Annotated in this window: 58 protein-coding genes (2 of these 58 running past the window's edge); 24 read left to right on the top strand and 34 right to left on the bottom strand. The window is 62.6% G+C overall.

Annotated features, from left to right (window positions below):
• The 7 genes from RA19_RS00870 to RA19_RS00840 form a co-directional block, all read right to left on the bottom strand.
• Positions 1-1,420, bottom strand: the 5' portion of a protein-coding gene (locus RA19_RS00870; RefSeq protein WP_241479001.1) for a Ppx/GppA family phosphatase. Its footprint begins 155 nt before the window's first position; only the first 1,420 of its 1,575 coding nucleotides appear in the window; its start codon is at positions 1,418-1,420; its stop codon lies off the left edge, out of view.
• A gap of 52 nt (positions 1,421-1,472) precedes the next feature.
• Complete coding sequence (locus RA19_RS00865; RefSeq protein WP_039158652.1) at positions 1,473-2,180, bottom strand: HdaA/DnaA family protein; 708 nt, start codon at positions 2,178-2,180, stop codon at positions 1,473-1,475.
• Positions 2,181-2,200: 20 nt separating this feature from the next.
• Positions 2,201-3,268, bottom strand: coding sequence for an AI-2E family transporter (locus tag RA19_RS00860; protein WP_039158650.1), 1,068 nt, complete (start codon positions 3,266-3,268; stop codon positions 2,201-2,203).
• A 218-nt stretch (positions 3,269-3,486) separates the two neighbouring features.
• Complete coding sequence (locus RA19_RS00855; RefSeq protein ID WP_039158647.1) at positions 3,487-4,461, bottom strand: isopenicillin N synthase family dioxygenase; 975 nt, start codon at positions 4,459-4,461, stop codon at positions 3,487-3,489.
• A complete protein-coding gene (locus RA19_RS00850) occupies positions 4,461-5,825 on the bottom strand; it encodes an FAD-dependent oxidoreductase (RefSeq protein ID WP_039158645.1) in 1,365 nt (454 codons plus the stop codon). The genes RA19_RS00855 and RA19_RS00850 overlap by 1 nt, the downstream gene beginning before the upstream one ends.
• A 238-nt stretch (positions 5,826-6,063) precedes the next feature.
• Positions 6,064-6,381, bottom strand: coding sequence for a bactofilin family protein (locus RA19_RS00845; protein ID WP_039158643.1), 318 nt, complete (start codon positions 6,379-6,381; stop codon positions 6,064-6,066).
• 171 nt (positions 6,382-6,552) lie between these two features.
• Positions 6,553-7,041: an SRPBCC family protein gene (locus RA19_RS00840; protein WP_039158641.1), complete on the bottom strand. Its 489-nt coding sequence runs from the start codon at positions 7,039-7,041 to the stop codon at positions 6,553-6,555.
• Between the two features lie 136 nt (positions 7,042-7,177).
• Between RA19_RS00840 and RA19_RS25610 the strand changes: the two genes are divergently transcribed.
• Positions 7,178-7,798: a TetR/AcrR family transcriptional regulator gene (locus RA19_RS25610; RefSeq protein WP_052261590.1), complete on the top strand. Its 621-nt coding sequence runs from the start codon at positions 7,178-7,180 to the stop codon at positions 7,796-7,798.
• Positions 7,799-7,923: 125 nt separating this feature from the next.
• On the opposite strand, the gene RA19_RS00830 is transcribed toward RA19_RS25610, so the two are convergent.
• Both RA19_RS00830 and RA19_RS00825 read right to left on the bottom strand, forming a co-directional pair.
• Positions 7,924-8,607 carry an ABC transporter ATP-binding protein gene (locus RA19_RS00830; protein ID WP_039158639.1) on the bottom strand — a complete coding sequence of 228 codons (684 nt, stop codon included), beginning with the start codon at positions 8,605-8,607 and terminating at the stop codon, positions 7,924-7,926.
• The gene (locus RA19_RS00825; protein WP_039158637.1) at positions 8,600-9,886 is read right to left on the bottom strand and encodes a lipoprotein-releasing ABC transporter permease subunit; all 1,287 of its coding nucleotides are present in this window, start codon (positions 9,884-9,886) and stop codon (positions 8,600-8,602) included. Before RA19_RS00825 ends, RA19_RS00830 begins: the two co-directional genes overlap by 8 nt.
• Before the next feature lie 338 nt (positions 9,887-10,224).
• Between RA19_RS00825 and RA19_RS25605 the strand changes: the two genes are divergently transcribed.
• Positions 10,225-11,436, top strand: a complete 1,212-nt coding sequence (locus tag RA19_RS25605; protein WP_052261589.1) for a spondin domain-containing protein — start codon at positions 10,225-10,227, stop codon at positions 11,434-11,436.
• 93 nt (positions 11,437-11,529) lie between these two features.
• Here RA19_RS25605 and RA19_RS00810 read toward each other — a convergent pair whose 3' ends face one another.
• The 3 genes from RA19_RS00810 to RA19_RS00800 all read right to left on the bottom strand — a co-directional run bounded on the left by RA19_RS00810 (position 11,530) and on the right by RA19_RS00800 (position 14,220).
• A complete protein-coding gene (locus tag RA19_RS00810; RefSeq protein ID WP_039158636.1) occupies positions 11,530-12,153 on the bottom strand; it encodes a GDSL-type esterase/lipase family protein in 624 nt (207 codons plus the stop codon).
• Positions 12,154-12,265: 112 nt separating this feature from the next.
• Positions 12,266-13,624, bottom strand: a complete 1,359-nt coding sequence (gene proS / locus RA19_RS00805; protein ID WP_039158634.1) for a proline--tRNA ligase — start codon at positions 13,622-13,624, stop codon at positions 12,266-12,268.
• Positions 13,625-13,785: 161 nt separating this feature from the next.
• Positions 13,786-14,220: a DMT family transporter gene (locus RA19_RS00800; protein WP_039158632.1), complete on the bottom strand. Its 435-nt coding sequence runs from the start codon at positions 14,218-14,220 to the stop codon at positions 13,786-13,788.
• A 164-nt stretch (positions 14,221-14,384) separates the two neighbouring features.
• Here RA19_RS00800 and RA19_RS00795 point away from each other — a divergent pair, with 164 nt between their 5' ends.
• Positions 14,385-15,221, top strand: a complete 837-nt coding sequence (locus tag RA19_RS00795) for a formylglycine-generating enzyme family protein (protein WP_082020425.1) — start codon at positions 14,385-14,387, stop codon at positions 15,219-15,221.
• 35 nt (positions 15,222-15,256) lie between these two features.
• On the opposite strand, the gene RA19_RS00790 is transcribed toward RA19_RS00795, so the two are convergent.
• From RA19_RS00790 to RA19_RS25600, 7 genes are all read right to left on the bottom strand, one after another.
• On the bottom strand, positions 15,257-15,937 hold the full coding sequence (locus RA19_RS00790; RefSeq protein ID WP_039158630.1) for a hypothetical protein: 681 nt from the start codon (positions 15,935-15,937) through the stop codon (positions 15,257-15,259).
• A gap of 17 nt (positions 15,938-15,954) precedes the next feature.
• Complete coding sequence (locus tag RA19_RS00785) at positions 15,955-16,611, bottom strand: DNA-3-methyladenine glycosylase I (protein ID WP_039158628.1); 657 nt, start codon at positions 16,609-16,611, stop codon at positions 15,955-15,957.
• Between the two features lie 29 nt (positions 16,612-16,640).
• Positions 16,641-17,402 (bottom strand): hypothetical protein, encoded by a 762-nt coding sequence (locus RA19_RS00780; RefSeq protein WP_039158626.1) that lies wholly within the window; start codon positions 17,400-17,402, stop codon positions 16,641-16,643.
• Positions 17,403-17,889: 487 nt separating this feature from the next.
• Positions 17,890-18,156: a DUF7662 domain-containing protein gene (locus tag RA19_RS00775; RefSeq protein WP_052261587.1), complete on the bottom strand. Its 267-nt coding sequence runs from the start codon at positions 18,154-18,156 to the stop codon at positions 17,890-17,892.
• A gap of 330 nt (positions 18,157-18,486) precedes the next feature.
• Entirely contained in the window at positions 18,487-19,323 is an 837-nt protein-coding gene (locus RA19_RS00770; RefSeq protein ID WP_052261586.1) for a TIR domain-containing protein, read from the bottom strand.
• Between the two features lie 75 nt (positions 19,324-19,398).
• Positions 19,399-21,357 carry a DNA topoisomerase IV subunit B gene (parE, locus tag RA19_RS00765; RefSeq protein ID WP_039158625.1) on the bottom strand — a complete coding sequence of 653 codons (1,959 nt, stop codon included), beginning with the start codon at positions 21,355-21,357 and terminating at the stop codon, positions 19,399-19,401.
• 177 nt (positions 21,358-21,534) lie between these two features.
• Positions 21,535-22,647, bottom strand: a complete 1,113-nt coding sequence (locus RA19_RS25600; RefSeq protein WP_052261585.1) for a DUF4240 domain-containing protein — start codon at positions 22,645-22,647, stop codon at positions 21,535-21,537.
• A 210-nt stretch (positions 22,648-22,857) separates the two neighbouring features.
• On the opposite strand from RA19_RS25600, the gene RA19_RS00755 reads away from it, so the two are divergent.
• From RA19_RS00755 to RA19_RS00730, 6 genes are all read left to right on the top strand, one after another.
• Entirely contained in the window at positions 22,858-24,279 is a 1,422-nt protein-coding gene (locus RA19_RS00755; protein WP_039158624.1) for a pyridoxal phosphate-dependent decarboxylase family protein, read from the top strand.
• Positions 24,280-24,506: 227 nt separating this feature from the next.
• On the top strand, positions 24,507-25,115 hold the full coding sequence (locus RA19_RS00750) for a carboxymuconolactone decarboxylase family protein (protein WP_039158623.1): 609 nt from the start codon (positions 24,507-24,509) through the stop codon (positions 25,113-25,115).
• Between the two features lie 178 nt (positions 25,116-25,293).
• Positions 25,294-26,250 (top strand): polyphosphate kinase 2, encoded by a 957-nt coding sequence (gene ppk2 / locus RA19_RS00745; protein ID WP_039158622.1) that lies wholly within the window; start codon positions 25,294-25,296, stop codon positions 26,248-26,250.
• 62 nt (positions 26,251-26,312) lie between these two features.
• On the top strand, positions 26,313-26,948 hold the full coding sequence (locus RA19_RS00740; protein ID WP_039158619.1) for a DUF1007 family protein: 636 nt from the start codon (positions 26,313-26,315) through the stop codon (positions 26,946-26,948).
• A gap of 1 nt (position 26,949) precedes the next feature.
• Positions 26,950-27,879, top strand: coding sequence for a nickel/cobalt transporter (locus tag RA19_RS00735; protein ID WP_039158617.1), 930 nt, complete (start codon positions 26,950-26,952; stop codon positions 27,877-27,879).
• Positions 27,880-28,675: 796 nt separating this feature from the next.
• Positions 28,676-28,978 carry a hypothetical protein gene (locus RA19_RS00730; RefSeq protein WP_039158615.1) on the top strand — a complete coding sequence of 101 codons (303 nt, stop codon included), beginning with the start codon at positions 28,676-28,678 and terminating at the stop codon, positions 28,976-28,978.
• A gap of 466 nt (positions 28,979-29,444) precedes the next feature.
• On the opposite strand, the gene RA19_RS00725 is transcribed toward RA19_RS00730, so the two are convergent.
• The gene (locus tag RA19_RS00725; RefSeq protein ID WP_039158614.1) at positions 29,445-30,095 is read right to left on the bottom strand and encodes a TIGR02453 family protein; all 651 of its coding nucleotides are present in this window, start codon (positions 30,093-30,095) and stop codon (positions 29,445-29,447) included.
• 113 nt (positions 30,096-30,208) lie between these two features.
• Here RA19_RS00725 and RA19_RS00720 point away from each other — a divergent pair, with 113 nt between their 5' ends.
• The 4 genes from RA19_RS00720 to RA19_RS00705 all read left to right on the top strand — a co-directional run bounded on the left by RA19_RS00720 (position 30,209) and on the right by RA19_RS00705 (position 34,179).
• Complete coding sequence (locus RA19_RS00720) at positions 30,209-31,588, top strand: MATE family efflux transporter (protein WP_039158612.1); 1,380 nt, start codon at positions 30,209-30,211, stop codon at positions 31,586-31,588.
• 85 nt (positions 31,589-31,673) lie between these two features.
• Positions 31,674-32,117: a nucleoside deaminase gene (locus tag RA19_RS00715; protein ID WP_039158691.1), complete on the top strand. Its 444-nt coding sequence runs from the start codon at positions 31,674-31,676 to the stop codon at positions 32,115-32,117.
• 140 nt (positions 32,118-32,257) lie between these two features.
• Complete coding sequence (locus RA19_RS00710; protein WP_039158610.1) at positions 32,258-33,241, top strand: NAD(P)H-binding protein; 984 nt, start codon at positions 32,258-32,260, stop codon at positions 33,239-33,241.
• A gap of 218 nt (positions 33,242-33,459) precedes the next feature.
• Positions 33,460-34,179, top strand: coding sequence for a hypothetical protein (locus RA19_RS00705; RefSeq protein WP_152615650.1), 720 nt, complete (start codon positions 33,460-33,462; stop codon positions 34,177-34,179).
• A gap of 5 nt (positions 34,180-34,184) precedes the next feature.
• On the opposite strand, the gene RA19_RS00700 is transcribed toward RA19_RS00705, so the two are convergent.
• Together RA19_RS00700 and RA19_RS00695 are read right to left on the bottom strand one after the other, a co-directional pair.
• Positions 34,185-34,598 carry a hypothetical protein gene (locus RA19_RS00700; RefSeq protein WP_039158608.1) on the bottom strand — a complete coding sequence of 138 codons (414 nt, stop codon included), beginning with the start codon at positions 34,596-34,598 and terminating at the stop codon, positions 34,185-34,187.
• Between the two features lie 14 nt (positions 34,599-34,612).
• Positions 34,613-35,815, bottom strand: coding sequence for a pyridoxal phosphate-dependent aminotransferase (locus tag RA19_RS00695; RefSeq protein WP_039158607.1), 1,203 nt, complete (start codon positions 35,813-35,815; stop codon positions 34,613-34,615).
• A 96-nt stretch (positions 35,816-35,911) separates the two neighbouring features.
• Here RA19_RS00695 and RA19_RS00690 point away from each other — a divergent pair, with 96 nt between their 5' ends.
• The 3 genes from RA19_RS00690 (at position 35,912) to RA19_RS00680 (ending at position 37,153) form a co-directional block, all read left to right on the top strand.
• Positions 35,912-36,325, top strand: coding sequence for a helix-turn-helix domain-containing protein (locus RA19_RS00690; protein ID WP_039158606.1), 414 nt, complete (start codon positions 35,912-35,914; stop codon positions 36,323-36,325).
• Complete coding sequence (locus RA19_RS00685; RefSeq protein ID WP_039158604.1) at positions 36,322-36,579, top strand: succinate dehydrogenase assembly factor 2; 258 nt, start codon at positions 36,322-36,324, stop codon at positions 36,577-36,579. The genes RA19_RS00690 and RA19_RS00685 overlap by 4 nt, the downstream gene beginning before the upstream one ends.
• A gap of 76 nt (positions 36,580-36,655) precedes the next feature.
• The gene (locus tag RA19_RS00680; protein ID WP_193748205.1) at positions 36,656-37,153 is read left to right on the top strand and encodes a MarR family winged helix-turn-helix transcriptional regulator; all 498 of its coding nucleotides are present in this window, start codon (positions 36,656-36,658) and stop codon (positions 37,151-37,153) included.
• Positions 37,154-37,605: 452 nt separating this feature from the next.
• On the opposite strand, the gene RA19_RS00675 is transcribed toward RA19_RS00680, so the two are convergent.
• The 3 genes from RA19_RS00675 to RA19_RS00665 all read right to left on the bottom strand — a co-directional run bounded on the left by RA19_RS00675 (position 37,606) and on the right by RA19_RS00665 (position 40,464).
• Complete coding sequence (locus RA19_RS00675; RefSeq protein ID WP_039158599.1) at positions 37,606-38,034, bottom strand: lactoylglutathione lyase; 429 nt, start codon at positions 38,032-38,034, stop codon at positions 37,606-37,608.
• Between the two features lie 75 nt (positions 38,035-38,109).
• Positions 38,110-39,540, bottom strand: a complete 1,431-nt coding sequence (locus tag RA19_RS00670) for a surface lipoprotein assembly modifier (RefSeq protein WP_039158597.1) — start codon at positions 39,538-39,540, stop codon at positions 38,110-38,112.
• A 3-nt stretch (positions 39,541-39,543) separates the two neighbouring features.
• Positions 39,544-40,464 (bottom strand): hypothetical protein, encoded by a 921-nt coding sequence (locus RA19_RS00665; RefSeq protein ID WP_039158595.1) that lies wholly within the window; start codon positions 40,462-40,464, stop codon positions 39,544-39,546.
• Positions 40,465-40,712: 248 nt separating this feature from the next.
• On the opposite strand from RA19_RS00665, the gene RA19_RS00660 reads away from it, so the two are divergent.
• Together RA19_RS00660 and RA19_RS00655 are read left to right on the top strand one after the other, a co-directional pair.
• Positions 40,713-41,546: a thymidylate synthase gene (locus RA19_RS00660; RefSeq protein ID WP_039158593.1), complete on the top strand. Its 834-nt coding sequence runs from the start codon at positions 40,713-40,715 to the stop codon at positions 41,544-41,546.
• A 17-nt stretch (positions 41,547-41,563) separates the two neighbouring features.
• A complete protein-coding gene (locus tag RA19_RS00655; protein ID WP_039158591.1) occupies positions 41,564-42,043 on the top strand; it encodes a dihydrofolate reductase in 480 nt (159 codons plus the stop codon).
• A 58-nt stretch (positions 42,044-42,101) separates the two neighbouring features.
• Here the strand turns inward: RA19_RS00655 and RA19_RS00650 are convergent, their stop codons facing one another.
• On the bottom strand, positions 42,102-42,308 hold the full coding sequence (locus RA19_RS00650; RefSeq protein ID WP_039158589.1) for a cold-shock protein: 207 nt from the start codon (positions 42,306-42,308) through the stop codon (positions 42,102-42,104).
• A 190-nt stretch (positions 42,309-42,498) separates the two neighbouring features.
• Between RA19_RS00650 and RA19_RS00645 the strand changes: the two genes are divergently transcribed.
• Both RA19_RS00645 and RA19_RS00640 read left to right on the top strand, forming a co-directional pair.
• The gene (locus RA19_RS00645) at positions 42,499-42,816 is read left to right on the top strand and encodes an ArsC/Spx/MgsR family protein (protein ID WP_039158587.1); all 318 of its coding nucleotides are present in this window, start codon (positions 42,499-42,501) and stop codon (positions 42,814-42,816) included.
• 42 nt (positions 42,817-42,858) lie between these two features.
• Complete coding sequence (locus RA19_RS00640) at positions 42,859-43,227, top strand: hypothetical protein (protein ID WP_039124731.1); 369 nt, start codon at positions 42,859-42,861, stop codon at positions 43,225-43,227.
• A gap of 70 nt (positions 43,228-43,297) precedes the next feature.
• Here the strand turns inward: RA19_RS00640 and RA19_RS00635 are convergent, their stop codons facing one another.
• From RA19_RS00635 to RA19_RS00610, 6 genes are all read right to left on the bottom strand, one after another.
• On the bottom strand, positions 43,298-43,834 hold the full coding sequence (locus RA19_RS00635; RefSeq protein WP_039158585.1) for a DoxX family protein: 537 nt from the start codon (positions 43,832-43,834) through the stop codon (positions 43,298-43,300).
• Positions 43,835-43,838: 4 nt separating this feature from the next.
• A complete protein-coding gene (locus RA19_RS00630; protein ID WP_039158583.1) occupies positions 43,839-44,606 on the bottom strand; it encodes an HvfC/BufC N-terminal domain-containing protein in 768 nt (255 codons plus the stop codon).
• Positions 44,603-45,457 (bottom strand): MNIO family bufferin maturase, encoded by an 855-nt coding sequence (gene bufB, locus RA19_RS00625; protein WP_039158581.1) that lies wholly within the window; start codon positions 45,455-45,457, stop codon positions 44,603-44,605. Before bufB ends, RA19_RS00630 begins: the two co-directional genes overlap by 4 nt.
• A gap of 69 nt (positions 45,458-45,526) precedes the next feature.
• Positions 45,527-45,832, bottom strand: a complete 306-nt coding sequence (locus tag RA19_RS00620) for a BufA1 family periplasmic bufferin-type metallophore (RefSeq protein ID WP_039158690.1) — start codon at positions 45,830-45,832, stop codon at positions 45,527-45,529.
• A gap of 222 nt (positions 45,833-46,054) precedes the next feature.
• On the bottom strand, positions 46,055-48,001 hold the full coding sequence (gene thrS, locus RA19_RS00615) for a threonine--tRNA ligase (RefSeq protein WP_039158579.1): 1,947 nt from the start codon (positions 47,999-48,001) through the stop codon (positions 46,055-46,057).
• Positions 48,002-48,162: 161 nt separating this feature from the next.
• Entirely contained in the window at positions 48,163-49,161 is a 999-nt protein-coding gene (locus tag RA19_RS00610) for an Lnb N-terminal periplasmic domain-containing protein (protein WP_039158577.1), read from the bottom strand.
• 144 nt (positions 49,162-49,305) lie between these two features.
• Here RA19_RS00610 and RA19_RS00605 point away from each other — a divergent pair, with 144 nt between their 5' ends.
• The 3 genes from RA19_RS00605 (at position 49,306) to RA19_RS00595 (ending at position 51,494) form a co-directional block, all read left to right on the top strand.
• The gene (locus tag RA19_RS00605; protein WP_039158575.1) at positions 49,306-50,055 is read left to right on the top strand and encodes an alpha/beta hydrolase; all 750 of its coding nucleotides are present in this window, start codon (positions 49,306-49,308) and stop codon (positions 50,053-50,055) included.
• A 147-nt stretch (positions 50,056-50,202) separates the two neighbouring features.
• Positions 50,203-50,628, top strand: a complete 426-nt coding sequence (locus RA19_RS00600; RefSeq protein WP_039158574.1) for a VOC family protein — start codon at positions 50,203-50,205, stop codon at positions 50,626-50,628.
• A 122-nt stretch (positions 50,629-50,750) separates the two neighbouring features.
• Positions 50,751-51,494 (top strand): alpha/beta fold hydrolase, encoded by a 744-nt coding sequence (locus RA19_RS00595; RefSeq protein ID WP_039158572.1) that lies wholly within the window; start codon positions 50,751-50,753, stop codon positions 51,492-51,494.
• A gap of 2 nt (positions 51,495-51,496) precedes the next feature.
• On the opposite strand, the gene RA19_RS00590 is transcribed toward RA19_RS00595, so the two are convergent.
• Together RA19_RS00590 and phaZ are read right to left on the bottom strand one after the other, a co-directional pair.
• Entirely contained in the window at positions 51,497-52,069 is a 573-nt protein-coding gene (locus tag RA19_RS00590) for a DUF6151 family protein (protein WP_039158569.1), read from the bottom strand.
• Positions 52,070-52,073: 4 nt separating this feature from the next.
• Positions 52,074-53,351, bottom strand: a complete 1,278-nt coding sequence (gene phaZ / locus RA19_RS00585) for a polyhydroxyalkanoate depolymerase (RefSeq protein ID WP_039158567.1) — start codon at positions 53,349-53,351, stop codon at positions 52,074-52,076.
• A 133-nt stretch (positions 53,352-53,484) separates the two neighbouring features.
• On the opposite strand from phaZ, the gene RA19_RS00580 reads away from it, so the two are divergent.
• Positions 53,485-53,794, top strand: partial view of a PHA/PHB synthase family protein gene (locus RA19_RS00580; RefSeq protein ID WP_039158565.1) — the start only. 1,493 nt of this gene lie beyond the right edge of the window; 310 of the gene's 1,803 nt are visible here — the first part of the coding sequence; its start codon is at positions 53,485-53,487; its stop codon lies off the right edge, out of view.

The raw sequence follows: 53,794 nt of genomic DNA, 5'->3' as shown, positions 1-53,794 counted from the left end.
GCCAGCGCAAGGCGCCGATGTCGCCCTTGCCAGTCACCATCAGCATCGCACCAAACCGCATCGCCTTGCCCAGCACCTCGGCCTCGTGCTGGCTCTTTTCGTCCAGCAGGCCGTAGAGGTGCTCAAAAGCACTGCCCTGGCGCTTGTTGCTGTAGCGGTGCAGAAGCGCCAGGCCCAGGAACACCCGTTCCGAATGCTTCAGCCCGCCCAGGTTGGCGCGGGTCGCATTGTCGAAACAGACCTCGGCACGGTAATCGGGATGCGCCCGCCAGCTCACGTCATGCAGCAGGCAGGCCGCCTTGATCAGCCGCCGCTTGCTGTGCCGTGCACCGTTGAACAGCGGGCTCACAAAATCATACAGCGTCTTGCCGAAGCCTGGGATGCGGGCGTCCTTGGATTCCGCAAACCGCGACGCCTCGATCAGCGGATCCCGCTCGCGCAGCCGCTGCGGCATCTGCTCGTACAAAAGCCCTTCGCGGATACCGTAGCTGGAGACCGCGATGTCCTTCGGCTTGAAGGTCTTGACCAGCCGGGTCAGCACGTCGATCGCATAAGGCACCAGGCCTGCACGGCTGGAGGAAATCCCGCAGGCGCTGCGCAATTCGTCCATGTCATTCTCGGCGATGTACTTGGCAGTGGCGCGCACATCGGCCGCCGTCATCCGGTACTCGTGCAGCACTTTCAGCGGATAACCGCGCCGGTGCATGTCGATGCGGGCAATCGCCCGCCAGCTGCCGCCGACCAGGAACAGACGGTCGCGCTGCGGCCCCATCTCGGCCTTCAGCTGTTCGATCACTTCCTTGATGTGTTCCTTGCGCCCGCGGCGCCCGCCCTGGATGTCGCGCAGTTTCAGCGGACCCAGCGACGAGGTCACCCGGTTGCCGACCGTATTGTCCTGAATCTCCGCCAGCTCCATTGATGAGCCGCCGATATCGCAAACCAGCCCATAAGCGCCGGGCCAGCCCAAGAGCACGCCCTGGGCCGACAGCCGCGCCTCTTCTCGGCCGTCGATCACATGGATCCTCAGGCCGGTCTCGCGCAGCACTTCCTCGCAGAACTCCGGCCCGTCCGTCGCGTCGCGCACCGCAGCGGTGGCGACGGCCGACAAGGGCGGCAGCCCCATGCCTGTCGCGAGCTGCTGGAACCGGCGCAGCGCCGACAGCGCCCGCTTGCGGCCCTCCGGGTTCAGCCGGCCGCTTTCCGACAGGCCGGCGCCAAGCGCGCACATGATCTTTTCGTTGTAGAAATAGGCCGGGCTGCGGGCCGCGCCGTCAAACACCACCAGGCGCACCGAGTTGGAGCCGACATCGACCACACCGACGCGGGACAGCGCCCGGGCGCCCGGGTCGTCAAAGATCGGACGGCCGAACGGGCCCCACTCGGCGATGCTTGCGTCCGAGACATCCTGAATCATGTCCATGAGGGCTCCGTCTTGCGATCCGGCAACAGGATGGGCGATGGGCGGGCAGGGGTCAACCGCTTGCGGCTGCGTCATTTTCCGGTCCTGCTTCGCGGATTTCGGTCAGTCCGCGCACCGCCAGCGGCCGCGTTAGGTTGCGTTTTTCGGCCAGCGACAAATGATCCAGCCGCCGCACCACCCGCGCGGCAGTGGCATAGGAGCGGTCCATATGCGCCACCAGATAGGGGATCACATCCGGCTTCGGTGTGATCTGGCGGTCATTGAACAGCTTGGCCAGCACCACCGCCAGCAGCTGGTCATCCGGCGCCTGCAGTTCGGCATGGGTGGCCGCCTGCACCCGGCTTTGCAGATCCGGCAGGCTAAGCCCCCAAAGGTTCGGTGCCTGCTGGCCGGTCATGATCAGTGCGTGGCCATTGGCCAGCACCAGGTTGTGCAGGTGGAACAGCGCCTTTTGCCGCGTGGTGTCGTCAGCGACCACCGGCACGTCCTCAACCGCAATAGGCCCCTGGGCCAGGCCGGGCACGGCGTCCTCGGTCAGCCCGGTGGCATTGACGATCCGCCCGCCCGACTGATCCGCCCAGACATGCACCAGATGGGTCTTGCCCGCTCCCTTGGGCCCGGTCAGCACCAGCTTGCCGCTTGGCCAGGCAAAACCGGATTCCAGCAGCGACACGGCCATCGCATTGGACGCGGTGACAAAGAAATCCTCCCGCCCCAGCGCGGGTTTTGCAGGAAGTTTGAAGCTTAGCTGCTGCGTCATCGTTCTATTCCGTGTCACAGTTATTCGGCATCCGGGTGGCTTTGGCCCTGGTACAGGCGGCTGTCCAGGTATTGCTCGGTCAGGAAGCGCGCCAGCACGCCAAGGGCTGCCGCCACCGGCACCGCCACCAGCATGCCGACAAAGCCGAACAGAGCACCAAACACCGACAGCGCCAAGAGCAGCCAGACCGGGTGCAGGCCGACCGAACCGCCCACCAGCTTGGGCGTCAGGAAATTGCCCTCGGCCACCTGGCCAATGGCAAAGATACCGGCTACCAACCCGATCGACACCCAGTCGCCCCAGAACTGGAACAGTGCCAGGCCAATCGCCAGCGCACCGCCGATCAGGGCGCCGAGGTAGGGAATAAAGGTGATCAGCCCGGCGATGAAGCCCACGGCGAGGCCAAAGTTCAGTCCCACCAGCATCAGCGCCACCGCATAATAGGTGCCGAGGATCAGGCAGACGGTGCCCATGCCGTGGATGAAGGAATGCAGCACCGCGTCGATCTCAGAGGCGATGCGGCGGATCACCGGCTGATGATCGCGCGGCAGAAGATCGTCGATGCGTTCGATCATCCGGTCCCAGTCCAAGAGCAGATAGACCGCTACCACCGGCACGATCACCAGCAGCACCACAACATTCAGCAGCGAAACGGCCGAGCCTGCCACCGATTGCAGCAGCTCCACCGCGCGCGACTGCAGCGTCTGGGCAATCGCGGTGATCGCCTGATGCATCCGGCTGTCCTGTTCAAAGACCGCGGGGAAATGCTCATTGGCAAAGGCGCGGGCATCCCGGAACAGCTGCGGCAGGACATTGACCAGGTCAATCATCTGGTAGATCAGCGTCGGCACCACCACCAGCAGCATCAAGAGGAACACCAGCAGCGCCCCAACCGTAATGGCAGCGGTGGCGCCGGTGCGGCTCATCCCCCAGGCCTCCAGCCGGTCGGCGATCGGGTCGATCATATAGGCAATCGCCGCGCCCAGCACGAAGGGCAGCAGCACATTGCCAAGCGCCCACATCACAACGGCAAAGACCAGGGCGGCGAGGCCCCAGTATTTGAACTGCTTCTTTGCTGGTAGCGCCATGTCTGTCTGCCCGTCCTTGGTCCGTCTGGTTCAGGATCTTGGCCCCAGTCTTTCCCGATGGGGCAGGGGCATGCAAGGGGGGCGTGCAATTCCCCTGTGGGCAAGGCGGGGATAAGCCGCAAAAGCCCGGGGGCAACCGGGGGGCAAGTTAAGGAAATCTTTCACCCTGCCGCAAGGCAGGGCAGCGCCCGCCCTCACAGTGTGGGCGGGGCGCTCCCTCAGCTGTGTATGGTGCCCAGTTCCGGGGTGTCTTCTGCGGCGTCTTCATCCGGCCAGTTTGTGCGCCAGACCTCGGCCGACCAATGGCCGCAATGCACCGCAGGCCGCGCAAAGCCCGCAACCGGCGGCAGCAGCGGTTCCACCACGACGTCATGGCGCGGCACCGCGAAATACGGGAAGGAGTAGCGTTCCTTGCCGGTCTTGTTCACCACCCGGTGCGGGGTCGAGACCAGCCGCCCGCCGGACCACAGCTCCAGCATGTCGCCGATATTGACGACAAAGCCGCCGGGCGGGCAGTCCGGGGTGATCCAGCCGCCGTCCCGCGTCTGCACTTCCAGCCCGCCGACCGGGTCCGGCGCGATGATGGTCAGCGCGTCGGTGTCCTTGTGCGGATGGATGCCATAACCTTCTTCCTCCGGCGCCTGCGGCGGGTAGTGCAGCAGGGTCATATTGGTGAGCGGTGTCTCAAACGGCTGCTGGAACTGCGCCGGGTCCAGTCCCAGCCCCTCGGCCAATGCGCCCAAGAGCAGGTGGAACACCCCGTCAAGCTGGTTCCAGTAGCCCAGGATCACCTCCCGCGCTTCCGGCACCTCCACCGGCCATCGGTTGGGACCGTAGAGCGCACAGTCCCCGCGGACAGGATCATCCGCCGCCACCTCGTGGTGCAGCTTGTAGCCTTCGTATTTATCCGCTTTGCCGGAACCGTCGTTCGGAGTGAAGAACCCCATCGGGATGAAGCCGCGGTAATTGTCGCGGGTAATCGCTTGATCCCATTTTGATTTTTCCTCCACGGCAAAAATCGCCCGGACTGCAGCGCGGACATCTTCCACGGTGTCCTGCGCCACTCCTGTGCCGGTGATTGACAGGAACCCGATATCCTCCGCCGCCGCCAGAATAGCGCGGATCGTGCCGCTGCGCTGCGGATGGGCTGCATCGCGCAAGGGGGAAATGTCGATAGTGGGAATGCTTTGCATCAATGGACCCTCACACCCTGGCGCTTCAGCTCGCTCTGCACGTCGGTGATATTCACCGCGTCAAACCCGCAATCCGCCTTAACCGACAGCGCCGCAGCAATGCCAGCGCCCTGGCCGGCTACGGCGCAGCAGGCCATGTTGCGGGTCGCGGCATGAGCGATCTTGTCGCCGCCTATCGCCCGCCCGGTGACCAGCAGGTTCTCAACCCCTTTGGGCAGCATCGAGCGGTAGGGGATCTGCATATAGCGCCCGGTGGTCGGCAGGATCAGCACCCCGTAGCCGTCGATGAACTCCGGGTAGATGCCAATGGTGTCCTCGAAGCGGCCCTGATTGCGGGTCTCGTCCTCGGTGATGTTGTGATGCGCGTCGATCTTGCGGGTGTCGCGGATGCCGATGGTCATGCCAAAGTTGCGCAGCCGTGCCCCTTCGCAGCCTGGCGTATAGGCGCGCAAAGCATCAATCGCATGCATCGCCTGTTTGCGCCCCTCGATCTCGCCGCGGGTCATGCTGTCGGGGTCAGTGCCGTCGATCCCTGCCAGATGCACCAGATTCATATAGGTCATCTCGCCCGAGTCATGCACGGCGCCCCAGGTGCCGCCAATGGTGTTCAGATGTGCCGGAATCACCCCGTCGCGGATTGCCTGGGAAAACGGCTTGGCCAGGAAGGGCGAGAACATCTCATCCTCTTTGCCTGATGTCTCCACCACCCATTCGCCGGTTGACCAATTGGCATAGGTCTGCGGATCTGCCTTCACGCCCTCCATGAACTTCTGCTTGTCGACGCCGGCAATGTGGAACATGACGCTGGCTGCCTGCATCTCCTCCACCGGGGTTTTGAGGGTCGGCGCCCCCATCATATGGGCGATGTCGGCGTCCCCCGTGGCATCGATCACCCGTTTCGCCAGAACCGCCTCGCGGCCCGCTTTGGACTCAACAATCACCCCGGTGATCCGGCTGCCTTTGTGGATCGGCGCCACAAACACCCGGTGCAGCATCGGATGGATGCCCGCTTCTTCAACCAGCTTGTCGGCCACCAGCTTGAAGCCCTCGCTGTCCAGCTCATAAGACAGCGACTGGCTCTCCGGCACCGCCGCCCCCATGGCCTTGGCGCGTTCCTCGAACTCCCAGCCGATGCCATGGGCCTCAACCGTTTCCTCATGCCGGTACCAGGCAAATCCCTCGACCCCGACGGTGGTGATATTGCCGCCAAAGCAGCCGAAGCGGTCCAGCAGGGTGACTTCCACGCCCGCCCGTGCCGCCGCCAAGGCCGCCGCCAGCCCGCCGGGACCAGACCCCACAACCAGCACCTCGGTTTCGTGAATGACCGGAATCTCGCGTGCCGGTTCTGTAATGGTCTTTGTCACGTCTCTCTCCCAAAGACTTGCTGCCGCCCGCTTGCGTCCCGGGCGTTTCCGCTAACAGATCAGATTCTTGAACAGCTGTTCAAGTTCTTTTGCGACGCGGTGTCGCAAACACGGCATCCGCCGTCCGGGCGTCCAAAGCAGGCGGTTTGCGCGGCCACCGGAGCGGCCGGGCGGGCTGTGCTGATTAGGAGAGGGGTAGGTATTGGCCGCAAGGCCTGCGGCCGCCTGCGCGCCCGGCCTATCCTTTGCCGGAAATCCTGATGTTGCCTTGCAGCTGCGCGCCGCTTTCGGTGGCCATGGTCTTGGCCGAGACATCCGCCTGCACCTGCGAGCTGGCCGCCAGCCTCAGGTCGTCGCATTGGATCTTGCCGCTGTAGGTACCTTCGACAGCAACCGACTGTGCGCTGAGTGCCCCGTCCACGGTGCCGCCGGCGTGCACGGTCACCGACTGCGCCGACAGATCGCCGACAACCCGGCCGCGGACTTCGACGCTGCCCTTGCTGGAGGTGATATTGCCTTCAACGGTCACATCTTTTTCGATAACGGAATTCACCACGTCTCAGCCCTTTCTGCGGATCTTCCGCCAGCCTAGCCCGGCTGGCGCCAATTTGCCACCTGATAGCAAGCGCCTGCGCCGGGCCAAAGCCCGCCCGGAAAACCCGGCAGAGTTCCGCTCAGCCGCCGCAGGCCGGGCCATCAGCGTCCCGGGCAGCGGCGGCTGACGGCCTTACGCTGCCACGGCAGAGACCTGCTGCTCGGCATAGGCCTTCAGTTCCTGCATGATGGTTGCGAAATTCTTTGCCAGGCCGCGCTTCAGCAGCGGATAGATCAGATACCCCAGCGCGGTCAGCGCAACATCGGACTCCCAGGTGACCTGCGACCGCTCCGGACCCAGCGCCTTCACCGTCAGCGTCACCACATTGACCCGCACCGGGAACACCACCGGCGTGTCGACCGGCACCACGTCGAACACCAGCCGTTTGTTTTCAGCCGAATAAGACAGGATCTTCTCGCGCGCCTTCAGCCCGTTCGGCTTGTCGGTGAATTCGCAGACCCGGCCCTCCATGGGCGCGCCCTGGACCGGCTCGCCGCCTTCGGTGCGGTAGGATTTATGCACAAATCCCATCCACTTGTAGGCCTGGTCAAACTCATCCGCTGCAATCTTCCACATCAGATCCGCGCTGCGGTTCACGATGACAGACTTGGTAATTTTCATAGATTTCTCCATTGCGTTCGCACATTGTGAGCAGGACAGAACGAATGCCCCACTTGGTGAATCATTCGATACACACCATGTAACGATTGTTACAATCCGTGCAAGTGGCAGCGGGCGGTTTTTTAAGAGGTCCGGTTTGAGCGAAGAAAAAACGACGGAAACAGACGCAGCTGAGGCAAGCGTGCGCACCCGGCTGCTGCAGGCAGGCACCGAGATGTTTGCCGAAAAGGGATTCAAGGGCGCTTCAGTGCGGCAGATCTGCGCGCAAGCCGGCACCAGCATGAACATGATCCATCACTATTTCGGCAGCAAGGACGGGCTGTTCGATGCCATCGTGCAGCAGTTCTCGGCACAGGTGTTTGAAATCCCCAGCCAGCTGATCGCCCGGCCGCCCAAGTCGCAGGAGGACTTTGCTGTCCGCTTCGAGCTGTTCGTCGAGCAGACCCTGAACGCGCTGCTGGCGCACCGGCTGGTCTATGCGATTATCTCGCAGCAGCCGGAAACCCCGCCGGCGCTGGCCAAATGCACCGATGGGTTCGGCGGCTTCCTGGCCGCGGCGGCGGAACAGGGGTACCTGAACCCCCGGCTGGACTGGGAAATGGTCACTGGCTTCGTGATGGACCGGCTGACGACGCAGGCGATGCTGGCCAACGGCGCCCGCAGCCGCGGGGAGCCTGCGCAGATAGATGATCCGGACTACCGCGCCAGATGGCTGGCCGCCAATACCGAGCTGTTCCTGAACGGGCTGACCAGCTGACCGCCGCCAGGACCGGATTGCGGGGGGCACGCTTTCATCTTTCGAAAAATACTCTCGTCCCGCTGCCCGGCAGGCGGCTTTGCCGCCGGAAGGGGGAGGCTCTGCGCCCTTTGGGCGCAGAACTCCTACACCGGAACCAGCAGCCCGTTCTCCAGCTTGACCTGCCGGTCCATCCGCGCCGCCAGCTCCAGGTTGTGGGTGGCAATCAGCGCCGACATTCCGGTGCCGCGAACCAGCTCCATCAGCGCCGCAAACACCTGGTCCGAGGTGCCGGGGTCCAGGTTGCCGGTCGGCTCATCGGCCAGCAGCACCCGCGGCGCATTGGCCAGCGCCCGGCAAAAGGCGACCCGCTGCTGCTCGCCGCCCGACAGCGCCGCCGGGCGGTGGTCCGCGCGGGCCGCCAGTCCGACAGTGCCCAAGAGATCAGCCGCCCGCGCCGCGGCAGCCTTTTGGGAGGCGCCGTTGGCCAGCTGCGGCAGCACGATGTTCTCCAGCGCGGTGAACTCGGGCAGCAGGTGGTGGAACTGATAGACAAACCCCACTTCCTGGCGCCGCACCCTTGTGCGGCGGCGGTCGCCCTTGCGGGTGATATCTTCGCCCGCAACCCGCACTTCACCACCGTCCGGCGTGTCCAGGAGGCCCGCAATGTGCAGCAATGTCGACTTGCCCGCGCCCGAGGGGGCGACCAGCGCAACAACCTCACCCGCCTGCAAGGTCAGATCGGCGCCGCGCAGCACGTCGACCTGTCCAGGGGTGCCTTGCAGATAGGACTTTGTGATCCCCTTCAGTTCCAGTGTGATCTCACTCATAGCGCAGCGCCTCCACCGGATTGAGCCGCGCCGCGCGGCGGGCCGGGAAAATAGTTACGAAGAAGGACAGGCCCAGCGACAGGGCAATGGCCGACAGCACATCCGCCAGCTTCAGCTCGGCCGGCAGCGCATAGATGCCGCGGATCGACGGGTCCCAGACGCCGCCGCCCATCAGATAGTTCACGAAGGAAAAGATCGGATCGATGTACAGCGCAAACAGGCAGCCCAGCACCACGCCGAAAATGGTGCCGATGACACCGGTGAAGGCGCCGCAGATGAAGAACACCCGCATGACGGATCCTTCGCTGAGGCCGATGGTGCGCAGGATGCCAATGTCGCGCCCCTTGTTCTTGACCAGCATGATCAGCCCCGAGACGATGTTCATCGCGGCAATCAGAACCAGGATCGACAGAATGATGAACATCACATTGTCCTCGACCTCCAAGGCCCGCAGGAAGCCGCCCGAGGCATCGCGCCAGGTCCAGACGCCGGCGGTGCCGCCCACGGTCTGCAGGATCGCCAAAGACACCGGATCGACATTTTCCGGGTCCTCCACCATCACCTCGATCTCATCCGCCACGCCTTCGCGGTTGAAGAAGCTCTGCGCCTCTCCAAACGGCAGATAGACCCGGGTGCGGTCGATGTCCCAGCGGCCCGCTGTGAAGATATAGACCACCTCATAGGCGTTGACCCGCGGGCTGGTGCCAAAGGCTGTTTTGACGCCGTTGGGCGAAATCAGCTTGATCTTGTCCCCGACTGAGACACCCAATTCCCGTGCCACGCCGGATCCGATGGCGACGCCATCCTCGAAGCGGGACAGGTCGCCGATGGCCTCGGCGCTTAGGGCCACCCCGGGAATGCCCTGGATGTCTTCAGCCGAGATCCCGAAAACCTCGACCCCGGCATTGCGCTGGCGGCGGTTGGCCATCACCTGGCCTTTGACCAGCGGCGCCGCACGGGTGACGCCGGGCACCGTTGCCACCTGGTCTGCCAGTGCCTGGTAATCCTTCAGTGTCCGGTCCACTGCGCCCGCGTCGTTCACCTGGCCATAGGAATAGACGGTGACATGGGCGTTGGCGCCGAGGATGGTGCCGACGAACTCCGAGCGGAAACCCGAACGCACCGCCAGAGTGGCGATCAGAGCAAAAACGGCCAATGTGATGCCGATCAGGCTGATCCAGGTCATGACCGAAACGCCGCCTTCGGCTTTGCGGGCGCGCAAGTAGCGCCAGGCGATGATCCATTCAAAACGTGAAAACGGCGGAGGTGTCGTGGCCATTACTGCGGTCCTGCCCGGGAATTTTGCGCACAACCTGTGCTGCCGCGCGCCCGGGGTCAAGGCAAGGCTGCGCCAGGGGCCGAATTTCCGCCAACCGCTTGCGCCGGGGCGCAGATTTTTCCTGCAAGGAAGCCGGGACGGAAATATTAGCAAAAGCGGGGTTCGCCCGAACCGCACCGTCCCGGCCGGTTCAGCCCGTACTCATTAACCCTAATGACCTTCGCGTGACCTCGCGGTGAGCTCGCAGCCACTTGAGCTCTTGTGACCGGCGGCCAGCTATGCGAACGGGGTTTTCCGCCCCAGGGTGCCCTCACGTCATTTCAAATTGAGGACACCCCATGACCGATATCCGCATTGTTGCCACCAACACTTCTGCCCAGGGCGGCACGTTTCTGACGCCCTTCTGGTTTGCCGCCCATGACGGCAGCTTTGATCTCTACAACCGCGGCGAGGCAGCCTCGGCCGGGCTGGAGGCGCTGGCCGAAGACGGCAACTTCGCGCCGATCAATGCGGAAGTGGCGGCCCTGGACAGCGATGCGCAGACCGGCGCGGTCCTGGGGGGCGGCGGTCCGCTGGCCACGGGCGAGACCGGGGTGGCAAAGCTTGATGTGGACGGCGCCTCCAACGGTTTCATTTCGCTCGCCGCCATGCTGCTGCCGTCCAATGATGCCTTTGTCGGCACCGGCCAGGCGGTTCAGCTGTTCGACGAGGAGGGAAACTTCCTTGGCGCCCAGAACCTGGAATTTGAAGGCAGCGACGTGCTGGATGCAGGCACCGAGGAAAACACCGAAGAAGACGCCGCCTTCCTGAACCAAACGGCGCCGGACACCGGTGTGGATGAGAACGGTGTGGTGACCCTGCACGAAGGCTTCCTGCCGGAAGGCGAGGGCAATATCCTGGGCGGCACCAATGCTGCGGGCGCCTTCATTGATCCGGAAGCCGCTGATTTCACCCGGCCCGGGGCGCAGATCGCGCAGATTCATATCAATGAGTACACCGAAACCGAAGGCACCGATGGGTTCGACTTTATCCGCGGCTCGCGGGCGGATGATCTGGTCGAGGCCGGCGGCGGCCGCGATATCGTGCTGGGCCGCGGCGGCTGGGATGAACTGAGCGGCGGCGCCGGGCGCGACCTGCTGAACGGCGGCAGCGGCAATGACACGCTGGACGGGGGCAGCGGCCGGGACCTTCTGAAGGGCGGCAGCGGCAGCGACGTGCTGGAAGGCGGCGATGGCCGGGATGTGCTGCTTGGCGGCAGCGGCAACGACACGCTGGACGGCGGCAGCGGCCGGGATCTTCTGAAGGGCGGCGGCGGCGCCGACACCTTTGTCTTTGAGGACGGCGACGGCCGCGACCGCCTGCTGCAGTTTGATGCGGATGAGGATGTGATTGCGCTGAATGTCGAAGGGGCGGACAGTTTCCAGGATCTGGAAGGCTTTGCACGCGAACACGGCAACCGCACTGTTCTGAACTTTGGAGACGGCGATGCCCTGGTGTTTCTGGGCGTGGAATTCGACGAGCTGAGCGCCGCGAATTTCGATTTCCTCTGATCGCCACCGGTGCAACCGGAACCCGGCACGCCGAATGCCAGCGCCCGCCGTCAGGCGGGCGCAAATCTTTGCGGAAACTCTTGAGCCTGGCGTTCAGCCTGCGAGATGCGCCGCGGCCGGCGCGGCCAAGGCCTCTCCCAATGCCCGCGAATGGGCCGCTTCCAGGTGAAACCCGTCTGCCGCCGAAGCTCGCGCCACTTGGGCTGCATCGAAGAAGCCGCAGCCAAGGCGCGCGGCCAGGGGGGCGATGAAACCGGCAAGGGCTTCGGATTGCGCCACTTTCTCTGCTGAGACATCAGGGTCGTCGCACAGGCTCATCGGCGGCGGTGAGACCAGCAGCACTTGCGGTGCCGCCGCATCCGGCATCCGCCAGGGGTGGTGGCGGATGATCTCCACCAGCCGCTCGAGCCCGTCGCGGATCAGATGGCTGGCATAGCCTTCATAAATGTCATTGGTGCCCAGCATGATCACTGCCAGGTCCAGCGGCGCGTGGCTGTGCAGCAGCATGGGCAGCACCGCGTCGCCGCGCATCTCGGCGCAGGCTGAGTTGCGGGCATGAACGGTGGTGCGCCCGCGCAGGCCTTCAGCAAACACAACGGCATCCTGCAGCCCTTCGGCCATCGCCACCGGCCAGCGGTCGCGGTACGCGTGCCGCCCGCCGGTGTGCGGATCGCTGCCCCAGGTAAGGCTGTCGCCAAAGGCCAGAATCTGTTTCATGCGGTGTTCCTCCCTTGTCCGTACCCTGTTGCCGCGGTCTGCGGCGGGCAAGAAAAAAGGGAGCGTCTCCGCTCCCTTTTCTGCATTTTTTCAACCCGTTCGGCGCGGGTCTTCAGAAACCGCGGCCGGTCTGGTGCTGGGCATAGATGGCCACGACCTTCTTCACCGCCTCTTCCGGGCTCAGCTCTTCGCTCTCGCCGGTGCGGCGCGAGGTCAGCTCGACCACGCCATTCTTCAGGCCGCGCGGGCCGACGGTGATGCGCCAGGGCAGGCCGATCAGATCCATGGTGGCAAACTTGCCGCCTGCACGCTCGTTGCGGTCGTCGTACAGCGGATCCAGACCGGCAGCGGTCAGTGCCGCGTAAAGCTGGTTGCAGGCCGCGTCGGCCTCGTCGTCGCCCTGCTTGAGGTTGACGATGCCGCAGTGGAACGGAGTCACGCCCTCGGGCCAGATGATGCCCTTGTCGTCGTGGCTGGCCTCGATGATCGCGCCCAGCAGGCGCGACACGCCGATGCCGTGCGAGCCCATGTGCACCGGCACGTTCTGGCCGTCTGCGGTCTGCACGGTGGCGCCAAGCGCGTCAGAATACTTGGTGCCGAAGTAGAAGATCTGCCCCACCTCGATGCCGCGGGCAAAGCGGCGGCGCTCTTCCGGAACCTGTTCCTGGAACACCACTTCGTCGTGGGTCTCGTCGGTGCGGGCGTATTTCGAGGTGAACTCCTCCAGCACGCCCTGGCACTGTTCGACATTGTCATAGTCGATGTCGCGGTCGCCGAAGGTGAGGTCGGTGACGGCGGAGTCATAGAACACCTCGGACTCGCCGGTTTCGGCCAGCACCAGGAATTCATGGGTGTAGTCGCCGCCGATCGGGCCGCCGTCGGCGCGCATCGGGATTGCCTGCAGGCCCATGCGCTCGTAGGTGCGCAGGTAGCTGACCAGGTGGCGGTTGTAGGCGTGCAGCGCGTCCTCTTTGGAGAGGTCGAAGTTGTAGCCGTCTTTCATGTAGAACTCGCGGCCGCGCATCACGCCGAAGCGCGGGCGGATCTCGTCGCGGAATTTCCACTGCACGTGGTAGAGGGTCAGCGGCAGGTCTTTGTACGACGACACATGTGCCCGGAAGATGTCGGTGATCATCTCTTCGTTGGTGGGGCCAAACAGCATGTCGCGGTCGTGGCGGTCCTTAATGCGCAGCATTTCCTGGCCGTAATCGTCATAGCGGCCGGACTCGCGCCACAGGTCGGCGGGCTGCAGGGTCGGCATCAGCATCGGCACATGGCCCGCGCGGATCTGCTCGTCATGGACGATGCTTTCGATCTTCTTCAGCACCTTGAAGCCCAGCGGCAGCCAGGAATAGATCCCGGCGGAGGATTGCTTGATCATCCCGGCGCGCAGCATCAGCCGGTGGCTGACGATCTGGGCTTCCGAGGGGTTCTCTTTCAGAACCGGCAGAAAATAGCGGGACAGGCGCATCTTGGCTCCATGAAGGCTTGAGAGGTCACGTTCCCGCCCGGTTTAGTGGGTGTAAGGGGTGCGGGCAAGAGGAGAGGCGGGCGGCGGCGCCGGTTTCAGGGCAGCGGCCCGGAGGCAGGCATGGCTTGCCGGCGCGGGGGAGCAACAGCCCTCCAGGCGGCTCAAGCCATTTGTGTGATCCAGACGCCAAGCGCCATCACCGAGATTCCGGCGGCGCGGGTCAGGGTCAGCGGGCTGACCTGGGCGCCGAACAGGCCGAAATGGTCAATGGCAGCGGCTGAGATCAGCTGGCCGATCAGCACAAAGAACACGGCATTGCCGACACCGAAATGCGGCGCAACATGGGTGATCGACAGGACGTAGAAGGCGACCAGCACGCCGGCCAGCAAAAGGTGTTTCGGTGCAGCGGGGATCTTGGCCAGCGCCTGCGGGCCTGCGATCAGCGCATAGGCAACGGCTGACATCAGCGCGATCAGGAACAGCACCACTGCGGCCGAAGCCGGGGACCCGATCAGCTTGCCAAGTGCGGCGTTCAGCGCCGCCAGCACCGGAATGCCAAGCCCTGCGGCCAGCATGATGAGGGCGTATTGGGTCATTGGGCGCTCTCCTGGAATTGCCTTCGCGCCTTTGTGGCCCAGGCGGCAGGCATGCGGCAAGGGCAACGTTGCGGCGTGGCTGGGGCGGGGTCACCTGATTGTGTGTAGCGGGGCGGCGGCCGGGCGCGCTAGACCGGGGAAACATGTGGGGCATCAGGGGTATCATGCTGAACAACTCTATTGCCGGTGCCGCAGCCGGGGCGCTTGCTGTGCTGGCCGCCGGCATCTGGATTGCGCCCGCTGCAGCGCAAGAGCAGGTCTTCAAGGATTGTCCGCAATGTCCTGAAATGGTGCCTCTTCCGGGGGGCTCGTTTCTGATGGGCTCGCCTGTGCAGGAGCCTGGGCGGGGGGAAGACGAAGGGCCGCAGCATTGGGTGGCCATCCCGGATGGTCTCGCTGCCGGGCGGTTCGAGGTGACCTTTGACGACTGGCAGGCCTGCTATGAGGCCGGCGGCTGCAGCTATCTGCCCGGTGATGCGGGCTGGGGACGGGGCCGGAACCCGGTGATCCATGTGAGCTGGCACGACACCCGGCAGTATCTCGGCTGGCTGACTGAAACCACAGGTAAGCACTACCGCCTGCCGACCGAGGCGGAGTGGGAGTATTTTGCCCGGGCCGGAACCGCAACGGCTTATCACAGCGGCGATGTGCTGGAGGCCGCGGACGCGAATTTCGACACGCGGAGCGCCAGCGACTTGCAGGCGCTTATGAGTGCAAAGGCCGTGGCAGCCGGCCAGTATCCGGAGAACGCTTTCGGGCTGTTGGACATCCATGGCAATGTCTCGGAATGGGTGCAGGATTGCTATGATCCGCAGGCCTATCAGTTGCATGCCGACTACCCGGCTGCAGCCCAAGGCCATGCGGGCTGCCGCCGGGTCGCGCGGGGGGGAACGTCCCACTACAGCGCGGCTTATGCCCGTTCCGCCAACCGCAGCGCCTTTGCGCCGGATACCAGATCGCTGGACATCGGCTTCCGCGTTGTGCGGGCTGCGCCTGAATAGGAGCGAGCCGGACTTCAGCGCCTGAAAACGGCGGGTCAATCACAGATGCCGTTCAATTCCGCATCTTTCCAGGGCAGGTAGACATCATGCCGGCGGCTTTGCGGCAGATCGCTGACCGGCATCGCAGCCGCCAGCATCCTGTGCAGGCGCTGCGTGCGCGCGGCCTGCGGGGCAAGAGCGCGGCAGCAAACATATTCCTCGATAATCGCGCCTTGCTGTTCAAAGCCGTAGGTTAGGAAATCCGGCTCGCCTTCCAGGTCGAACAGATAGGGGTCGCGCTTATTGCCATGCTCGGCTGCTGCCCGCAGCGGCGTGTAGCCGGTGCGCTTGCGGTTCTGCCATTGCCAGACATGGGTTGCTTCATGCGCCAGCAGCATCGCCTCGACCAGATGCAGCTTGTCCGGATACTCAGGCAGGTAGTTTTCCGTGTACCAGTCACGGACAAAGAAGATCCGGTTGAACAGCGCCACCGCGGCGGGCTTGGAGGTGACGATCTCCTCTTTCACCGGCGGCAGGATGCGCTCGCGGCAGGTAACCCGGGGGCGGGGCATGCGGCGGAAGGTGATGGCGGCAACCGGCGCGCCTTCGATCAGGCGGACCTTGTCCGCGTCCAGCTCGGTTCCGTGGATCCCGGCCAGATAGCTGCGCTCGGTCTCCGTCAGCGGGCGGCCGCAGGCGGCGAGGACCAGACAGGCAAGGAGCAGGAGGCGGATCATCTGCGGCGCGGATCCTCTCAGCAGCTCATCGCCAGCACGCGGCTGATTTCGGTGAGCGAGCGGCCGGATTGATCCATCCAGTCATTGAAGGCGGCCTGCACGGCTTTCATTGCCGTTTTGGAACTGGCGGGTTTGTCGATCACCCCTTCGGCTATCAGCCGCACGGTCACGTCCTGGCTGAGGATGAAACTGTCACGCCCGGCAAAGCGCATGGCGTACTGCCCGGTATTGCCGCCAAGGCGCGCGCCGCGTTTCTTGAGCATGTCCAGCAGCGTGATGTAATCGGATGACGGCCAGCCGCCCAGCACCTCTCCGGCGCCGCCCTGATCGCGCAGCTCCATCAGTAGGGCGGCGTTGGCGCGCACGGTGGCAAGTTTGGCGCCGTTCCTGACCACGCGTGTATCGCCAAGGATACTGTCAAACTCGCGGTCATCCATAAAGGCGCAAGGACCCAGTTCGAAGCCGTGAAACAGCTCTTCGAACCCGTCCCATTTCGCCTCGATGACCTTCCAGCTGAAGCCCGCCTGGAAGATGCATTTGGTCATCACCGACAGCCAGCGGTCCTCGGGCAGCTTGGTGATCTCCGGGTCGGGTTTGCCGAGTTTTTCTTCCAGCGCGTCCGCTCCGCCGTGGCGGTCTGCGGCGATGGCGTAGATCTCGTCGAAGGAGCGCATGGGAAACCTCTGCTGGGGGCCGGATCAGGTTAGCGGCGGGCGCGCAGCTCGACAATGGATTTACCGAGGCGGAAGGGCGCGGCGAAGCTCACCAGGCACAGGGCGATGATCTGCAAGACCAGAATATGGGCGTTGTCCTGCAGGAACTCCCATTCCTCTTTCAGCGTGGCGACATGGCCGATCAGGTCGTCATAGGCGCGCGCGATGATCAGGTAGTCGCCGGCAATCGCAGGCACCTTGCGGCGCATGTTGTCGACCGCGGCCTGGGCGGGGGCGTCGAGCGAGGTGAAGACCAGGAAGGCTTCGGGGTCAAAGGCGCTGGCCTTGGCCTCCATTTCCTCCATCCCGTCTTTCTCCTCGCTGCCGCCGAACAGGAAGCTGAGGCCCCGCAAGGGGGCGACCTCATCCGTGACCGCGATGAACAGCGGCAGCTCGGCGTTGCCTGCCGTGGAGGCGGAAAGGAATTCGACCTTTTCGCAAAGCACCGCGATGTCGGCGTCATAGGCGGGGTCGCAGAACCGCAGGCGGAAGCGGGCGGCGTCGCGGTCGAAGGCTGCGGTGGCGGCATAGGCGATGTCGATCTGGCGTTCCAGGCGGGAGGAGTCGGCGGCGTAGATGCCAGAGATCACCGCCACCAGCGCGCCGAAACCGCCGAGCAGCACCCAGACCAGATCCGCGAGCTTCCACGCGCGGTGGCCTGCGGGCTTGCGGAACAGGAAGGCGGTGGCGGCGAGGCCTGCGAAGAAGAACAGCAGGAGCAGCGGCAGCTGGTTGTCTGCGATGAAGGCCATGCCTGTGTCTCATGGTTGTGATTGGCTGGCCTAACCATAAGAAGGGAAAGGGGTTTCAGGCAACAGGCTTCACGAAGCTGTCACCGGGGGAATAGGTTTTATGCCGGGCGGAGAGGGGCTCTGTCCGGGGCGGCTGCTGCCTGGGGCTGTTGGGCCTGTTGGATTTACTAGGCCGGTAAGAGGTGGCGGCGCCGCCATGACCCAATCGGGCCTGTGGCGGAGGGCCGGATGGGGCGGGAGGCCCCATGTCCGCTCGAAAGCTTCTTTTGCGGAGAACCCCTGCACCCGATGAAGAGGTGGTCTTGGGGGTCCCCGTATCTCCTGATGGTACGGGATGTCAGTCCGCACCGGATTGCCGCGACAGATGGGAGTATGGCAGAGCGGGGTTAAGGCGGGGAAAGCGGGGCGTGCGGTGCTGGAGAGGTTCGCGCAACGCTCTTGACCGGGTCGCTTGCGGCCCGGTCTGCGCCTGCCGGGTGAAACGAGGTCAGCTTTGCGAGGCGCGCCGGAAGGTTACCGCCTGCGCGCCTTCTTCTTGACAGACGTCTTCAACTATGTAGCCGGCTTCAATCCATGAGTGTGCCTGCACGTGCCGCCCATTTTGTTCATTGGACCACCAAGCACGGTGGAGGGTCGCGGACTCGGGTAGGGGAGCCGAGATGATTTCCTCAATTTGAGCAAAGCTTAAGGTGACGTTGGTTTGCCTGTTAATGGACTTGCCGAGAAAGGATTTTAGAGGATCGTATTTCTTCATGACTGAATTACTCCAAGAATGCGGACGGCATTGAAGAACATTGCGCAGCTAAGTCAAGAAACTTGAAGTTGGGTTCCCCTTGGGACGTGGCGAGGAGCCGCACGGTCCGAGCAGCGGCAAACGCTCCGGGGGAGCGTTTGAGGTTCGGACGGGCGGAGCCCCTCGCACCCAACCGTGCAACTCAAGGTGTGGCGTTGGCAGGATGTCCCCTGGGACGTGGCGCGTAGCGGCACGGCCCGCGCCTGACCTTTCCCCCGGGAAGGCGCTTCACGCCTCCCCAAGGTCAGGCGCGGGCCTTGTGTTGCCGCGAAAATAGAAACAAGTAATGCTTCAAAATGGGATCTCATCACTATCTGCGATTTTACTTTCTACTTCAGCTAGGAAGGTAGTTACTTCATCCATTCTTCGCGAAACAGTTGACTCAGGGATTTGCAGGGTCGATATGAAGTAATCTGCGATTTCGACAAGCTCGCGAGCAGGGCTGAGTAGATCGTAGTCTTTGTGATTCATGGCTTCTTTGCCAACTGAAAAAGATACGGATAACAAGTGATCAATGGCCCCCGGTGAAACGTGATGACCTCTGCTCTTGGAGCTAGGGTTTCTCGCGGAAATTCTGGTTAGCGACAAAATTTCTTCTAAGATTTCTCTATCGCTGCGCAAATCCTCCTTCTTTTCAACATCTTTGGATTCAAAGATCTTTTTTATGGATTTTTCCAGATGTGGCCACCACATATCAAAGACGTTGTCAAAAGTGTCTTTATCAAGTTTGTTTTCACCGCCTTCGTCATTAATGCTGGACATTAATTTCTTGAAGTCGGATCGCTCGAAACTTGTAGTCTGGAATGTCGTTAGCGGGCCAGAGAGATCAGTCGGTTCCATCCCAAAGAGAACCGAACATACTTTGGATTTTCCAAGGTCTTTTGATAGAGCTCCTGCCTCGAACAGAATCCAAGGGCGTTCAAAGTTTTCTCTGGTAAGGCATACAATTCCAACGTTGGTTTCCGAAAGTTTTTGAGAAATTTCGGCGCTCCACTTTGTACCTTTTTCGATATCGTTGGGGGTGAAGTATGGTTTTGCGAACTGGAGTACAGAAGGAATCCATTTCCGCAGCTCCTCAGCAAATTGCTTGCTAAGTTCGCCGCTCCAGCTAATAAAAACGTTAGTCATGTCTGTCCAAGCAATGTTTCATTCTAGGGTTGAATGAAACACTCTTGCTTAGACGTCAAGCAACACTTGAAAGCCTCAAACATCCAGCTCCTCCACGAACTTCGCGTTCTCCTGGATATACTGGAAGCGGAGCTCGGGTTTTTTGCCCATCAGGCGCTCGACCAGGTCGCCGGTCTCGCCGGGCTCGTCCTCGTCGATGGTGACGCGGATCAGCTTGCGGGTGGCCGGGTCCATCGTGGTCTCTTTCAGGTCCTTGGCGTCCATTTCGCCAAGACCCTTGAAGCGGGAGACGTCGATCTTGCCCTTGCCGCCGAGGCCCTTTTCCAGCCAGGTGTCGCGCTCGGCCTCGTCCAGGCAATAGACGCGCTTGGCGCCCTGGGTCAGGCGGAACAGCGGCGGGCAGGCGAGGTAGAGGTGGCCGCCGTCGATCAGCGGGCGCATCTGGGTGAAGAAGAAGGTCATCAGCAGCGAGGCGATATGGGCGCCGTCGACGTCCGCATCGGTCATGATGATGATCTTGTCATAGCGCAGATCGTCAAGGTTGAACTTGGTGCCAAGGCCGACGCCAAGCGCCTCGCAGAGGTCGTTGATCTCAGCGTTTGAGCCCAGTTTGTTCGACGCGGCGCCAAGGACGTTCAGGATCTTGCCTTTGAGCGGCAGCAGCGCCTGGTTGGTCCGGTTGCGGGCGCCCTTGCCGGAGCCGCCCGCCGAGTCGCCCTCGACGATGAACAGTTCGGTGCCGGAGCGGTCTTTGGAGGTGCAGTCGGTCAGCTTGCCGGGCAACCGCAGTTTCTTGGTGGCGGATTTGCGCTGGGTCTCTTTCTCTTGCTTGCGGCGCAGGCGTTCCTCGGCGCGCAGGATCAGGAAGTCGAGGATGGCGCCGGCCGATTTGGTGTCGGCGGCCAGCCAGTTGTCGAAATGGTCGCGGACCGAGTTTTCCACCATCTTGTTGGCGGCTTCCGTGGAGAGGCGGTCCTTGGTCTGGCCGACGAAGGCCGGGTCGGCGATGAAGCAGGAGACCAGGGCGCAGCCGCCGGTCATCAGATCGTCACGGGTGATCTGGCCGGCCTTCTTGTTGCCGACCAGCTCGCCATAGGCCTTGATGCCCTTGAGGATGGCGGACCAGAAGCCGGTGACATGGGTACCGCCCTCAGGCGTGGGGACGGTGTTACAGTAAGACTGGGTGAAACCGTCGCGCGACGGCGTCCAGTTGATCGCCCATTCCACATAGCCCGGTTCGCCGAATTTCTCGTGGAACTCGACTTTTCCGGCAAAGGGCACGTCTGCGTAGACCGAGGATTTGCCGAGGACTTCGGTCAGGTAGTCCTTGAGGCCGCCGGGGAAGTGGAAGGTGGCCTCCTGCGGGGTTTCGCCGTCGTCGATCTCGGATTTCCAGCGGATTTCGACGCCGGAGAACAGGTAGGCCTTGGAGCGCACCAGGGTGAAGAGGCGCTTGGGCTTGAAGCGGTGGGAGCCGAAGATCTGCTCGTCGGCGTGGAAGGTGACGAAAGTGCCGCGCTTGTTGGGGGCGGCGCCGATTTTTTCGACCGGGCCGAGGGGCAGGCCGCGGGAGAAGCGCTGCTCGAACAGCTCTTTGTTCTTGGCGACCTGGACCACCATGGAATCGGACAGCGCGTTCACCACCGAGGAGCCGACGCCGTGCAGGCCGCCGGAGGTCTGATAGGCTTTGCCGGAGAATTTGCCGCCTGCGTGCAGGGTGCAGAGGATGACCTCAAGCGCGGATTTGTCCGGGAACTTGGGGTGCGGGTCGATCGGGATGCCGCGGCCGTTGTCCGAGATGGTGACGGCGTAGTCGGAATGCAGCGTCACCTCGATCCGGTTGGCGTGGCCCGCGACCGCCTCGTCCATGGAGTTGTCGAGGATCTCGGCCACCATGTGGTGCAGCGCGCGCTCATCGGTGCCGCCGATATACATGCCGGGGCGCTGGCGGACCGGTTCGAGGCCTTCCAGGACCTCGATCGAGGAGGCGTCGTAAGTTTCGGCTGCAGGCGTGCTGAGGAGGTCGTCGGCCATGTGCGGGAGCTGCTCTTCCTTGGTGTTGGTTAGCGGCCATTATGGCAGGTGTTGTGGCCGGGTGGAAGAGGGCCGCTAGGGGCTGTGGATAAGCTGGCGGGAGCGCTGTCTGCCAGGCGTGAGAGTGCAGCTGCCGCAGACGGTTAGCCTGTGCAGTTGCAGCGGTGCGGCTGCTGGTCAGGCGCGAAGGGAAGCTGCAAGGCGCGGCAGGGCGGCGGCGAAGTCTGCTTCGGCAAGCTGCGGCCCCTGAAGGCGCAGCGGCGTTTGGCCCGGGTGTTTCAAGGGGGTGCCCGTGCGCATCTCGTAGGCCAGTAGCGGGGCGTCGCGCAATGCGTTGCCTGCCGGGGATCCGGTGCCGCTGTGCGCGAGGCCGAAGGCGTCCGGATCGGTCAAGGCGGCCTTGAAGGCGGCTTGGCCCTGAAGGATCAGCCAGCAGCGGAAGGCATCGAAGTCATCGTCCGAACAACCGTGGTTCAGCAGATAGGCCATGGCCCAGACATCGGTGCGGCAGGCGCGCGCGTCGATATCATGCAAGAGCTTGTCAAAAGCTTTGATGGCCGTTGCATTGAAACGGGCAAGCCGGGTGGTGATGGCTTCGGTCTGCTCTGCCGGCGTGTCAGTGCCGGGGCAGGCAATGATTTCCCAAAACAGGTCTTCGTCCATTTTGCGCGGATCGGGTTTGCCGGGGCGGCGGCGTTTTTCGGCCAGGATCTCTTCCCGGTCGGCGGCGAGCCGGGCAAGTTGGCTGGGGCTTGCGCCGGCCTGTTCAAAGCAGGCGCGGGCGATGTCCAGCATGGCGAGCAGCCCGCCTTTGTATTCGGGGATGCGCGCGATCAGATCCTCGTGCGACTGGCGCTGAACCGCTTCGCTTTCCAGCCAATGGGGCGACGGTTTGAAACCGCTGTTCCTGGTCTGGATCCTGGGCCAGTAGTGCGCCTTTTGCAGCGCCAGGTAGTTGCGCCAGATGCGGATGGCCCGCGGGCCCTGGCTGGCAGCGACGAGCCGTTCCAGAGCCTGGTGGAAGCCGTCATGGGGCGGGCCGAAAGCGATCTCGAAGGCGTAGCTGTAGTGACGTTCGATTTCGGCATACAGCCCGCGGCCGAAGTAGGCATCCTCCAGCGCAGAATAGGCCGGTTCCAGATAGGCCTTGGGCCTGCGGTTGGCGTGGTCCAGCTTCCCCGCGTGGTACAGCTCGGACACATGTTCGATCAGCCGGTCCTGATCCTTGGACAGATCATCGAAGCGGGGCGTGAAGCTTTGGGTTTCGGTGAGGACTATTCCGTCAGACATGACCAAGCCGATGGGAGGAAATCAAGGGGCGGTTCCGGTGGCGGCAGTTGAACGCAGAAACATGGCAGCACGATGGCGCGCATCCGGAGATTAGTTTTGAAAGCGTCGAAGCTAAGTTCCGGTTATCCGGGTGCGTCGATATTCTCCGTGCGGTTCGGGGGGCTGCGGGGTACATCTGCGGCCAGCGAATGGCAGAGGGAGGGCGCGCAGGTGGCTGAGAAGGGGATCAGGACGCAGGATTGGGCGGCGTTCCGGGCAGAGGCGCAGCGGATGCTGGATGCGGCCTTGGATCAGATGCAGGAAGCCTCGGAGCGTCCCTGGCAGCCGGTGCCCGAGGATATCGATGCGCGCTATGCCGTGACGGCAGAGGCACGGGGGCCGCAGGAAACCGTGGACCGGATCATCTCGGACGTGCTGCCTTATCATGGCGGCAACACCCACCCGCGGTTCTGGGGCTGGGTGCAGGGGTCAGGGCTGGCCTCGGATCTGATCAGCTCTTTGGCGGCGGCAGCCGTCAACGCCAATATGGGCGGGCGCGACCATGGGGCGAACTACATGGAGCGCGCAGTGGTCGATTGGACCCGCCGCAAGATGGGGATGCCGGAAGGTGCCAGCGGGCTGCTGGTGACCGGCACGTCGCAGGCCACGGTGATTGCCTTTCAGGCGGCGCGGCTGCGGGTTCTGAAGGGCCTGCGCAAGCAGGGGCAGGGCGATGTGCGGCTGACGGCCTATGCCGGCGAGGGCGTGCATAATGCGACGCTGAAGGCAGTGGAGCTGCTGGGCATCGGCTCGGACAACCTGCGCAAGGTGCCTTTGGCGGATGGGCAGTTGGATTGCGCCGTGCTGGCGGCGATGGTGGCTGAGGACAAGGCCGCGGGCGCACTGCCGTTCCTGGTGGTGGGCACCGCCGGGTCGGTGGATCTGGGGCTTTATGATGACCTGAACGCCCTGGCGGATGCGGCGGCGGAGCTGGGGCTGTGGCTGCATGTGGACGGGGCCTTTGGCGCCTGGACGCGGATTGCGGCGGAGCCTTACCAGTCTTTGTCCGATGGGATCGGCCGGGCGGACAGCATTGCGTTGGATTTCCACAAGTGGATGTATGTGGGCTATGACTGCGGCATGGCCTTGCTGCGCAACGAGGATGAGCACCGGGCGGCCTTTGCGGCGCGCCCCTCGTATCTGGAAGGTGCCGAGCGCGGGCTGGCGGGCGGCGAGCCGTGGTTCTGCGACTACGGGATTGATCTGTCCCGCGGCAACCGCGCGCTGAAGATCTGGACGGCGCTGGAAACCTATGGCGAGGCAGCGTTCTCAGAGGCGATTACCGGGAACTGCGAGCTGGCGGCGTTTATGGCGGCGGAAGTTAACGCGCAGCCCTTGATGGCGCTGGGGGCGCCGGTGGTTTCGAACGTCTGCGTGTTCACTGCGCGCAGCGATCTCCCGGCGGAGGCGCAGTCGGAGCTGAATGCGCATATTGCCCAGACCCTGCAGGAAGGCGGCGAAGCGGTGTTTTCGACTACGCGGTCGCAAGGCCGGGTGATGCTGCGGGCCGCCATCGTCAACCACCGCAGCCGCGAGGCGGATGTAACGGCGGCGATTTCCGCGGTGGCGCGGGAGGCTGCCGGTGCAAGATGAGCCCCGCGCCTGCCTGGGCGGGCGCAGTGCGTGACAGGGGAGCGTGGCACCCGGCGGGATGGTGAGGCAGCGTCTCCCCAAGCGGAACCGTTGAACGCGCCTGCCGGGGGGGCAGGCAGGCGCGGGGCGGCGGGGCCGCCCTGGCGGAACAATTGTGACGTTCGGTTTTGTCTTTCGGAGCCGCAGGAACCCGCTACTCTCCCCGCCAAACAGTCAGGGAGAGGCGCATGGCCTGGATCAAAACCGTTCCGTTTGAGGAAGCTACCGGCAAGCTGAAGAAGCTCTATGAGCGGGTGACCGGGCCGGGGAACAATGTCGACAACATCATGATGGTGCACAGCTTGCGGCCGCATTCGATGGAGGGCCATATGGCGATCTACAAGAATGTGCTGCACCACACCGGCAACAAGATCCCCAAGTGGTTCCTGGAGGTGCTGGGGGTGTGGGTCTCAAGCCTCAATGACTGTGCCTATTGCGTCGAGCATCACTTTGCCGGGCTGCAGCGTCTGCTGGGGGACGAGGCACGCGGGCTGGCGATCCGGGCGGCGATCGAGGCGCGCGATCCCGGCGCGGCGCCCTTGGAGCCTGCGCAGAGGGCGGCGATGGCTTACGCGCGCAAGCTGACGGAAGCTCCGTCCAGCGTCAGCGAAGCGGATGTGGCGGCGTTGCGCGAGGCCGGGTTTGATGATGGCGAAGTCCTGGAGATCAACCAGGTCACCGCCTATTTCTCCTATGCCAACCGGACCGTGCTGGGGCTGGGGTGCTCTACCAAAGGGGACGTACTGGGGCTGAGCCCGAACAACTCGGACGATCCGCAGGATTGGGGGCATACCTGAGGGGCGCTGCCCCTCGCGCGCTGGGCGCGCTCACCCCGGGGTATTTTTCACCAGAAAGAAGCAGGCGGCCTGAAGGGGCCGCTTTTTTCGTGCCGGGGCTGCATCTTTTGATGCAGGTCAGCGCGGGGTGCGGGTGCGGGCGGTAAGGTTGCGGCGTGATTGAAAGAAGGAGATTTTCATGGATGGCGCAGCAGTGAAACCCGGCAAGGCTGAGGCACGCAAACCACGGGAGGCGGCTGTGCCGCCACCGGCCGTAGAAAGGCCTGAAAGCGATGTAAAAGCGCCAAGTGCCGAAGAGATCCGGCGGGCATTTGAGAGCGGTGCCTATCCCTATCCGAAGAAAATGGCGCGCAAGGCCTATGAGGCGGAAAAGGCGCGGCTGCAGGCGGAGCTTTTGAAGGCGCAGCTTTGGGCGCAGGAGACCGGGCAGAAATTCGTGATGCTGTTCGAGGGCCGGGATGCGGCCGGCAAGGGCGGCACCATCAAGCGGTTCACCGAGCATCTGAACCCGCGCTCGGCCCGGGTGGTGGCCTTGAACAAACCTTCGGACGAGGAGCGCGGGCAATGGTATTTCCAGCGCTACATCCGGCACCTGCCGACCAGCGGAGAGATCGTGCTGTATGACCGCTCCTGGTACAACCGGGCCGGAGTCGAGCGGGTGATGGGATTTTGCGAACCCAATGAATATCTTGAGTTCATGCGCCAGGCGCCGGAGTTCGAACGGATGCTGGTGCGCTCGGGCATCCGGCTTTATAAATACTGGTTCTCGGTGACCCAGGGCGAGCAGAAACGGCGGTTTGATGCGCGCGAGACCGATCCGCTGAAGCAGTGGAAGCTGTCGCCGATCGACAAGGCCTCGCTGGGAAAATGGGCGGATTACACCGAGGCCAAGGAGGCGATGTTCTTTTACACCGATACTGCCGATGCGCCCTGGACGGTGATCAAGTCAAACTGCAAGAAGCGGGCGCGGCTGAATTGCATGCGGCATTTTCTGTCGGCGCTGGACTATCCCGGCAAGGACCCCGAGATTGCGCAGGCGCCGGATCCGCTGATTGTCGGGCAGGCGCATCATGTGATCCATCAGTCTGACCATATACTCGGCAAGGCGCTGCATCCGGAAACCCGGGCGCGCTGAAATCTGCTTGCACCGTGCGCCGGCTGTTGCGGGCGTGCGGTGCAGGGCGTAGACCTTTGGGTATGAAGCGTTTTGGTTCCTTTCTAGCGGTTTTGCTGCTGGCCCCTGCGGCGGCGGGATCGCATCCGCATATCTTTGTCGATACCGCGGTGAAGGCGGTTGTCTCGGACGCGGGCGAGTTGCAGGCGGTGGAGATCACCTGGGCTTATGACGAGTTCTATTCGCTTCTGATCTTCGAGGACCAGGCGCTGGACAGCGACTATGACGGGGCGCTGACGGCGGAGGAGCTGGCGAAGCTGCAGGGCTTTGACATGGCTTGGGTCGAAGGGTTTCAGGGCGACACCTATTTGACGCTGGATGGCGAAGCGCTGGTGCTGGGCGCGCCTGAGCATCTGTCCACCGAAGTCTCGGAAGGGCGGATCACAACCCGGCACCGCAGGGCGCTGGTGCAGCCGCAAGCCGCTGACGGGGTGGTGATCAAGGCATATGATCCGACCTATTACACTGCTTATACGGTGAACCGGGGGCTTGAGGTCACCGGCGGCTGCCAGGGCAGCATCACTCCGCCCAATCTGGATCAGGCCTATACCATGGTCGAGGAGCTGCTTTATGCGATGCCGACCGAGCAGGCTGAGGAGAGCTATCCGAAAGTCGGGGAAGCTTTTGCCGATACCCTGCGCTTGAGCTGCGGCGCGTAAGGTGAAGATATTCTTAACAATAGCAGCGCTGGGCGTGGCGGCTTTGGCGGTCTGGCTTTGGGGTTTTGGCGGCGCCGGGGCGGTTTCGGCCTGGGCCGCCGAAGGCCAGCGCGAGGCGCAGAACGCGATGGCGCGGGGGCTGCGGGCCTTGCGGGCCGGGGAGCCTGGCGCGCTGATGGCGCTCTTAACCTTGTGCTTTGCTTACGGGTTCTTTCACGCCGCCGGGCCGGGCCATGGCAAGCTGGTGATCGGCGGCTATGGCATGGGCAAGCCGGTTCCCTTGACGCGGCTGGCTGGACTGGCGCTGGCGTCTTCGCTGGCGCAGGCGGCCACGGCTGTGGTGCTGGTGGCGGGCGGGCTGTTGCTGCTGGACTGGGGGCGCGAGCAGCTGACCAGCGCTGCTGAGGACGTGCTGGCGCCGGTGTCTTACGGGCTGATTGCGCTTGTCGGTGTTTGGTTGCTGGTGCGGGGCGTGCGGCGGCTGCTGGCGAGCCGTGCGGGTCCTGCGGAGGCGCACGCGGGGCATCATCACCATCATCATCACGGGCATGATCCCGAAGACGGGGTCTGTGCGTCCTGTGGGCACAGGCATGGGCCGACCATGGAAGAGGCCGCGAGTGTGCATTCCCTGCGCGATGCGCTGGCGATTGTCGGCGCGGTGGCGCTGCGGCCTTGCACCGGCGCGGTGTTCCTGCTGCTGCTGACCTGGCGCATGGGCGTGCTGTGGGCCGGAATTGCCGGGGCCTTTGCCATGGGGCTGGGCACGGCGACCGTGACCGTGGCGGTTGCGGCTGCAGCAGTGACCATGCGCAAGGGGGCGCTGGCGCAGATGGAAGGCACTGGCGCGCTGAGGGCGGCGGCGCTGCTGGAGATCCTGGCCGGGACCGTTGTGGCTGTGCTGGCGAGCCAGATCATGCTGCGGGCGCTGTGAGAGAGGCGGGCCAATGCAGCAGGTGAGGGGCACACTTCTGAAACTGCTTGCCTAGCCGTTTGTTCTGGGTGCGTTTTGGGTTTGGCTTTCTATCGGTGAGCCTGGCTTTGACATTTTTACGCTGCTTCCGGTCCAGCCTTTTGGGGAAAGTGAGGCGCGTGTACTAGAGCCTGCGGTTAGTTGAGTGGTTGTTGGCATTCTTTTGGCAGCCGGGTTGACAATCTGGAGGTCTGGCCGGCAACTTTCACGTGCGGAGAGGTTAACGTCTAAGTAAGGAGTGTACCCATCCCAGGTTTAGTGAGAAACGTACTAAGGATTATCAAGAAGATCCCTTTCAAGGTATGGACTTACCTGTTCGTCTTTGCCGGGATAACATTTTTTGTATTCCCTGACGAAAATGGAGAGCTTTCAGCATCCAATTGGGGGTTTGTAACGCTCTTTGTTTGGGTCTCAGTGCAGGAAGTGGCGAAGGTGCTGAGGAAATAGAGCAGCCGGTAGCCTTTGCGTGGCTAGGGGATGCCGAGACAGGCCTGGCGAGCAACGGCTTACTAGTTGGCTGGATCGAGCATAAAAGGGAGTATTTTATGACCATGAAATTTCAAGGCATTCCAGTCCTCTTTCTGAATTGAACAGACTATACAGGCTATGAGTTTGGCTGATGATATCTCCTTCCCCCAGTCGCAAGCACCTTATTGGGGTGACAGCCAAGTGCGACAGTGATTGAGGGCTTCCACCAAAGGAGAAAGTATGATTGGCGATAGCATCCTGTTAAACGACGAAACTCTTGGGGCAATTCATGGCAAAAGGTAACGTTTTTGAGGAATTTTTCGAAGTGACATTTGAGGTCGCGGCGCGAGTTTTTTACCCCCGTTCAGCAAATGGTTCCATTTTGCAAGAATTATCTTGGACTTGGGGAGGCGTTTTGGCTCTGCTGCTGGTCGCTTTGCACACTAGCAAACGGGTTTCAGATCTTTCTGATCTCGACGGCGATTTGAAGACTATGACGGTACTGCAACGCAACAAGTTCATCACTCGGTTAGTGCTTTGGGCGGCGGCGCTTATCGCACTTTTTATGACGCGCTTCGCCAGCTGGCTTTAGCCCATAATCTTCATTTCCTTATCCGAGAATGTCCATCAAAGGAGACTTCATTTGACTGCTAATAAGGCCAGTAGGGGTATTAGCTCATGTGTTTGGGCTGCTGGGTGGGCTGCCTCTTTTGTTTTTGTGCTTCCTTCAGGCGCGCAAGCTGAGAAGCAGTTTCAGTGCACATTCTCAACAGTATGCTTGGAAACCAATGCATGCAGTTCGCGTGATCTTGTTGTCCAGGTGTCCTACACTGAGGCTGGCGGAGCGATATCGTCTCCAGGGCAAACCTTCCCCGTTTCAATCATTCAAAATGGGGGTGACGAAGCTATCACTTTCCTCAGCGAGGAAGTGAACGGATCAACAGCTTTCCTGACGATCTTTTCCAATCTTGATGCTCGGTTAACATATCATTTTCATAGGCCAGAACCTACAGTCATGACTAATTTTGGTGTCTGCGAGTAGGTCCAACAAAGGAGCCTTACCCGGACAGCGCATCATCCAGCATCGCAAACAGAGGCGATAGGGTCAGATGGGCCGACATCAGCGCGGCCATCGGGGCGGCTTGTTCTTGCTTGGTCATCTCGTGCCAGAGGGTCAGTGACTTTCGGCGCAGCTGGGGGCCGTGGGGATGCGCTTTGCCATAGGGGGAGGGCACGCGTTTCAGCTCGGGCTCCTTGGCGGGGAAGCCGCCGAGGGCCAGCACGCCGAGGAGCGCCGAGGCCTCGTCGCCCCATTCGCCGTCCAGCGCTTCGCGCCAGCGGGTGGTTTGCTGGGGTGAAAAGCCCATGATGCCGCCGCCGGCGGTGCAGTAATCGGGGGCGATGCCGAAGAACAGCGCGCAGCCCGCGCCGTTCACCGTCCACATCATGTGCAGATGGGTGTTGTAGGGGGTCTTGTCCTTGGAAAACCGCACATCGCGCTGGGGGCGGAACAGCTTGGTTGCGACCTTGGCGCCGCTGCGCTTTGAAATGGCCTGGGCGACCTCGTCCAGCAGCAGCAGGGCCGGGGCTTTCAGCTGCGTCTCATACTGCTCCTTGTGATCGTTGAACCACTCCCGGCTGTTGTTCTGCTGAAGCCCGGCGAGATAAGCGCGGGCATCGGGGATCAGCTGGGCGAAAGCGTCTGGCATCAAGGGGGCTCCTGCGAGGTGTGGACCTTGTGCAGATTACTACCACTGACCTGTGCACTGGCAAGGGAACTCTTCCCTTGCGGGGGGCTGCGGGCCGTCATATGGCTGGCAGTATGAGTATGTTAGCGACCAAAGTTTCCGGGATGTCCGTCGGCGGCCATGCCCGTGCCATTGCCGTTCTGGGGCTGCCGCTGATCGGCGGCCATGTGGCGCAGTTTGCCATCGGCCTCACTGATACCGTCATGCTGGGCTGGTACGGGGTGGAGGAATTGGCAGCGGTGACGCTGGGCTCGACCTATTTCTTCTCGATCTTCCTCCTGGGTTCGGGCTTTGCCTTTGCGGTGATGCCGATGGTGGCCGCTGCTGCCGGAGCCGGGGAGGAACGGCAGATCCGCCGCTCGACCCGCATGGGGCTGTGGCTGTCGCTGCTTTATGGTGCGCTGGCGGTGCCCTTGCTGTGGTGGTCGGAGCCGATCCTGCTCATGCTGGGGCAGGAGGCTGCGGTGGCGCATGACGCGGCTGAGTATCTGAAGATTGCGGGCTGGGCGATTTTTCCGGCGCTTTTGTACATGGTGGCAAAGTCCTATCTGGCAGCGCTGGAGCATACCCAGGTGGTGCTGTGGATGTCGGTGCTGGCGGCGGTGCTGAATGCGCTGGTGAACTATGCGCTGATTTTCGGCAATTGGGGGGCGCCTGAGCTGGGGATCACCGGGGCGGCGATTGCCTCATTGGTGACCAATGGCGTGTCCTTTGGTCTGGTGCTGGCCTATGCGCTGAGGGTGCTGCCGGAGCATGAGTTGCTGAAGAACTTCCAGCGCCCCGACTGGGAGATGCTGGGCAAGGTGTTCCGCATGGGCGCGCCGATCGGGCTGACGACGCTGGCCGAAACCAGCCTGTTTGCGGCCTCGGCGATGATGATGGGCTGGCTGGGGACGGTGCCGCTGGCCGCCCACGGCATTGCGATCTCGCTGGCGGGGCTCACGTTCATGGTGCACCTGGGGCTGTCCAATGCGGCCACGGTGCGGGTGGGCAATGCCTTCGGCCGCCAGGACCGGGCGCATATGGCGCGCGGCGGCAAGGTGGTGACGGCGATGTCGCTGGCGGTCTCGGTGGTGGGGGTCACGTTGTTCCTGACCATCCCCGATCCGCTGATGTCGCTGTTCCTGGATCCCGGTGACCCGCGCAAGGCAGAGATCCTGCTGATCGGTGCAGGCCTGTTGGCGGCGGCGGCTCTGTTTCAGATGATGGACGGGATGCAGGCGATTGCGCTGGGGCTGTTGCGCGGAGTGCAGGACACCGGCGTGCCGATGGTGATTGCGGTGCTGAGCTATTGGGCCGTGGGCATTCCGGCATCTTACGTGATGGGTTTTGTGCTGGACTGGGGCGGCATTGGCGTTTGGGCCGGTCTGGTAGCCGGCCTGTCTGCCGCGGGTCTGTTCCTGATGCTGCGCTTCTGGCGGCGCTCGATCAAGATGGTTGGGCAGGCCGCCTGATCCGCGCGGGTTGACCGCCTGGCGGTCAGCGGGCAGGCTTTGCTGAAGAGTTTGTATTCATTCAGCCAAGAGGTGTCTCCCAATGATGACAGACGACGACAAGCGCCTGCTGCGGATTGCCTATGAGGAAGCCAAGGCGGGCTTTGACGAGGGCGGCTGCCCGATCGGCTCGGTGCTGGCGCGGGACGGCCAGGTGGTGGCGCAGGGGCGCAATCAACGGGTACAGAAGGGCGATCCGATTGCCCATGGCGAGATGGATGCGCTGCGCAAGGCCGGGCGGCAGAAAAGCTACCGGGATACGGTGCTTTATACCTCGCTGTCGCCCTGCATGATGTGCAGCGGCACTATTGTGCAATTCGGCATTCCGCGGGTGGTGATTGGCGATACGAAAAACTTTGGCGGCAACGAGGAGTTCTTGCGCTCCAAGGGCGTCGAGGTGGTGATTGCCGAGGACCCGGATTGCATCGCGCTGATGGAGCGCTTTATCCGCGAGAAACCTGAGCTGTGGGCGGAAGACATCGCTGAGTGAAGGCAAGTGCTGGCGAAACCGTTGCATTTTGCGTCGGGTTTCGGGGGTACTGGACGAGGGCGCCGCTGTAGGGTCCGCGCAGATTTGCAAATCATGCGCGGGCTGTTTTGGCGCGGCACGCGGCACCAGGAGGCTTTCCCATGTCCAAACCCGTTGTACTGATCACCTCGGCCACCGGCCGTATTGGCCGCGAGCTGGTGGCGCGTCTGGCAGAAGCTGGCGAGTTCACTGTGCGCGCCTGCTACTTCAGCGAGTCCAAAGTAGACATGCTGAAATCCCTGGGCGCCGATGAGGTGGTAAAGTTCGACCTGTCTGAACCCGCCACCTGGGAGGCGGCGCTGGACGGCGTCTCGGCGATCTACTCCGCCTCTCTGGATCCGATGCTGGAAGGGCATCTGAACTTCTGCAAGGCATTGGGTGCGCGCAAGGACCAGATCAAGCATGTTGTGCGTGTCAGCTGCATGGGCGCGGATACCAACACAGCCGACTACGATGCAGACACCCATGCCTCGCGCGCTGGCGCCGGCATTCCGCTGATGCTGCAGCATTACTGGTGGGGCGAGAAGGCGCTGATCGACGCAGGCCTGAACGTGACCGCGCTGCGCAACAACTTCTTCATGAACCACCTGCTGAAGACCGACTGCGAAACCATTGAAAACGAGGGCTGGTTCTCGAACCCGCTGGGCGATATGCGCAACTCTTTCGTGGCGACCCGCGACATTGCCGAAGCTGCAGCCGTCGTGCTGAGCGAAGGTGCGGAGCGTCATGGCAACAAGTTCTATGACATCACCGGCCCGGCGCCGCAGTCGATGGCAGAGATTGCCGCCGACCTGGGCCGCGCCATGGGCAAGGAGATCGAATACCGCGCTCAGTCCATGGAACAGTTCGAAGCCGATTTCGGCGCCACTCGCGCCGAGTTCTTCGAGTATCTGACCAATGGTTTCTACACCCGCTGCAGCCCGGATTTCTACAACATCACCGGCCACAAGCCGACCTCCTACTATGACTACCTGACCACCAAGGGGGCCAGCGGTGAGACCGGGCTGGAGGAGCTGTGGCAGGGCAACCTGTGGAAGAAGGGCGTCGACGCGATGAAGGATGCGGCAGGCGCCAAGGCATCGTGATCAAAGCAGGCGGGGCGGCAGGTGCACTGGCCGCCCCGCCGACGGAAGGGCGGCCCGGGCTGACGAAACGGTGAACAGAGACCTCCGGTGCTTGGCTCTAACCTGCAGGGGACTGTTTCAGACCGCTGCGGGAGGGGAGGCCCGTGACAGCATGGGCACTGAATTTTCTGACATCATTTATGCGGGCCGGTGCAGTGCTAGCCCTTGCGGCGCTTTGCATGCCTGCGGCGGGTCAGGCGGCTGACAGTGAAGAACAGCCGCAGCAGGCAGGGCTGATGTGGAACCGCACCGGGCTGCCAGCGGTGTTTCCGCTGCAGGTGAAATCGCCCAAGGGGGCGGATTACTTTCTGACGCTGCAGGATCATGGGTCCGGTGAGGACGCGCTGGCGGCCTATATCGAGGGCGGCGCCTTTTTCAAAGTGCTGGTGCCGCCGGGGCGCTTTGTCCTGCGTTTTGCCAGCGGTACCAAGTGGCAGGGGGAAGAGGCGCTGTTCGGCGCCGGAACGCAGTATTTCGAGATGCCGGAGCCCTTGGAATTCGCCGTCCGCGGGCTAGGGGGCAAGGCGGGCCATATCGTGACCCTGCGGCAGCCGCGTCCTGGACGCAGCTGGCTGGCCGGACTGAAGGAACAATCTATCTGCCAGACCGCCCGCCTGAAGGTGCCGGATCCTGCGCTGCTGGATCCGCAGCCCGGCCGCCGCCTGTTTGAGCTGGGCCTGGAGGCGCAAGAAAAAGCGCAGCTGCGCATCAGGCAGCAGGAGACAGGGCGCCTCAGGCAGCGGGATCTTGAGCGGACGGGTGAGGCAAGCAGCCTGCACGCGCGGTCTGTCCCGGAGCCGCCAGTTCCGTACCAGGCATTGAAAACGCAAGAAATGGTTGAGCCTTTGCCGCGGCAGAGCTTCCGGTCCTACAGGGTGCGCTCGCGGTTCTGCGGTTGAATGGGCTACTGGCCCTCGCGCGCCTGGATCAGCCGGTCGGCCTTTTTGCGTACAAGCACGCTGCGCAGGTCGTGCATCGCCAGCAGGAGCGCGTCTGTGACCTCTTCCAGCTGCGCATCCGTGGCGCGGCTGTTGGCCCAATGAGTTGTCAGGTTCAGATGATCAATGGCGCGGTGGATGTCGTCGACATCGCGGGCCGCCAAGGTGGCGGCGCGGGTTTCCATCCAGGATTTGATCTCCGCAATGTCCTGCTCGGACAGCGCGCGCTGGCCATGCGGTTTGATCTCGCCGTTGCGGATGTTCACAACGGCGATCTGATCCATCTCGATCCGCCGCTGGCGGTTCTCGGTATCGACACGGAAGACAAAAGCGCCGTTCTCACGGACGCGGAAGTAGTACTCCGGCAGTTCGGCGCTCATTACCTGTCTCCTGTTTATGTCAGCGCGGCGCAGAACTTCTGGATGCGGCTGCAGGCCGTCTCCAGCGCCTCGTCCGAGGTAGCGTAGCTGACGCGGAAGTTGGGCGACAGACCGAAGGCTGCGCCAAAGACCACGGCAACGTCGGCCTCTTCCAGAAGGGCGGTGGCGAAATCCTCGTCTGTTTCGATCACCTTGCCCGCGGGCGTGGTCTTGCCGATCAGCCCGGAGATCGACGGGTAGACGTAGAAGGCGCCTTCCGGCACTGGGCAGGAGATGCCGTCAATCTCGTTCAGCATGGAGACCACCAGGTTGCGGCGGCGCACGAATTTCTCGTTGTTGGGTGCCAGGAAGTCCTGGGTGCCGTTCAGTGCCTCAACCGCGGCCCATTGGCTGACCGAGCAGGGGTTGGAAGTGGACTGCGACTGCACCTTGCGCATGGCGCCGATTAGTTTTTCCGGGCCTGCGGCGTAGCCGATGCGCCAGCCGGTCATCGCATAGGCTTTGGACACACCGTTGCAGGTGAGGGTGCGGTCATAAAGCTGCGGCTCCACTTGCGCCGGGGTGCAGAATTCGAACCCGTCATAGGCGAGGTGCTCGTACATGTCGTCGGTCATCACCCAGACATGCGGGTGGCGCAGCAGCACGTCGGTCAGCGCCTTCAGCTCCTCCCAGCTGTAGCCCGCGCCGGTCGGGTTGGAGGGCGAGTTGAAGATGAACCATTTGGTTTTCGGGGTAATCGCGGCTTCCAGCTGGTCGGCGGTCAGCTTGAAATTGGTCTGGATCGAGGTTTCGGCAATCACCGGCGTGCCGCCTGCGAGCAGCACCATATCCGGATAGGAGACCCAATAGGGCGCGGGGATCACCACCTCGTCGCCTTCGTTCAGGGTTGCCATCAGCGCGTTATAGAGCGTCTGCTTGCCGCCGGTGCCGACCGAAACCTGTGCGGGTGTATAGTCGAGCCCGTGGTCGCGCTTCATCTTGGCGCAAACCGCCTGTTTCAGCTCCGGAATACCGTCGGGGGCAGTGTATTTTGTCTTGCCCGCGGCGATGGCGGTGACGGCCGCGTCCTTAATGTTCTGCGGCGTGTCAAAGTCCGGCTCACCGGCGGAAAGACCGATGACGTCGCGTCCCGCGGCCTTCAGTTCGGCCGCCTTTGCGGTCATGGCAATGGTCGGCGACGGTTTGACGCGGCTGAGGGTGTCCGACAGGAAAGACATATGGCTGGCCCTGGTTTGTATGTTCTGCGGAACTGTCATAGGGTGCCGCCAGACAGCGATCAAGCTGCATTGGCAACAGTATAAGGAGAACTGACGATGGAAGCGCAGGAGACTGACTGGTACGGCCCGGATGCAGCAACTTTCGGCGACCGTGTGGCTGCCGCGCGGGAGGCCGCGGGCATGACCCAGGCGCAGCTGGCGCGGCGTCTGGGGATCAAGAAGGCGACGCTGATGGCCTGGGAGCAGGACCTGTCGGAGCCGCGGGCCAACAAGCTGACGATGATGGCGGGCGTTTTGAACGTGTCGATGTCCTGGCTCTTGACCGGCGAAGGCGAAGGCATGTCGGAACCGGCCTCGGGCGACGTGGATCTGGGCGATTTTGCCGGCATTTTGAAGGAAATGCGCGAATTGCGCGGCGAGATGCGCACCAATGCGGAACGCGCCGCCCGGCTGGAAAAGAAATTGCGCAACCTGCTGCAGCAGGCCGAAGTCAGCGGAGCAGAGGCATGAGCGAGAGCCGCGAAGTCCGGCTGAAGCGGCTGCAGATGCGGTCCATGCGCCGGGGAATCAAGGAGATGGACATTCTCCTGTCGGGCTTTGCGGCGGCCAATCTGGCGCAGATGGACGACACCCGGCTGGATCTGTACGATGCGCTGCTGCACGAGAATGATCAGGATTTGTATCAATGGGTTACCGGCCAGGCGGCACCGGCGGAACGGTTCCGCGCCCTGATTGCCGACATAGCGCAAACCTACCAAAAATAATAAAATCCCGGCTTAACTGATTTTTCGGGAATTGTTGGCATCTTGCCTCAGGAGCAAATTCGAGTCGGAGATGCGAATGAGTATGGAAATGCCAATCGGCCAGACAGACCGCAAAGGGTTTATGACTGGCTATCTGGAGGCGCTGGCACTGGTCGAGCGGCTCCATCGTCTGCTGCTGGACGTCATCAAGGACGAGTTCGAACGCGTTGGCGTGCTGGAAATCAACGCGGTTCAAGCGCTCTTGCTGTTCAATATCGGCGATAATGAGGTGACCGCCGGGGAATTGAAGACCCGCGGCTATTACCAGGGCAGCAATGTCAGCTACAACCTGAAGAAGCTGGTCGAGATGGGCTATATGCACCACCAGCGCTGCGAGATCGACCGCCGCTCGGTGCGGGTCCGCCTGACCCAGCGCGGCCGCGAAATCCGCGACATCGTGTCGGCCCTGTTCGCCCGCCATGCGGAGGGACTGGAAGGCAAGAACGTGATTTCGTCCGAAGGGATCGAGGATATCACCGCCTCGCTGAAGCGTGTTGAACGCTATTGGTCGGATCAGATCCGCTACATTTACTGACACGCCGGTTGGGGAAGAGTTCCCAGCAGGCAACAGGCCGCGCAGGCCGGGGAAACACCGGCAGGCCGCAGGCAGGGCATGAGGGGAAACCGTGCTCTGAACGTATTGAAGGGTAAAGCGCCGGGACCCGGATCAGGGGCCATGGCAGATGGTTGCAGAAGCGGCCGCCCTTATTACCTGGTTCGAAGGTTGCAGGAAACCATGCGCGGTTCAGGAAACCGCACGGAACGGGCAGCACCTGAAGGGGCGCTGCGCCGGGTTTTCTGCGTGGGGCAAAGATGCGGGCTGAGATGATGGCCCGGCAGGAATTTGCCTTCAGGGCCAATGGCTGCCCGGTCCGCCGGATGTAAGTGGGCCGTTTAGGGGGCAGCCGGATCAGGGGCAGGCTGGCGCCGCGTTTGCGGCGCCCAGGGCTTTTCGGAGACGTCTTAGCCGAAGCTCAGCTGCGGCACTTACCAGTGGCCGGTGTTCTCCATGCTGGCCCAGGGCTCTGCCGGTGCCAGCGGCTCGCCGTTTTGCAGGAGTTCGATTGACACATTATCCGGCGAGCGCACAAAAGCCATGCGCCCGTCCCTCGGCGGGCGGTTGATGGTGACGCCATTGTCCATCAGGTGCTGGCAGGCGGCATAGATGTCATCCACGCCGTAAGCGAGATGGCCGAAGTGGCGGCTGTCGCTGGGCAGCCCCTCGTCGCCGTCCCAGTTCCAGGTCAGCTCCAGCGGCGTTTCCTCCTGGCCCGGCGGCGCCATGAACACCAGAGAGAAGCGGCCCGCCTCATAATCCCAGCGGCGGGTCTGCTTGAGGCCCAGAAGCTCATAGAAAGCCATGGATTTCTCCAGGTCTTTTACCCGGACCATGGTGTGCAGGTAGGTGAGGGGCATGGCAGTCTCCTGTCTGTGTTCGCAGGGACTTTAGCGGGGCAGGGCGTGAAGGCCAGCAAAAGCGCAGGTGTGCTCTCAGAATTTTGATTCAATGCCAAGGGAGACGGAGAATTCGGTGCCGGCATACAGGCTTAGGTTTGACATCCGTTTTCCGGCTCTGACCCGCATCATAGGAGCAAAGCCGGCATAGTCATAATCCTCAAAAAATAGATTCAGATCAGCATAAAGGGATTGGTCCTGGCGGCCTTTTGGCAGCAGAGCCCCCTCGATAGGGTTGAGGAAAGCAGAATATTCCGACTGCCCCAAAATCAATCCGCTGCTGACTTTGGCCGGGCCAAAGGGTTTTTCGAAGTCATAGCCGATACGGAAGGTCGCCGTCTTATACGTAGTGTTCACGAACTTTGACCTGTTGTCCCGCAGGCCCAGGGTGAAATTGAGCACATTGCCGCCAAACAATGTGCGGCTAAAGGATGCGCCGAGGCTATAAACATTTGCGTCATAGCCGGCGCTGCGCGGGTTGAGCCGGTCTTCGGCGCTGCCAAAAATGGATATCCGATTGGACTGGGAAAGCTGCCAGCTGCGGCTGGCAGAGGATTTTATCAGGTCATAGCTTTTTTCTCCGCCATACCATGATGTCGCTGCTGTTAGGGCCAGGCGGGCCGAGCCGCCGGAGCCTGGCGCGCCAGTAGCAAAGGCGTGGCTGAGCGAGAGTTCCGCGTAAGTTGAAGCAAAATCGGAATTGCGGGGCATGGGCAAGCCCGGACGGGCGGCCACAATTGCCGCGGCCTCGCTCTTGGCGCTGGGAGAAAGCGCAACCCGCTGGAGGTGGAGCCGCCCGCTGAGGCGTGTTTCGCTTGTACTGCTTTGCCTGAGGCGCCGGCCGAGGCTGGTGTCGATCGTTGATACTAGGCCGGACAGCGCAATTGAGCGGGGGTTAAGCAAGGAGCCGGTTTCCGGCACGCCGTCAATGATTGAGATTGAGGTATCAGATCCGTTGTTCACATTGCTGGAGGGCTTAACCCCGCCGCTGAGCCGGAACGCCCAGGGGTTGATGCGCCGCAAAGTCTCGTAGTCTTTGGCGATCAGCTTCTCAGCCTTGTCATCCGGCGCATAGATGGCGGTTCTGCGCAGCCAGTATTGCGACAGTGTCGGGCTGCCGCCCTGAAATGCCAGGCGGGAGGCAAGCTGCGCCATCTGGTATTTTGACCCATCATCTTGTGCAAAGCGAAAGGCGCGGGCTGCGGATTTTCGGCCTTGGCCAGGGTTGCCGGTTTGGGCGTGGGCTGCCGCTTGAAGATGCCAAGCGGAGTGATTTTTGCGATCTGCTTGCAGCAAAGCGTTTGTGATCCGCAACGCCAGCTGCGGGTTGCCGGAGTTCAGCGCATGCGCAGCCATAACCTGCCCCTGCTGGAGGGACAGATGCAGTTGCTGCCTGGCTGGTTCCTGTGCGTGAGGCTGGGCCGTTGCCAGGCCCAGCAACAAGAGTGCCGCTGCGGCCTTGCGCATGAGTTACGGATCGGGTTGGCTGCAGACCGGGTCAGGGCTGGCGCCGTCGCAAGAGCCGAGCACGAAAATGCCGAATTCCTCGATTGGAGGCGTGTTGCCGGAGAAAGCCTCGATATGGTTTTCAGCATGAACGGAGCCGGCTACCGAGGCTGCATCCGCTCCCGAGAACACGCCGCCGTATTCACCGACATTGGCGTTGTCTGCTACTACACTCCCGGTGAAAGAGCCGTCAGAAGCAATTGTGGTGTTTGTGAGTGTCAGGTCCTCAACTGCAACAGCCGGCATGTCGGTTATTTGCCGGTTGTAGATCCGGCCTTTGACTTCGCCGTCGCCAGTGAAGTCAGCGTTGAGAAAGGCGTCGCCGGTGATCTCGGCAGCCTGGCCTGGCAAAATAGAAGGATCAGTACCGGGGGTGGGTGTGAGCAAGTCACCTGAATCGCCGTCGATGTTCAGCAAACCGACATAAGTGCCGGCATAACTGACAATGCCGCCGGGAGTGGAGGTGTCTGGAGCGGAATAGCTGCCGTCGCGCCCATAGGTTGTGCCGCCTTGAAAAGTTCCGAACTGGCCGCCGGTCATAACAACCGCAGCATACCCGCCTTCGGCCTGACGCACATAGGCTGTGGAATGCTCGGTGAGCGCGTTATCTTGAACTGTATAAGCTTCGTAGCCGTTCCGGTCGAGCGCGGGCTTGCGAATATAGGTCGCGGTGAAAGGGGTTTCATCCAGGCCTACACCGGTAACGGTCAGTGTCTGGTCGGTAGCATTGTAGCTCACGCTGTCAACATCACCCGCTAGGGCTTCTGGAATCGTCGCTGACGTGCCCGTATCCGGGTCGGTGGGGTCTGGTGTTGCAAAGGGATTGCCCCCGCCGCACGCGGACAGCGCGGACGCCGCCGCGAGCCCTAGCCAATAGCGCCTCATCTGCCTGTACCTCAATATGTTTTATCGTTTTGCGCTACCTTCGGCCGGAGGGGCGCTATTGTCAATTGAACTGAAAGCATTTGGGCGCAACCGTGGCGGATGCGCTACCTGCATGTAGTTTGCGGTGGTGCAGGTGTTGGCACATGTAGTATTCTGGTGCGGTGTGAAGGCGATATTTGCGCTTGGCGCCCGGCGGTGCAGCGGGTATGCCAGAGCGTGAAAATCCGGTGCAGGACAGGGGAGACTCCATGCAGCAGTATCTGGATCAGCTACAGTATATTCTGGATCATGGCGAGCCTTCGGGCGACCGGACCGGCACTGGAACGCTCAGCTGTTTCGGGATGCAGGCGCGCTATTGCCTGGCCGATGGCTTTCCGCTGGTGACTACCAAGAAGCTGCATCTGCGCTCGATTATCCACGAGCTGCTGTGGTTCCTGTCGGGCGATACCAATATTCGCTACCTGAAGGAGAACGGCGTCTCGATCTGGGACGAGTGGGCGGATGAAAATGGGGATCTGGGGCCGGTTTACGGGCATCAGTGGCGCAGATTCCCGCGGCTTGAGCTGGCAGAAGGCACCACCGGGGATGAGCCGCTGTACCGCGCCGGTTCCGTTGATCAGATCGCGGATCTGGTGGACATGATCCGCAAGAGCCCGGACAGCCGCCGCCTGCTGGTGTCGGCCTGGAACCCGGGGGATGTGCCGGACATGGCGCTGCCGCCGTGCCATACGCTGTGGCAGGTGCGGGTGGTGAACGGCAAGATGCATCTGCAGCTCTATCAGCGCTCGGCAGACATGTTCCTGGGCGTGCCGTTCAACATCGCGTCTTATTCGCTGCTGCTGGCGATGCTGGCGCATGTGACCGGCTATGAGGCGGGCGATTTTGTGCATACGATGGGGGATGCGCATATCTACTCGAACCATGTGGAACAGGTGAAGCTGCAGCTGTCGCGCGAACCGAAACCGCTGCCGCAATTGCGGATCAAGCGGCAGGTGAGCTCGATCTTCGATTTCAAATTCGAGGACTTCGAGATCCTCAACTACGATCCGGATCCGGTGATCAAGGCGCCGGTCGCGGTCTGATTCTAAAGGAAAAACCAATGATTACCCTGATCGCTGCGCGGGCGCGCAACGGTGCTATCGGCAAGGATAACGATATCCCCTGGCATGCGCCGGAGGACCTGAAGGCCTTTCAGCGCGAGACTTTGGGCGGGGCCATCATCATGGGCCGCAACACTTGGGACAGCCTGCCATTCAAGCCGCTGAAGAACCGGTTGAACCTGGTTGTGTCGTCAAATCCGCAGGCGGCGGAGACGGTGCTGCCGTCGATCGAGGCCGCGGTCGAAGAGGCCTATGCCCAGGGATACCGCCGTGTGTACGGGATCGGCGGGGAGGGGATCTACCGCGGGATGCTGGCAATGGCTGACCGGCTGCTGGTCACCGAAGTGGACCTGACCATTGAGGCTGCGGATGCGTTTTTTCCGGAGTTTCAAGCAGACGAATGGACGAGGGCCGGAGAGATGGTGCTTCGTGAAAACGATCCGGCCTGCGTCATGGTTGAATATCTGCGGCGGGCCTGACCGCGCCCGCAATAGCCTGCGCCCAGCAATCTTCCGGGCGCAGTGCTGACTTAATCAATCAAAGTTCCTTGAGGTCCGCCGCCATTTTGCGGCCATCACGGCCCTCGGTCAGCTCGTAGCCGATCTTCATATTGTCGGCGAGGCCGGTCATGCCTGACCGCTCCACCGCTGAAATGTGCACAAACACATCCTTGCCGCCTTCATCAGGTTCAATAAACCCATACCCTTTGGTGGTGTTAAACCACTTCACGGTGCCGCTTGGCATTTCCCGTGTCTCCTTCTACTTTACACTTTGCCTTGGGGAGCGCCCAGGGCATCCGGCCCGTCCCTTTGCAGTAGCGAGCAAGGCAAGACCAGACAACTTGGAGTTTTGCACGGGCTGGATGAAAATCAAGCAAAAGTGATGAATTCTACCATAAATTGTGTGAATTTCGTTACGACACTTTGGGGGTAGCATGAAAATCTACGGGCTAAAGAACTGTGACACCTGCCGTAAAGCTTTGAAAAGCATGGAAGGTTCTCTTATGGTCGATATCCGCACGGATGGGATGCCCGAGGGGCTTCTGGAGCAGGCGTATGCCCAATTTGGCAGCAAGCTGCTGAATACGCGCTCAACCACTTGGCGGGGGCTCAGCGAAGAGGAGCGCGGCGGGGAGCCGCTGGCTCTGCTGCGGGCGCATCCGGCGCTGATGAAACGGCCGCTGATCGAGCGGGACGGGGAATTATTCCTGGGGTGGGATCAGAACACGCGCGCGGCACTTGGCGTCTCGTAGCCTGCTGCCTAAGTCAGACCGGCAGATGACGGGAGACGCATGATGCGCAATGCAGCGCTTGTTCTGGGAATTATCGCCGGGATTTTCGGCATGGTGGTCGGGTTCTTCGGCTATGGCTACACCGCAGCGGTGGAACATTTCGGCGAGGTCGAAGGCCTGGCCGAACAGGTCGATAATGTGGGCCAGCTGAGGCTGCTGGCGGTTTTGTCGCCTCTGCTGGCGATTGCCGGCGGTGCGATGGCACGGGCGCGGGCCTTGTGGGGCGGCATTCTGCTGCTGGGTTCAGCCGCGGGGATGTATGCTGGCTTTGGCTTCAACGTCTTCACGGTGTTCCCGCTGAGCTTTGCTGCCCTGGCCGGGCTGCTGGCACTGGCCGCCGGCAAGCCGGATGAGCCCAAGGCGCATTTCTGATCCGCGCCTCAAGACATGAAAAAGGCGCCGCTGCCGGGGCAGGGCGCCTTTTGCGTTCGCAATGGAAAGATCAGGCTTCGGCCGGTGCTGCGACCTTGCGGACCAGGGCGTCAACCGACAGGGCGCCGGCGCCTTTGAAGACCAGAACCAGCAGCAGGAAGCTCCACATCACGCGCTGGTCGACCAGTTCGATGGCGTTGTTGAACAGGCTGCCCAGTTTCACGCCGTGGCCGGTGACGTCGACGATGGTCTGCACCCAGATGAAGCCGATGGTGCCAAGCGCGGCAAGGCGGGTCATCAGGCCGACAAGGATCAGCGCAGGCAGGACGTATTCGGCGACGGTGCCGGCAAAGATGACCAGGCGCTGGAAGATGTTCAGCTGGGTGACGTCATAGAGCACCGCCTCAGCCGCGTGGGGGAAGATCTGGCCGAAAGCGCCGGCCGAGGGCGAGAAGATCGAACCGTCAGTCTTCAATCCGGCGGAGTTCCAGTAATAGACCAGCAGGACGGCGGCAAACACCAGCCGTGCCAGGGTGGGGACGATGAAGTCCGACATCCGGTCGGCCTTGCCGATGAGGGAAGTGTACGTGGTGACAAGTGCGTGCATGGCCTTACCCTTTGCTGTCCAATGCAGTTATTGCGCCGCCCTGCAACAGCAGGGCCAGCGTGGCACCCAGGTCGAAGCTCTCGTCTTCGGCGGCGGCCTGTTCCAAGGCCTCGCCGATGGTGGCGCCCCCCATCAGGGCGCGGATCCAGACGGCGCCGGCGGGCGGCAGAACCTGGGGAATGGGGTCGAATTCGGGGCGGGTGATCAGCACGTCCTGTGCCTGGGGCTCAGGCTTGGGCGCGCCGTCTTCAGTGTTGTAGCGCCAGAGGCCGTGGATCGGCCAGGGCGAGCGCAGCACCTCTACTGCAGGCGCCAGCGCCAGGCGCGTGTTCATCAGTGCGTCCGGTGTCAGGGCGCCAAGCGCCTCGGGGGCAATCGGAGTGGCATCTGCGGCGTGGTAGGCGCGGCGCAAGGCGAGCTCCAGCCGGGCGGTGTCGCCGAGATAACCCAGGTGCTTGAGCTGCTCCATGCCTTCCAGGAACTTCGGGAAATGCTCGCCGTAGAACATCATCAAGGGCGAGGAGGGCGGGTGCTGGCGCAGGTAGATGCCGGCCAGCCCGTCCATGTTCTGCTTGCCCAAGAGTTTGGCAATTACCGGGAAGGCGCTGTGCATCGCTTCAGTGAGCGAGACGGCGACGTTATTGCGGTAGACGCTGAAGCGGCGGCCTGCGGGCTGGGCGTTTTGGTCTTGCAGGCCCTCCGGCGCCGGCTGGCCCGCATCCATCATCGCGCGGGTGAACTCTGCCTGGCTGACAGTGGCGGTGATGCTCATGCCGGGACGCGCTCCAGCGCGGTTGCGGCGCGGGCGGCCTCAGCTTCCAGAACCGGCCAATCAGGGACGTCGTTGTCCCATTCGATCAGCACCGGCTTGGGGCCGGATTGGGCCAATGTGTAGTCCAGGAGCGCCCAGACCGGGTCCACCACTTCGCGCCCGTGGCTGTCGATCAGCAGCGGGCGGCCGTGGTCGTCTTCATCCTCGTCATGGCCGCCGAGGTGGATCTCCCCCACCTTGTCCAGCGGGAAGGCGTCGATATAGCCCTGCGGCGAGAACTCCAGATTAGTGGCCGAGACAAAGACGTTGTTCACGTCCAAAAGCAGCCCGCAGCCGGTGCGGCGGGAGATTTCAGCCAGGAACTCAGGCTCGGACCAGGTGCTCTCGGCAAAGGCGAGGTAGCTGGAGGGGTTCTCCAGCAGCATCCGGCGTCCGATGGTGTCCTGCAGCTGGTCGATATGGGTGCAAATGCGCTGCAGGCTGGCATCCGTATAGGGCAGCGGCAGCAGGTCATTGTAGAAATGGCTGTCGTGGGTGGACCAGGCCAGATGCTCGGAGAAGCTGGCGGGGTTCAGCCAGGAAACCAGGTGCTTGAGCCGGGCCAGGTGGTCTGCGTCCAGCGGCCCTTCGCCGCCGATGGAGAGGCCGACTCCATGCACCGACATGGCAAAATTTTCGGAAAGATGGCGCAGCTGCGCGATTGGGCGGCCGCCGTCCCCCATGTAGTTTTCCGCGTGGATTTCCAGCCATTTGACGCTGCCCGCATCCTCGGTGATCTGGGCAAAATGCTGCGGCTTGTAGCCAACGCCGGGGGCGGCGGGCAGTTTGTCATGTGCAGCGGCGTCAAGCATGGCAGGTCCTGTGGTCAGGGTGCAAAAGGGGCGGGAATTCACACTCCCGCCCCGGTATTTTAGCGGCAATTATGCCGGCAGGTCACGCTCCAGCGGCTCCAGCGAGCCGTTGCGTGCGGAACCGTCTGCCTGTGCGGGCAGTTCCAGGCCTTCGCAGGTGCCTGCGTCAACCAGGGTCCAGGCGTTGCCCTGGTAGTCAACGGTCGAGGTGCCCGCGCAGGTGGTGCCGGGGCCCGCAGCACAGTCGTTCTGGCCAGCCAGCGACACGCCGTAGCACTTTTCTTTGGTGGCGGCGGCGGCGGGGATGGTGGATGCTGCGGTCAGAGCGGCGGCAACGGCACCAGCAACGGCCAGGGATTTTGCGGTGTTCGACATCTCGTAAAGTCCTTTCGGTTTTAGCATGCGGTGTCGTGATGACATGGAAACACTAACCTGAGGTTTTCAGGAGGTTAAGTCACGAGGCCGTGTCTCACAGCTGCGTCAGCAGGGGTTGCGCAGAACTTTGGGTTAAGATGTTGTTTTTATGTGTTTTACTGGCGCTGCAAGCAAAAACGGCCCCCGATTGGGAGCCGTTTGTGTTGCAAATGGTGCGAAATGTTACAGAAGGTCCGGCGGGGTGGCTTCAAGGGCCAGCGCCTTTGTAACATTTTCCAGGCTCTCAACCTTGGTCTGCTTTTCGCCGAGGCGGCGGACCGAGACGGTGCGCTCCTCTACCTCGCGGTGGCCGACGGCGAGGATGACCGGAACCTTGCCCACCGAGTGCTCGCGGACCTTGTAGTTGATCTTCTCGTTGCGGATGTCGGCCTCGGCGCGGACGCCGGCCTTTTGCAGCTCGGCGACGACTTCCTGCACATAGCCGTCCGCGTCCGAGGTGATCGAGGCGACCACCACCTGGCGCGGCGCCAGCCAGAACGGCAGCTTGCCTGCGTGCTCTTCGATCAGGATGCCGATGAAGCGTTCAAACGAACCCAGGGTGGCGCGATGCAGCATCACCGGACGGTGTTTGTTGCCGTCGGCGCCGATAAAGCTCGCCTCCAGCCGTTCCGGCAGGTTGGGGTCAACCTGCAGGGTGCCGCACTGCCAGGTCCGGCCGATGGCGTCGGTCAGGGTGAACTCGAGCTTTGGCCCGTAGAAAGCGCCTTCGCCTTCAAGCAGTTCATAGTCATAGCCGGCCGCCTTGCAGGCATCGCCAAGCGCCTTTTCCACCAGATCCCAGCTTTCGTCGCTGCCGATACGCTTTTCGGGGCGGGTCGAGAGCTTGATGGTCCAGTTGTGGAAGCCGAGGTCGGCATAGACCTTGGACAGGAAGGCGATGAATTTTGCGGTCTCGGATTCGATCTGATCCTCGGCGCAGAAGATATGGCCGTCATCCTGGGTAAAGCCGCGCACCCGCATGATGCCGTGCAGCGCGCCCGAGGGCTCGTAGCGGGCGCAGGAGCCGAATTCGGCCATGCGCAGCGGCAGGTCGCGGTAGGATTTGAGGCCCTGGTTGAACACCTGCACGTGGCAGGGGCAGTTCATCGGCTTCAGCGCGTTGATTGCCTTTTCGCGGGCATGATCCTCGTCCACTTCGACGATGAACATGTTCTCCTGGTATTTGTCCCAGTGGCCCGAGGCCTCCCACAGCTTGCGGTCGACGACCTGCGGGGTGTTCACTTCGACATAGCCGTCACGCTCCTGCATGCGGCGCATGTAGTCCTGCAGGGTGGTGTAAATCTTCCAGCCGTTGGGATGCCAGAACACCTGGCCAGGCGCCTCTTCCTGCATGTGGTAGAGGTTCATTTCCTTGCCCAGCTTGCGGTGGTCGCGCTTGGCGGCCTCCTCCAGCATGGTCAGGTGGGCCTTCAGCTTTTCTTTGCCGGTGAAGGCAACGCCGTAGATGCGCTGCAGCATGGCGCGGTCGCTGTCGCCGCGCCAGTAGGCGCCGGCAATGGACATCAGCTTGAAGGCATCGCCCGGCAGCTGGCCGGTGTGCTGCAGGTGCGGGCCGCGGCAAAGGTCCTGCCAGTCGCCGTGCCAGTACATCCGCAGCGGCTCATCGCCGGGGATGCTTTCGATCAGTTCGACCTTATAGGGTTCATTATTGTCGGTGTAATGCTGGATCGCGCGGCCGCGCTCCCAGACTTCGGTCCGGACCTCATCACGCTTGTTGATGATTTCCTTCATCTTTTTCTCGATGGTGCCGAGATCTTCGGGGGTGAAGGGCTCTGCGCGGTCGAAGTCGTAGTACCAGCCGTTTTCGATCACCGGGCCGATGGTGACCTTGGTGTCGGGCCAGATTTCCTGCACCGCACGGGCCATGACATGGGCCAGGTCGTGGCGGATCAGCTCATTTGCCTGAGCCTCGTCCTTCATGGTGTGGATAGCGATAGTGGCATCCGCATCGATCGGCCACTGCAGGTCCCAATGCTGATCGTTGACGGTGGCGGAGATGGCCTTCTTGGCCAGCGAGGTGGAAATGCTGGAGGCCACCTGCGCAGGGGTTACGCCTGCGTCAAAGGATCGTGCATTGCCATCGGGAAAGGTGAGAGAGATTTCGGCCATCTAAAGGCTCTCCTCGTCGGTTTGGCGCCCACTGAACGCCCGGTTGCGGGTTATGTCGTCCGGCTGATTTCGCAGTTGCAGCGGCAGCTGTCAAGCGGGCGAGGGGCCGGCCCCTCGCGCTCCCCGGGATATTTTAGGCCAGAAGAATGAAGGCGCCTGACTCAGGGGGCGGGGACGCCGTCGCGGATCACGGCGGAGAAATCCGCGGTGACGCCATGGGCCTGGGCAATCGGGGTGATGCTGCCAAGCGCGCGCAGCTCTTCGATGCTGCGGGACTGGTCCAGAACGCCTTGCTCCCAGGCGTAGTCCGGCAGGTAGCCATTAGCCACGACCCGCCAGTCCAGCGGCACGTCGTCGGCAAAGCTGCGGATCAGGTCCATCACTACGGTGGTGCAGTTGGTGGTCAGCGAGTTGTACCATTGCGGCCGGGCGGCAAGGCTGTTGGCGGCCTCAGCATACTGCAGCAGCAGGGCGCGGGCGCTGTCAGGGCTGACACCGATGCGGAACAGCTGCACGTTCTCGCCGCGGGCATTGGTGCGGGTGCCGATCAGGTCGCGCTCGTCTGCAGCGATGATCGACAGCGTGTTGGATTTGAACAGATCGGCTATGGCGGAAAAGCCGCCGCCGCGTTTGCGGCGGACTTCGACGGACCAGGCGATCTGGTCTCCGCCTTCAAACCCGAAGCTGACGATCATATGCGCCATCTGCGGTCCGGCCCAGTAGGACATGAACAGATCAACTGTCCGGAGCCGGGTCAGGTCGTAGCTGCGGATCTCCCAGCTTTCCTCGAAATCCTCGGGAGTCCGCCAGGAGAAATTGCGCACATCGGTCAGAGTAAGGATGTCGCCGTCAAGCTGGCCGGTCACTTGACGGGCAACGTCGGGCGACCAGTCGCCATTGGCGGGCGGCGCGAGTGTGGACCACCACAAAATCACCGCGGCCAGCGCCAGGGTGAAGGTGGTGAGCCCGCGCAGGGCGCGGCGGCGGAACAGGCCTGCGATGACGATCAGGCCAAGCAGGGCAAAACCCGCGGCCAGGGCGGTGCGCGGCAGAGGCTCGAACGGCAGCCGGTTCCAAAGCGCCAGCGCCGCCCAGGCGGTGGCCAGCGCCACCGCAACGGCGACGGCGGCAAGTATTATGCCTTTGAGAAGTTTGAACATGCCCCGCGGTCCTTGCGAAATTCCGGTGACCATAAGGAAGCAGGCCGGTCGCTGGCAAGGGGGCGCTGGCAAGGGGGAGCGCTGCCGCTTGCGGGGCAGGCGCTGCCGTGCCACATCTTGGGAAAAGGACAGGAGACCAAAGACATGCCCGCCACATCTTACCTGGAAACTGCACAAGGCCGCCGCATCGCCTATCACAAGAGCGACGGGCAGGGGCCGTGCGTGGTGTTCCTGGGCGGGCTGAAGTCCGACATGGAGGGCACCAAGGCGGTGCATCTGGAGGCCTGGGCCAAGGCGCGCGGCCAGGCGTTTCTGCGGTTTGACTACTCCGGCCATGGCGAGAGCTCGGAGGCGTTTGAGGACGGCTGCATCGGCGATTGGCACGAGGACACGCTGGAAGCGGTCGACAAGCTGACCGAAGGCGGAATCGTGCCGGTGGGCTCTTCCATGGGCGGCTGGCAGGCGCTGCTGCTGGCGCGCGCGCGGCCGCAGCGGATCAAGGGAATGGTGACCATCGCCGCGGCGCCGGATTTCACCGAGGATGGCTGGTGGGCGCATTTTTCGGAGGCACAGAAGGCGGAACTGGAGGCGCAAGGCTATGTAGAGCTGCCCAGTGACTATATGGAGCCCTATTACGTCTCCAAGCGGATGGTTGAGGACGGGCGCAGGAACCTGGTGCTGCGGTCTGCCCTGGATTTGCCGTTCAAAGTGCGCTGCCTGCAAGGAACTGCGGATACCGCGGTGACAACTGAGACGGCGCTGCGGCTGCTGGAGCACGCATCCTGCCCGGATATGCGGCTGAACCTGGTCAAGGATGCGGATCACCGCTTTTCGGATGAGGCCTGCCTTACGATGATTGAAGACGCTGTTCAGGATGTGCTGGGCGCGGGCTGAGGCCTGTCTCAGCCGCCGGAGGTGCTCTTCTGCAGAGAGCGCTGCGGAATAATGTGTTCCTGTATTGTTCCTGGTGGGGCAAGCAGCTAGCCTGGCCCCGTCCGGCAGGGACGTCCTGCCAAGGTTTTGCAACAAGGAATTGATCTGATGGAACAAAGGGTGAGCCTGATTACACTGGGCGTGCCGGATATGGAAAGGGCCGCCGCCTTTTACGAGGCTTTGGGCTGGCAGCGGGCGGAGAGCCCGGACGGGGTGATTGCCTTTGATCTGATCTCGCAAACGCTGGGGCTCTATCCGCTGGCGGCGCTGGCGGCGGAGATCGGTGTGCCAGAGCGCGGCCTTGGCACTGGTGCGATGACGCTGAGCCATAACACCCGCACAAAGGAAGACGTCGCGGAACTGCTGGCGGCAGCCGAGGCGGCCGGTGCCGAAGTGCTGAAGCCTGCGCAGGATGTGTTCTGGGGCGGCCATCACGGCTATTTCCGCAGCCCGGACGGGCATATTTGGGAAATCGCCTTCAATCCGTTTTCCAAGCTGGCGGCGGACGGGGCGTTCCGCTGGAACGGGCACTAGGCGTGGCACTGCGGCGGCAGCGGGCTTGCAAATCTGCGCTGCCGTGAGGTTTTTCTTGATCCCGGAGGGGGTTCTCCGCACTGTGAAATCAAGGGTGGAAGGCAAAACCGCGAGGGCAGGACATGCCTTATGACCAGCAACCGTGCCGCGAACCTTTGGTTCTGCTGCCGGGCATGATGTGCGACGGCCGGATTTTTGAAGCTCAGATCAGGACATTTTCCGGCAGCATGCCGGTAATGGTGCTGCCGCTGGCGGGCGGCGACACCGTGGAGAAGATCGCTGCCCGGATGCTGAGCCATCTGCCGCCGCGGTTCTCGCTGGCGGGGCTGTCGATGGGCGGCATTCTGGCGATGGAACTGGTGCGCCGGGCACCGGAACGGATCAGCCGCCTGTGTATCATTGGCGCAAGCCCTTTGGCGGAGACACCGGAGAAGGCGGCGGACCGGGAGCCGCAGATTATCGCTGCGCGCACCGGGCGGCTGGAGGATGTGCTGCGCGAGTCGCTGCCGATGGAGTGCCTTGCGCCGGGGCCATCGCGGCTGGAGGTGCATAACCTGTTCTGCCACATGGGAATGGAACTGGGGCCGGAGCTGTATGTGGCACAGTCACGGGCGCTGCAGCGGCGCCCAGATCAGCAGGCAACGATGCGGCGGGTGCATGTGCCCACGCTGGTGCTGGGCGGAGCGCATGACACGCTGGTGCCGCCTGCCAGGCACGAGTTGCTGGCGCAGCTGATCCCGGACGCCAAGGTGGAAATTCTGCCTGACGCCGGGCATTTCCCGGTTCTGGAGGACCCGGATTCGGTCAACCGTGCACTGCTGCACTGGCTGGCGGTCCCCGCTCCGGCGTCTGAAGCGGTGTCTTGAAATCAGAAATAGAGCTTTGAGCGCTGTTCTTTTCCGAGCACTTCGGGCTCGGAAACCGGTTTGCCGCTGTCTGTGTCAAAGAACGGCGTCTCTTTCCAGCGGCTGGACAGGCGGCCCGTGATCATCCGGCTGATAATGCCCCAGGCCATGACACCGCCGCCTTTGGTGCGGGACTGTTTGCCCGGCGCCGGGATGAAGGCCTTGGCGCGGATCTTGCCGAGCGCATCCTTGTCTTCGAACAGGTCGGAGCGCATTCCGGCAAAGGGCAAGCCGGGTTTGGCCAGAGTGTTGGCAAAGGGCGTGCCGCAGCAGGAGGCATACCAGCGCAGAGGGCCGCGCGGGCCGAGGCGGATGGCCTGCAGGTGCCCGGCGCCCTGGGTGATGGTGATGCTGTCCGGCGACAGCTGGAACAGGTCTACCGGATCCGGCGCCGGATCCGGCTGGCCGTGGTACAGCTCATTGGCGCGGCAGTCGGGGCAGTAGCACACCACGCGGGTGCCGCCCTTGACGCCTTCTGCGGAAACTTCACCGCACAAGGCCCCGCAATTGCAGGAAAACTTCTGCGCCTCGGACACTGGGTCAGGCCGCGGTGTTCTTGTTCGCGGGTTTGCGGCGGGCCGGTTGCTTGCGGCTGTTGGCGTTCATGAAGTCAATCACCAGCGGCCGGATGTTGTTGCGCCAGCTGCGGCCTGCGAAGATGCCGTAATGGCCGGCGTCCGGCTCCACATGGCTGGCTTTCTTGCTTTCCGGCAGACCGGTGCAGAGGTCCAGCGCGGCAATACATTGACCAGGGGCGGAGATGTCGTCCTTGGCGCCTTCGACGGTTTTCACCGCCACATCGGTGATCTTGGAGAAATCCACCTTGTGGCCCTTCACGACGAAGTCGTTGCGGGCAATCTCGCGGTTCTTGAAGATGCGCTCGACCGTCGATAGGTAGAATTCGGCGGTCATGTCCATCACCGCCAGGTATTCGTCGTAGAAACGGTTGTGGGCGTCGTGGTCCGAGGCCTCGCCCTTGGAGACACGCTGGATCTGGTCGACAAAAGCCTTGGTGTGGCGCTCTCCGTTCATCGACATGAAGGAGGCGAGCTGCAGCAGGCCCGGATAGACCTTGCGGCCGACGCCTTTGTATTTGAAGCCGACCTGCTGGATCATGGTTTCTTCGAGCTGGCCCATGGTGACGCGGCGGCCAAAGTCGGTGACTTCGGTCGGGGTGGCGTCCGGGTCCACCGGGCCGCCGATCAGGGTCAGCGAGGAGGGCTGCGCCTTGGGGTCGCGCTCGGCCAGATAGGCGGTGGCGGCAAGGGTCAGCGGCACCGGCTGGCAGACTGCGATCACATGGGTGTCGGGACCCAGTTCGCGCATGAAGTCGACGAGGTAGAGGGTATAATCCTCGACATCGAATTTTCCTGCAGAAACAGGGATATCGCGGGCGTTGTGCCAGTCCGTCACATAGACTTCACAATTTCTGATCAGACTTTGCACGGTGGAGCGCAGGAGGGTGGCGTAATGGCCGGACATCGGGGCAACCAGCAGCACCTTGCGGGGCTGTTCCTCGCGTCCGCTGACCTTGAAATGGATGAGGTCGCCAAAGGGGCGCTCCATCACATTGGTGATTTCAACCACGTGGTCCTTGCCGTCTTCGCAGGTGAAGGAGGGGATGCCCCAATCGGGCTTGACTACCATGCGCTGGTAGGTGCGTTCCGTCACTTCGCCCCAGGCCGCCATCCAGCTGAGGGCAGGGTTTGGCAATGCCGAAAAGACCGGATAAGATGCCATGGAAAGGGCCGTTGCCCCCAGCCATTGGTTGGTGTTCCGGACGGTCTCCATCAGATCGTAGGTCATCATGTACCGCATGCCTGCCTCCTTCGCGCTCCCAACCGGCGTAACGTCACCGGCAAATCCGGACTATCGGACCAATCGTCGCTTTGCCCTTAATTTTGCAGAACGTTATTCTGCATAGCAGAAAGCCTATGAGGGATTCCTTTCTATGACAACAAGTGAAGAATTATCCGCTTCGGCAAACCCTGAGAGTATTGAAAAGCTTAAGGAAAACATGGGCCGGGTGGAGCAGTTGAGTAAACGCCTGGCGGATGTATTGTCCCAGAAGGTCCCGCATAACCCGGCGCTGGACGGCCCGAATCAAGAACTTTATGCGCGTGCAGCAACGGCCTATTGGGCGGAGGCAATGCAAAATCCCGCCAAGCTGCTGGAGCACCAGCTGGAGTACTGGAGCAAGTCGGTTCTGAATTTCGCCGAAGCGCAGAAAGCCTTTGCTGGACAGATGGAACCTATGGATG

The organism is Leisingera sp. ANG-M1, assembly GCF_000813745.1.
In the GTDB taxonomy this organism is placed as follows: Bacteria; Pseudomonadota; Alphaproteobacteria; order Rhodobacterales; family Rhodobacteraceae; genus Leisingera.
The sequence above is the reverse complement of the archived record's forward strand: the minus strand, read 5'-3'. Positions and strand labels throughout refer to the sequence as shown.

Coding starts and splice junctions, on each gene's coding strand:
- RA19_RS00865 (WP_039158652.1), bottom strand. CDS start 2,180: ATGACGCAGCAGCTAAGCTTCAAACTTCCTGCAAAACCCGCGCTGGGG.
- RA19_RS00860 (WP_039158650.1), bottom strand. CDS start 3,268: ATGGCGCTACCAGCAAAGAAGCAGTTCAAATACTGGGGCCTCGCCGCC.
- RA19_RS00855 (WP_039158647.1), bottom strand. CDS start 4,461: ATGCAAAGCATTCCCACTATCGACATTTCCCCCTTGCGCGATGCAGCC.
- RA19_RS00840 (WP_039158641.1), bottom strand. CDS start 7,041: ATGAAAATTACCAAGTCTGTCATCGTGAACCGCAGCGCGGATCTGATG.
- RA19_RS00830 (WP_039158639.1), bottom strand. CDS start 8,607: ATGAGTGAGATCACACTGGAACTGAAGGGGATCACAAAGTCCTATCTG.
- RA19_RS00825 (WP_039158637.1), bottom strand. CDS start 9,886: ATGGCCACGACACCTCCGCCGTTTTCACGTTTTGAATGGATCATCGCC.
- RA19_RS25605 (WP_052261589.1), top strand. CDS start 10,225: ATGACCGATATCCGCATTGTTGCCACCAACACTTCTGCCCAGGGCGGC.
- RA19_RS00810 (WP_039158636.1), bottom strand. CDS start 12,153: ATGAAACAGATTCTGGCCTTTGGCGACAGCCTTACCTGGGGCAGCGAT.
- proS (WP_039158634.1), bottom strand. CDS start 13,624: ATGCGCCTGTCCCGCTATTTTCTGCCGGTTCTGAAAGAGAACCCCTCG.
- RA19_RS00800 (WP_039158632.1), bottom strand. CDS start 14,220: ATGACCCAATACGCCCTCATCATGCTGGCCGCAGGGCTTGGCATTCCG.
- RA19_RS00795 (WP_082020425.1), top strand. CDS start 14,385: ATGCTGAACAACTCTATTGCCGGTGCCGCAGCCGGGGCGCTTGCTGTG.
- RA19_RS00790 (WP_039158630.1), bottom strand. CDS start 15,937: ATGATCCGCCTCCTGCTCCTTGCCTGTCTGGTCCTCGCCGCCTGCGGC.
- RA19_RS00785 (WP_039158628.1), bottom strand. CDS start 16,611: ATGCGCTCCTTCGACGAGATCTACGCCATCGCCGCAGACCGCCACGGC.
- RA19_RS00780 (WP_039158626.1), bottom strand. CDS start 17,402: ATGGCCTTCATCGCAGACAACCAGCTGCCGCTGCTCCTGCTGTTCTTC.
- RA19_RS00775 (WP_052261587.1), bottom strand. CDS start 18,156: ATGAAGAAATACGATCCTCTAAAATCCTTTCTCGGCAAGTCCATTAAC.
- RA19_RS00770 (WP_052261586.1), bottom strand. CDS start 19,323: ATGACTAACGTTTTTATTAGCTGGAGCGGCGAACTTAGCAAGCAATTT.
- parE (WP_039158625.1), bottom strand. CDS start 21,357: ATGGCCGACGACCTCCTCAGCACGCCTGCAGCCGAAACTTACGACGCC.
- RA19_RS25600 (WP_052261585.1), bottom strand. CDS start 22,647: ATGTCTGACGGAATAGTCCTCACCGAAACCCAAAGCTTCACGCCCCGC.
- RA19_RS00750 (WP_039158623.1), top strand. CDS start 24,507: ATGGCCTGGATCAAAACCGTTCCGTTTGAGGAAGCTACCGGCAAGCTG.
- ppk2 (WP_039158622.1), top strand. CDS start 25,294: ATGGATGGCGCAGCAGTGAAACCCGGCAAGGCTGAGGCACGCAAACCA.
- RA19_RS00740 (WP_039158619.1), top strand. CDS start 26,313: ATGAAGCGTTTTGGTTCCTTTCTAGCGGTTTTGCTGCTGGCCCCTGCG.
- RA19_RS00730 (WP_039158615.1), top strand. CDS start 28,676: ATGGCAAAAGGTAACGTTTTTGAGGAATTTTTCGAAGTGACATTTGAG.
- RA19_RS00725 (WP_039158614.1), bottom strand. CDS start 30,095: ATGCCAGACGCTTTCGCCCAGCTGATCCCCGATGCCCGCGCTTATCTC.
- RA19_RS00720 (WP_039158612.1), top strand. CDS start 30,209: ATGAGTATGTTAGCGACCAAAGTTTCCGGGATGTCCGTCGGCGGCCAT.
- RA19_RS00715 (WP_039158691.1), top strand. CDS start 31,674: ATGACAGACGACGACAAGCGCCTGCTGCGGATTGCCTATGAGGAAGCC.
- RA19_RS00710 (WP_039158610.1), top strand. CDS start 32,258: ATGTCCAAACCCGTTGTACTGATCACCTCGGCCACCGGCCGTATTGGC.
- RA19_RS00705 (WP_152615650.1), top strand. CDS start 33,460: ATGCCTGCGGCGGGTCAGGCGGCTGACAGTGAAGAACAGCCGCAGCAG.
- RA19_RS00700 (WP_039158608.1), bottom strand. CDS start 34,598: ATGAGCGCCGAACTGCCGGAGTACTACTTCCGCGTCCGTGAGAACGGC.
- RA19_RS00695 (WP_039158607.1), bottom strand. CDS start 35,815: ATGTCTTTCCTGTCGGACACCCTCAGCCGCGTCAAACCGTCGCCGACC.
- RA19_RS00690 (WP_039158606.1), top strand. CDS start 35,912: ATGGAAGCGCAGGAGACTGACTGGTACGGCCCGGATGCAGCAACTTTC.
- RA19_RS00685 (WP_039158604.1), top strand. CDS start 36,322: ATGAGCGAGAGCCGCGAAGTCCGGCTGAAGCGGCTGCAGATGCGGTCC.
- RA19_RS00680 (WP_193748205.1), top strand. CDS start 36,656: ATGAGTATGGAAATGCCAATCGGCCAGACAGACCGCAAAGGGTTTATG.
- RA19_RS00675 (WP_039158599.1), bottom strand. CDS start 38,034: ATGCCCCTCACCTACCTGCACACCATGGTCCGGGTAAAAGACCTGGAG.
- RA19_RS00670 (WP_039158597.1), bottom strand. CDS start 39,540: ATGCGCAAGGCCGCAGCGGCACTCTTGTTGCTGGGCCTGGCAACGGCC.
- RA19_RS00665 (WP_039158595.1), bottom strand. CDS start 40,464: ATGAGGCGCTATTGGCTAGGGCTCGCGGCGGCGTCCGCGCTGTCCGCG.
- RA19_RS00660 (WP_039158593.1), top strand. CDS start 40,713: ATGCAGCAGTATCTGGATCAGCTACAGTATATTCTGGATCATGGCGAG.
- RA19_RS00655 (WP_039158591.1), top strand. CDS start 41,564: ATGATTACCCTGATCGCTGCGCGGGCGCGCAACGGTGCTATCGGCAAG.
- RA19_RS00650 (WP_039158589.1), bottom strand. CDS start 42,308: ATGCCAAGCGGCACCGTGAAGTGGTTTAACACCACCAAAGGGTATGGG.
- RA19_RS00645 (WP_039158587.1), top strand. CDS start 42,499: ATGAAAATCTACGGGCTAAAGAACTGTGACACCTGCCGTAAAGCTTTG.
- RA19_RS00640 (WP_039124731.1), top strand. CDS start 42,859: ATGCGCAATGCAGCGCTTGTTCTGGGAATTATCGCCGGGATTTTCGGC.
- RA19_RS00635 (WP_039158585.1), bottom strand. CDS start 43,834: ATGCACGCACTTGTCACCACGTACACTTCCCTCATCGGCAAGGCCGAC.
- RA19_RS00630 (WP_039158583.1), bottom strand. CDS start 44,606: ATGAGCATCACCGCCACTGTCAGCCAGGCAGAGTTCACCCGCGCGATG.
- bufB (WP_039158581.1), bottom strand. CDS start 45,457: ATGCTTGACGCCGCTGCACATGACAAACTGCCCGCCGCCCCCGGCGTT.
- RA19_RS00620 (WP_039158690.1), bottom strand. CDS start 45,832: ATGTCGAACACCGCAAAATCCCTGGCCGTTGCTGGTGCCGTTGCCGCC.
- thrS (WP_039158579.1), bottom strand. CDS start 48,001: ATGGCCGAAATCTCTCTCACCTTTCCCGATGGCAATGCACGATCCTTT.
- RA19_RS00610 (WP_039158577.1), bottom strand. CDS start 49,161: ATGTTCAAACTTCTCAAAGGCATAATACTTGCCGCCGTCGCCGTTGCG.
- RA19_RS00605 (WP_039158575.1), top strand. CDS start 49,306: ATGCCCGCCACATCTTACCTGGAAACTGCACAAGGCCGCCGCATCGCC.
- RA19_RS00600 (WP_039158574.1), top strand. CDS start 50,203: ATGGAACAAAGGGTGAGCCTGATTACACTGGGCGTGCCGGATATGGAA.
- RA19_RS00595 (WP_039158572.1), top strand. CDS start 50,751: ATGCCTTATGACCAGCAACCGTGCCGCGAACCTTTGGTTCTGCTGCCG.
- phaZ (WP_039158567.1), bottom strand. CDS start 53,351: ATGCGGTACATGATGACCTACGATCTGATGGAGACCGTCCGGAACACC.